The organism is Streptomyces sp. NPDC053542, assembly GCF_044544685.1.
GTDB lineage: Bacteria > Actinomycetota > Actinomycetes > Streptomycetales > Streptomycetaceae > Streptomyces.
On sequence record NZ_JBITXL010000014.1, the window covers coordinates 111,535 to 166,847 of the forward strand.

The window sequence follows — 55,313 nt, forward strand, 5'->3', positions numbered from 1 at the left end:
CGCCGCGGCGGCCCGGCGGATCCGGCCCGGCAGCACGCTGCTCATCGACGACTCGACCACGCTGTACCCGCTGGCCGGCGCGCTCGGGGAGATCGAGGGACTCACGGTCGTCACCAATTCGGTGGGGCTCGCGCAGCGGCTGACCTCGGCGTCCGGGGCGTCCGGCGGGGCGGCGCGGCCGGGTCCGGAGGTGACGCTGCTCGGCGGGCAGTACCAGGGCGACTTCAACTCCTGCACCGGACGCGAGGTGACGCGGGGGCTGTCGCGGATCCACGCGGACCTGGCGCTGATGTCGGCGACGGCGGTGCACGGTGGCCGCCTCTTCCACCCGCTGCCGGAGTTCGTCGAGGTCAAGGAGGCGATGCTGGGCGCCGCCACGGGCAGCCTGCTGCTCGCCGACCACTCCAAATTCGGCAAGACCGCCACGTACTGCTACGGGGACGCCACCCTGTACGAGGCGGTGCTCACCGACACCGGCACGGACGCCCGCGAGGTCGCCGCCGTACGCGAGCTGGGCGTCGAGGTGGAAACGGTACCGACGGAGCCGTGCGGCCCGTAACGCGGAGTCGTGCGGCTTGTAGCAAGCCACAATCCGGACCGTGGCGCCGGCCTGCGCAAACGAACAGTAGAATCGGCTCACGTGACTGCAAAGCCCCGCATCCCCAATGTCCTGGCCGGCCGCTACGCCTCCACCGAGCTGGCCGTCCTGTGGTCCCCCGAGTACAAGGTCAAGCTGGAGCGGAAGCTGTGGCTCGCCGTACTCCGCGCCCAGAAGGACCTCGGCGTTGAGGTGCCCGAGCAGGCCCTCGCCGACTACGAGCGAGTCCTGGACGACGTCGACCTGGCCTCCATCGCCGAGCGCGAGAAGGTCACCCGGCACGACGTGAAGGCCCGGATCGAGGAGTTCAACGCCCTCGCCGGTCACGAGCAGGTCCACAAGGGCATGACCTCCCGCGACCTGACCGAGAACGTCGAGCAGCTCCAGGTCCGCCTCTCCCTCGAACTGATGCGGGACCGCACCGTCGCCGTCCTCGCCCGGCTCGGCAAGCTGGCCGGCGAGCACGCCGAGCTGGTCATGGCCGGCCGCTCGCACAACGTCGCGGCCCAGGCCACCACCCTCGGCAAGCGCTTCGCCACCGCCGCCGACGAGCTGCTCGTCGCCTACGCCCGCCTCGAGGACCTCCTCTCCCGCTACCCGCTGCGCGGCATCAAGGGCCCGGTCGGCACCGCGCAGGACATGCTCGACCTGCTCGGCGGCGACGCCGGCAAGCTCGCCGAGCTGGAGCAGCGCATCGCGGGCCACCTCGGCTTCGCGCAGAACTTCACCTCGGTCGGCCAGGTCTACCCCCGCTCCCTCGACTACGACGTGGTCACCTCCCTGGTGCAGCTGGCCGCCGCGCCCTCCTCGCTCGCCAAGACCATCCGCCTGATGGCCGGCAACGAGCTGGTCACCGAGGGCTTCAAGCCCGGCCAGGTCGGCTCCTCGGCGATGCCGCACAAGATGAACACCCGCTCCTGCGAGCGCGTCAACGGCCTGATGGTCATCCTGCGGGGCTACGCCTCGATGGCCGGCGAGCTCTCCGGCGACCAGTGGAACGAGGGCGACGTGTCCTGCTCCGTGGTCCGCCGCGTCGCACTGCCGGACGCCTTCTTCGCGCTGGACGGCCTGCTGGAGACGTTCCTGACCGTCCTGGACGAGTTCGGCGCCTTCCCCGCCGTCATCGCCCGCGAGCTGGACCGCTACCTCCCCTTCCTCGCCACGACGAAGGTCCTCATGGGTGCCGTGCGCGCCGGTGTGGGCCGCGAGGTCGCGCACGAGGCGATCAAGGAGAACGCCGTCGCCGCCGCGCTCGCCATGCGCGAGCAGGGCGCCGAGCGCAACGAGCTGCTCGACAAGCTCGCCGCCGACGACCGCATCCCGCTGGACCGCGACCAGCTGGCCGAGGCGATGGCCGACAAGCTGTCCTTCACCGGCGCGGCCGCCGACCAGGTGGCGGCCGTGGTCGCGCGCATCGAGGAGATCGCCAAGGCGCACCCCGAGGCCGCGGCCTACACCCCCGGCTCCATCCTCTGACGCCGGTCCTCCCATGCCGCGCTTCACCCCCGAAGAGCTGGAAGCCGCTCGTGACCGCCGCGTCCCGGACGTGGCCGCGAGCGGCCTCCGGGTGCTCTTCTGCGGCATCAACCCGGGCCTGATGTCGGCCGCGACCGGCCACCACTTCGCCCGGCCCGGCAACCGCTTCTGGCCCACGCTGCACGCCGCCGGCTTCACCCCCCGGCGGCTGCGGCCCGACGAGGAGCAGGAGCTGCTGCGGTACGGCGTCGGCATCACCAACGTCGTGCAGCGGGCGACGGCCCGCGCGGACGAACTGACGCCGGAGGAATTCGCGGAGGGCGGCCGCCAGCTGGAGGAGAAGGTGCGCCGGCTGCGCCCCGCGTGGCTGGCGGTCGCCGGGGTCACCGCCTACCGCGCGGCCTTCGGCGACAAGCTCGCCAAGGTCGGGCCGCAGGAGCGGACCATCGGCGACGCCCGTATCTGGGTGCTCCCCAACCCCAGCGGTCTGAACGCTCACTGGAACCCCACCACCCTGGCGGAGGAGTACGGCCGGCTCCGCGAAGCGGCGTTCGCCGAGGAGTGAGTGCCCTGCCGGGGCAGCGGCGGTCGCTCGCCGCGGTCCGGCCACACCGCCGCGACCAGCTCGTACGGCTGGAGCTCCGCGGCTCTTCCCACGCCGGTCGCCACCCGGCACTCCCCCACCGACCAGACATGCGCCGTCGTGGTCAGGGCCGACAGGCCGGCCAGCGGCGGCCACACCGGCAGCCCCATCGCCGACCGCTCCAGATGCGGCGTCAGGTCCAGCACTCCGGGCGGGCCCCAGCGTAAGGACAGCACGCCGTCCAGCGCCTCCCGTTCCGCTTCGAACTCCTCCGCCGCGGCCCGCTCGTCCGCCGGATCGGCGTCCCAGAACTCCTCGCTCACGCGGAGCCGGAGCATCCGCCCGGCATCACCGGACGCGTCGGCCGCGGTGCCGCCGGGCGCAGCGAGCACGGCGTCGATCGCCGCGTCGACCGCGGACAGGTGACCGTAAAACTGTTGCCTCGTCATGTCACCAGTAAAGACCCGGGGTCTGACAATCGGTCCGTCACAGGCCGTGACCAGCACACTTCGGGGCTCGCCGCAGGCCCTCCGACCGGCTACGATCCCGCAAACACGCGAGGCGAGGGAGACGGACGTTGGGGCGGCTCACCGGAGGGGACCCCTCCCTGCTGCGACGGATCAACTCCGCGGTGGTCCTGCACACGCTGCGCGCCGCCGACTCCCCCACCCTCACCCAGCTGGTACAGCTCACCGGGCTGTCCCGGCCCACTGTCGAGGGGGTCGTGGAGGGCCTGATCGAGACCGGGCTGGTCGTGGAGGCGCCGGCGGAGGAGGGCGCGCGGCGGCAGGGCCGGCCCGCCCGCCGGTTCCGTTTCCGCGCCGAGGCCGGACATCTGCTGGGCATCGAGATCGGCGCGCACCGGGTCTCGGCGCTGCTGTCCGACCTGAACGGCCGCGTGCTGGGTTCGGTCCAGCACGACGTGGACGAATCCGCCCCGGCCGACCGGCGGTTGGCGTGCGCCCGGGACACGGTCGCCGACCTGCTGCGGCAGGCGGGCGTGGCCCGCGACTCGCTGCGCGCGGTGGGCGTCGCGGGCCCCGGGATCGTGGAGGCGGACGGCACGGTACGGCTGGGTACCGCGCTGCCGGGGTGGACGGGGCTGGCGCTGGGCGAGCGGCTGCGCAAGTCCTTCCGCTGCCCGGTCCTGGTGGAGAACGACGCCAACGCGGCCGCGGTCGCCGAGCACTGGAAGGGCGCGGCGGCCGGCTCGGACGACGTGGTGTTCGTCCTGGCCGGGCTGAGTCCGGGCGCGGGTTCGCTGATCGGCGGGCGGCTGCACCGCGGCTTCGGCGGGGCGGCCGGCGAGATCGGGGCGCTGCATCTGCTGGGGCGCGGGGAGACGCCGGAGACCCTGTTGTCGACGACCGGCGAACCGTTGCACCCGCTCGACGAGGCGCAGGTCGCACGGGTGTTCACGCTGGCGCGCGAGGGGGACGCGCGCGCCCGGGACGCGATGCGGCGCTTCATCCAGCGGCTGGTGCACGACGTCGCCGCGCTGGTCCTCGCGCTGGACCCGGAGATCGTCGTGATCGGCGGCTGGGCGGCCGGCCTGGACGGCGTACTGGATCCCCTGCGCGAGGAGCTGGCGCGTTATTGTCTGCGGCCGCCGCAGGTCGCCCTGTCGACCCTGGGCGAGGCGGCGGTGGCGACCGGCGCCCTGCGCCTCGCCCTCGACCACGTCGAGGAGCAGCTGTTCGCGGTGGAGGGCACGGTGACGGCCCGGCGATGACAGCCGCCCGGCGCCGGGCCCAGTCCTCGTCTCAGCCCGTCAGTACCGCCACGTCCTCGCGGTCCCCGAAGGTCAGGCGGCAGGTGTCGGCGCGGTAGGTGGAGACGGAGACCGCGGTGATGCGGCCGCCGGTCACATAGCGCGTGGTGACCACCAGTACCGGCGCGCCGGGGAGCCGGTCCAGCTGCTTGGCGTCCTCGGCGCGCGCCGAGCCCAGTTCCACGGCGCGCTCCTCGCCGTCCAGTTCGAGCCGCTGGAGTTCCTGGAGGACGGCGCGGGCGCGGGCCACCGGGCCGGTGGCGGCGGCCGTCGCCAGTCCGGGCACGGACTCGGCCGGTACGTAGAGCAGTTCGGCCGCGACCGGCTGGCCGTTGTCGACCCTGGTGCGCCGCACGACGTGCACGGTGTCGCCCGCGCCCACTCCCAGCGGCTCGGCGACGGCCGACGGGACCGACGCGCCGTCCACCGCCGCCGCGTCGGCCGGCTGCCAGGCGTCGCCGGGCGCGCCGGGCCAGCTGTGTCCGGAGCGGTCCACGGGCACGCCCATCCGGGGCGGCGCGACCGTGGTGCCCACGCCGCGGCGGCGCTGCAGCCTGCCTTCGAGTTCGAGCTGTTCGAGCGCCTGCCGGAGCGTGGCGCGGGCGACCCCGAAGCGCGCCGCGAGGTCCCGCTCGTTCGGCAGGACCTCGCCGACCGCGAACTCCGAGTCGAGCGCCTCGCTGAGCACGGTCTTGAGATGCCAGTACTTCGGTTCCTGCACCGTGTCGAGCTGCGTGGTCCCCACCCTGTCCTCCGCATTCGCCGTGTCCCGGGTCCGCCCCCGGGGGTGCCCCCCGGCGCCGGCCAGGGGTTTTGAGCGCTTCTTTATTAAAGGTTGTTGAAGTATCCCTGCGACGATATGAGCGGCCCCACCCTTGGTCAAGACCAATCGGCGATCCGATGCCGTAGCGTGACCGACTCAACACGGTTCGAGACGGCCGAGGGGCGCGCGCATGCGGTGGCGGACGTACGCGGGCATGCAAAAGCCGGCGGCCCGCCGGCCGCCGGCTTCGCAAAGGGGTGGGTATCAGGCCACCGCGGACACCGCCGCCAGCTTTTCCGGGTTGCGGACGACGTAGACCGTCTGGATGCGGCCGTCGGCCACGTCGAGCTGGAACACCGTGTCGACCCGGTCGCCGACCCGCCCCACCAGCGCGATCCCGCCGTTGAGCTCGGTGAAGCCGAACCGCAGGTCCACGGCCGGGGCCCTGGAGACGCCGACCAGGAACCTCCCGACCTTGTCCGCCGTCTCGATGACGCGCAGCGGCGCCTTGGCCTTGCCGCCGCTGTCGCCGACCAGCCGCACGTCCTCGGCGAGCAGGCCGATCAGCCCCTGGAGGTCGTCGCCGGCCGCGGCGGCCAGGAAGCGTTCGGTCAGGTCGCGTTGGCGTTCGGCGTTCACCTCGAAGCGCGGCTTGCGCTCCTCCACGTGGCGCCGGGCCCGGCCCGCCAGCTGGCGCACCGCGGCCTCGCCCCGCTCCAGTACGGACGCGATCTCCGCGTACGAGTAACCGAACGCCTCGCGCAGCACGAAGACGGCGCGCTCCAGCGGCGAGAGGGACTCCATGACGACGAGGACCGCGAGCGTGACGGACTCGGTGAAGACGGCGCGGTCGGCGCTGTCCGGGACGGCGCCGCCGAAGTCGGTGGCGACGGGCTCGGGGAGCCACGGCCCCACGTACGCCTCGCGCCGGGCCTGTACTTGGCGCAGCCGGTCGATGGCGAGCCGGGTGGTGACCCGCACCAGGTAGGCGCGCGGCTCCCGTACCGTGTCGTGGTCGGCGGCCGACCAGCGGAGCCACGCCTCCTGGACGACGTCCTCGGCGTCGGCCACCCGGCCGAGCATGCGGTAGGCCACGCCCTGGAGGACGGGGCGGTGTTCTTCGAAGACATCGGTCGCGGTGTCGGTCAGCACGCCCTCATCCCACCCGCACCTCTCGTTGTTGTCCAGCGGATTGCGCGTGGTCCAGCGGTTTCGGTGCGACCGGTCAATTCACGTCCGCCCGCTACCCACCGGTAATGATTGCTGACATGGTGTCTCATGGGCGTGCCTCTTGGGCCGCCCCCACGCACGGCCCTCCCCCTCGAAGGAGCCCCCATGACAACTGCCACGGCCTCCTCCCTCCTCGTCTCCCCCGACGGCCGGCCGCCGTTCTCCGTCGCGTACGAGCGCAAGGGCGCCGGCGAGCCGGTGGTGCTGCTGCACGGCATCGGCCACCACTACCAGGCGTGGGAGCCGGTGTTCAGCGTCCTGGCCGCGTCGCACGACGTGATCGCGCTGGACCTGCCGGGCTTCGGCGCCTCCCCCGCGCTCCCCGACGGCGTGGAGTACGGCCTGGCGTCGGTGGTCCCGCTGCTGACGGACACCTTCGCGGCGCTGGGCGTCGAGCGGCCGCACGTGGTGGGCAACTCGCTCGGCGGGCTGCTGGCGCTGGAGCTGGGCCTCACGGGGGCCGTGCGGTCGGTGACGGCGCTGTCGCCGGCCGGCTTCTGGACGGAGGCCGAACGCCGGTACGCCTTCGGTGTCCTGACGGGCATGCGGGCCGGGGCCCGGGCCCTGCCGCCGCAGGTGGTCGAGGTGCTGGCCCGCACGGCGGCCGGCCGCGCGGCGCTGACCGGCTCGATCTACGCGCGCCCCGGACGCCGCTCGCCGGCCGCCGTGGCGGCCGAGACCCGCGCGCTGCGGGAGGCGCCCGGCTTCGCCGCCACGCTCGCCGCGGGGCGCGGCCCCGGTGTGCTGTTCCAGCGCGACATACCGGACGTGCCCGTGACCATCGGCTGGGGCACCCGCGACCGGCTGCTCCTGCCCCGCCAGGGCGTACGGGCCAAGCGCGTGATCCCGGGCGCCCGCCTCGTCCGCCTCCCCGGCTGCGGCCACGTCCCCATGAACGACGACCCGGCCCTGGTCGCCCGGGTCATCCTCGACACGGTGGCGTCCACGGGGGCGTGACCCGGGGCGCCGCCTACTGGACGGCCTCCACCCGCGCCGGCCGCGCCGCACCGGCAGTGCCCGCGTCCGCGTCCCTCGCAGGCGCCGGCACCGCGCGCCGCACCAGGTCGGGTACGAGCGTCGCGATACCGGCCGCCGCGAGCGCCGCACCCAGCCACAGCGGCGCGCGCAGCCCGAAGGAGCCGATCGCGAGGCCGCCGAGGGACGAGCCGAGGATGACGCCGCAGGTGATGAAGGAGGAGTGCACGGTGTTCACCAGCGGGCGGGCGTTGCCGGCCCGCTGGACGCGGATGACCAGTGCCGGGTTCATGGTCACCCCGACCAGCCCGATACCCAGCAGGCACAGCACGGCCGGCACCCTGAAGCCGGCCAGCACGGCGAAGCCGGTGAGGAAGAGCAGGTTCAGGGCCAGGCCGCTCAGCAGGACCGGCAGCGTGTACCGGTCGGCGAGGCGGCCGACCACCAGGTTGCCGAGGACGGTGGCCGCGCCGTACGCGATGAGCAGCAGGGGGACCGTGCCGGTGGCGAACCCGGTGATGCCGGTGAGTACGGGGTTGAGGTAGCTGAAGGCGGAGAAGGTGGCGCCGATGACGAACGTGCTGGTGGAGAGCGTCAGCCAGAGCCGGGGACGCCGGAAGACGGCCAGTTCGGCGCGGAAGTCCGCGTTCCCCTCGGTGTGTTCGAGGCGCGGCACGCCGGCCGCGGTGGCCAGCGCGACGAGCACGGTGAGCCCGGCGACGGCCCAGAACGCCGCGCGCCAGCCGAAGTGCTCGCCGGCCAGGGTGGACAGGGGCATCCCGAGGAGCGTGCCGAGCATCAGGCCGTTGAGGGCCACGGAGACGGCCCGGCCGCGGACCTCCGGGCGGGTCAGCCGGGCGCACATCGAGAGGGCGACGCCGAAGAACGCCTGGGAGGCGATGCCGGTGATGATCCGGGCGGCCATCATGACGGCGTAGCCGGAGGCGGTGGCGGCCAGTACGTTGCCCGCCAGGAAGACGGCGAACAGTACGGTGAGCGCGCGCTTCGGGGGCACTTTCAGCAGGGCCACGGTGAGGAACGGGCCGCCAAGAGCCATGGCCGCGGCGAAGGCCGTGATGAGGTAGCCGATCTGCGGAATGGTCGCGTCCAGTCCCGCCGCCATCTGCGGCATCAGCCCGGCGACCAGGAATTCGCTGGTCACCATGGTGAAGATGCCGAGGGCCAGGACGTATATGGCACGTGGCACTGCCGGTACTCCTTCGTGTTCGTCGTGTTCGTCGTGTTCGTCGTGTTCGTCGTGTTCGTTTCAGGTGTCGCCGCTGTTTTGTATCGATCAGTTCAAAACTTGGGCAGCATGAAATGCCCCACCGCACCCGCGCGTTTCAGGGCAGCAGCGCCTCGACGGCCGTCTCCGCGATGGACTCCAGGACCGCGCGGTCCGCGCCGCCCTGGCCGGAGACCCGCATGCCGCCGATCACCGCGTTGATGAAGCGGGCGAGCGCCTCCGCGCTCCGGCCGGCGGCGATCTCGCCAGTGGCCTGCCCGGCCTCCAGTACGGCGCGCAGGGCGGCGAGCCGTCGCTCCGTGTCGCGCTCCAGCATCGCCGCGGCCTCGGCGTCCCGGCCGGCCAGCTCGACCGTGGTGTTGACGGTGAGACAGCCGGGGCTGCGCCCGTCGGCACGGTTGCCGAGCTCGTCGTCGATCACCGCACCGAACAGCGCACGGACGCGGTCCAGCGGGGCGCGCTCCGGATCCTCCAGGATGCCCAGCTGACGGGTGGTCATGGCGTCCATGTAGCGGGCCAGCGCACGCGTGAACAGATCGTGCTTGCTGCGGAACGTGTTGTAGATGCTGCTGCGGCCCAGGCCCGTGGCGGCGCACAGATCCTGGGTCGAGGTGGCCTCGTAGCCGTTCGCCCAGAACGTACGCATCGCGGCGTCCAGGGCCCGCTCCTCGTCGAACAACCTCGGTCGGGCCATGCGCGCACCGTACCGGTTTTGGAACGACCGATGCAATACGCTGGGCGCGCTGCGCGAATGATGCCGACTTCCTGGCCAACGCACCGTCCGCTTGCGACCATGGGCCGGTTCCGGGCTTCCGTGCCGTTGTCAGCGGGTTGTTCACTGTGCGTTCGGTTTCGGGGCACCGGGGACCGGTACGAACGGGACCGTACGCAGAGCGATCGAGCAACGGAGGATCACATGGCGCAGGGAGCGGCAGGCGGCGGCAGAGCCTTCGGGCGGCGTTCGGTGCTGCACGGAGCGGCGGCCGCGTCCGCGGCGCTCGCGCTGCCGGCGATCGGCGGCGCGGCCCCCGCGCAGGCGCGCACCGGCCGGCCCAGCGCCGACTGGGGCGTGCAGGTGGGCGACGTGACGACCGGCTCCGGGCTGGTGTGGGTGCGCTCCGACCGGCCCGCGCGGATGACGGTGGAGACCGCGGCGACCGAGTCGTTCCGCAACGCGCGCACCTGGCACGGGCCGGTGATCGGCGCGGACACCGACTTCACGGGGCTGACCTCGCTGCGCGGCCTGCCGCCCGGCGAGCAGATCCACTACCGGGTCACGCTCGCCGATCCCGACGATCCCCGGCGTACCGGGGAACCGGTGACCGGGACGTTCCGTACCGCGCCCGTGAAGCGCGGCGAAGGAGTGCGGTTCCACTGGTCCGGGGACCTCGCGGGGCAGGGCTGGGGCATCAACCCCGACCGCGGCGGCTACCGGATCTATGAGGAGATGCGGCGCCGGAACCCCGACTTCTTCCTGTGCAGCGGGGACAACATCTACGCCGACGGCCCCATCACGGCCAGTGTGAAGCTGCCCGACGGGCGGACCTGGCGGAACATCACCACCGAGGAGAAGTCCAAGGTCGCGGAGACCCTCGCCGAGTTCCGCGGCGCCTTCCGGTACAACCTCCTGGACGACAACCTGCGGCGGTTCAACGCGCAGGTGCCCACCATCACGCAGTGGGACGACCACGAGGTGCACAACAACTGGTACCCGGGGCAGATCCTGGACGACGCCCGGTACACGGTGAAGGACGTGGACGTGCTGTCCGCGCGCTCGCTGCGGGCGTTCAGCGAGTACTTCCCGATCCGCACGCTGCGCCCGGACGGGCAGGGGCGGGTGTACCGGGTGGTCAACCACGGGCCGCTGCTGGACGTGTTCGTGCTGGACATGCGGACGTACCGGAACGCCAACTCCGACGGGCGGCAGACGGAGGACGCGCAGGGCATCCTGGGCGCCGAGCAGCTGCGGTGGCTCAAGCGGGAGCTGTCGCGGTCGCGCGCGGTGTGGAAGGTGATCGCGTCCGACATGCCGCTGGGGCTGGTCGTGCCGGACGGCAAGACCCGCTTCGAGGCGGTGGCGCAGGGCGATCCGGGGCAGCCGCTGGGGCGCGAGCTGCAGCTCGCCGAGCTGCTGCGGCACATCAAGCACCGGCGGATCACGGGCACGGTGTGGGTGACGACGGACGTGCACTACACCTCGGCGCAGCACTACGACCCGTCGCGCGCGGCGTTCAAGGACTTCGAGCCGTTCTGGGAGTTCGTCTCCGGACCGCTGAACGCGGGCGGATTCCCGGCACTCAAGCTGGACGGTACGTTCGGGCCCGAGCAGCGGTTCCTGAAGGCGCCGGACCGTGCGAACACCTCGCCCGCCGAGACGCCGCAGTACTTCGGCGAGATCGACATCGACGGCGGGAGCGGGGAGCTGACGGTGCGGCTGCGGCAGGACAACGGTGAGGTGCTGTTCAGCCAGACCCTGCAACCGGGGCGAGTCGGACAGTAACGGCGTTCGGTTCGTTTGGTTCGAAGGCACCGGTAGAGGCAATTGTGTCCTTTACCTGGCGGACACAAGTCGTTTGTGATCATGCAACACCGGTCGGTGATGCTGGAGTGCATGACTGAGAAGTACTCGTCCGAGAAGACGCCGAACCGCAGTGCCCGCCGCCATCACTGGCGGCGGGACGTCGTCGAACTGGCCGCCCTCTTCACCGCCGTCGCGGTGGCCGACTCCGTCGCCAACGCCGTCGCACACGGTCCGTCGGGCCCGGTGTTCCTGTGCGCCTCGGCCATCGCGCTGCTCGCCACGGCGGGCTTCCACGTGTGGTGGGCACGGCGCCACGAACACGCGCCGCCGCCGGGCGATACCGGCGCCGCGGCGTCGTCGGCCCCCGCCCTCGCCGAGGGCACGGAGCTCCCCGAGACGACGCTGTGGCGCATGCGGACGACCGTACGGGACGAGCCGGGCAGCCTGGCCGCGCTGTGCCAGGCGCTGGCCGCGCACCGGGTGGACATCCTGAGTCTGCAGACCCACCCGCTGTCGGACGGCACGGTGGACGAGTTCCTGCTGCGGGTGCCGGGCACCCCGGAGCGGGGCGTGCTGGCAGGCGCGGTGACCGCGGCGGGCGGCCGGGACACCTGGCTGGAACGCGCCGATGCCCATGATCTGGTCGACGCGCCGGCCCGTATGCTGTCCCTGGCCACCCGAACGGCCCTGGACTCCGCGGAACTGCCTCTGGCGCTGCGGCAGTTGCTGGGCCGTTGCACCATCCACTCGGTACCCGCGCACACGCTCAAGGGCGAGCCGCTGGCCGAACGAGTGCCGGACGACGGCGTACTTGAGGACCACACCATGAAGTTCCGCGATCCGTCCGGCGGTTCGCTCACCATCGAGCGGCCGCAGCTGCCCTTCACCCCGACCGAGTTCGCCCGGGTCCGGGCGCTGGTGGAGCTGGACTCCCGGCTCGGCCAGCGGGTCCCGGAGCGCCGGGACACCCTCACCCTCTCCGAGGGCAGCCCCATCACGGTACGCCGCGCCGACCCCTCCGACCTGGCGGCCGCGCGCGAGATGCACGACCGCTGCTCGGAGCGGACGCTGTCGCTGCGCTACCACGGCCCTGTGCAGGACGCCGCGCGCTACCTCAACCACCTGCTGAGCCCGCGGCACGGCCGCACGCTGGCCGTGGAGACCGCCTCCGGGCGGCTGGTGGCCCTCGGCCACCTGCTGTGGGACGGCGACGAGACCGAGGTGGCACTGCTGGTGGAGGACGCGTGGCAGCGCCGCGGCATCGGCGCCGAACTGCTGGAGCGGCTGGTCGCGATGGCCGCCGAGACGGGCAGCGAGAGCGTGTACGCGATCACGCAGGCGTCCAACACCGGGATGGTGGCGGCCATGCGCGGCCTGGGGCTGCCGCTGGACTACCAGGTCGAGGAGGGCACGCTGGTGATCACGGCCCGGCCTGCGGGGCTGCGGCGCCGGCCGGAGCCGCGTACCGCTGTCCGGCCGCTGCCGGCTCCCGCCGCGCGGGAGACCGCCGCCCGGCGCTGAGACCGCTTCGGGCGCGGGGGCCGCTCCGGTCACCGGAGCCGCTTCGGTCACCGGGGCCGCTGAGCGCCGCGTCCAGGTCCTGCCACAGGTCCTCGACGTCCTCCAGGCCCACCGACAGCCGCAGCAGCTGCTCGGAGATGCCGCCGGCCGTACGGTCGGCGGCATCGACGACACGGTGGCTGATCGAGGCCGGGTGCTGGATGAGGGTGTCCACACTGCCGAGACTGACCGCCGGGGTGATCAGACGCACCCCGGCGGTCACGTCGTGCGGGTCCCCGCACACCTCGAACGCGACCATCGCGCCGCCGAGCTCCGGGTAGTGCACCCGCGACACCCGCGGGTGGCCGGCGAGCCGCCGGGACAGCTCCGCCGCGGTGGCGGACGCCGCCCGCATCCGTACGGGAAGGGTGGCCAGCCCGCGCAGCAGCAGGTAGCCGGCGAGCGGGTGCAGTACGCCGCCCGTGGTGAACCGGATCTGCCGCAGCCGCCGCGCGAACTCCTCGTCGCAGGCCACCACGCCGCCCAGCACGTCGCCGTGGCCGCCGAGGTACTTGGTCGCGCTGTGCAGCACCAGCCGCGCGCCGGCCTCGGCGGGACGCTGCAGTACAGGGGTGGCGAAGGTGTTGTCGGCCAGCAGCGGCACGGAGCCGCAGGCGTGCGCGACGGCCGCGAGGTCGGTCTCGGCGAGCGTGGGATTGGCCGGGCTCTCGACCATGACCAGGCCGGTGTCGGCGCGCAGCGCGTCGGCGATGCCGGCCGGGTCGGTCCAGGTCACCTCGGTACCGAGCAGCCCGCCGGACAGCAGGTGGTCGCTGCAGCCGTACAGCGGACGGACGGCGACGACGTGCCGCAGTCCCTCGGCGTGCCGGACGAGGAGGCAGGCGGTGAGGGCCGCCATGCCGCTGGCGAAGGCGACGGCGGACTCGGTGCCTTCGAGGCGGGCGAGCGCGGTCTCGAAGCGGGCGACGGTGGGGTTGCCGAGCCGCCCGTAGACGGGCGGGCCCTCGAACTCGGCGCCGGTGGCGGCGAACGCGTCGAGCCGCGCCGCCTCGCCGCGGCTGTCCGCCGAGGGATACGTGGTCGAGAAGTCCAGCGGCGCCGCGTGCAGGCCCTGCGCGGCGAGGTCCTCGCGGCCCGCGTGCACGGCCTCGGTGGCCAGGGCGCGGTACGGGGTGTCGGGGGTGGTGACGGCGGTGGTGGCGCGGTCCGGCCGCGCGGCTGGTCGGGTCATGCTCCGATGCTGGTCGGGGGCGCTGACCGGATGGTCAACTTCCGTGTTACGTTCGGTACATGGCCGACTCTGTGCGTCTCGATCCGGTGGACCTGGAGATATTACGCCTGCTGCAGAACGATGCCCGGACCACATACCGCGACCTGGCCGCGGCGGTCGGCGTCGCGCCGTCGACCTGCCTGGACCGGGTGACCCGACTGCGCCGCAGCGGCGTGATCCTGGGACACGAACTCCGCCTGGACCCCGCGAAACTGGGCCGCGGGCTGCAGGCGTTGCTGTCCGTGCAGGTACGGCCGCACCGCCGCGAGCTGGTCGGCCCCTTCGTCGAGCGCATCCGCTCGCTGCCCGAGGCGCTCTCCCTCTTCCACCTCACCGGTCCTGAGGACTACCTCGTCCATGTCGCCGTGCCGGACGCGGCCGCCCTGCAGCGGCTGGTCCTGGACGAGTTCACCGCCCGGCGCGAGGTGGCCAGGGTCGAGACCCGGCTGGTCTTCCAGCGCTGGACGTGCGGGCCGCTGCTGCCGCCGGCGGACGCGGTCGGCTGAGCGGACTGCGTCCAGGCCCCCGCAGGGTCGTTACATCACCGAGCCGGGCGGCGCGATGACCAGCCGCAGGTGCAGGCGGGCGGCCCTGAGGCCCGTGTGGACGGGGAGGCTGGGGCGGAGCAGTACCAGGCCGCCGCCCATGGCGCGCAGCGCGCTCTGCACGCCGAGGAGGGTGTAGAGGCCGGCGGTGTCGCAGGAGGTGACGCCGGAGAGGTCCAGCCGGAGATGCCGCTTGCCGCCCGCCATGACCGACGCGGTGGCGTCGCACAGACCTGACACACTGTCACCGTCGAGGACGCCCACCACGGCGAGCTTCGCGAGGGTGGGCGAGCCGGCGGGGACCGGCCACCGCTCGATCCGTACGCGCCTGTCGGTCGGGGCTTTCACGAGCATCCCGGCCGCCTCCCTTCAGCCGATCCACCGGTCGCACCGGCTCACGGCCCCCATGATGGCGCGGTGAGGTCCGTGTCACGGCCCGTCGATCGAAACCGACCGAAGAATTCCGTCACGGACCGTGACCGTGGCACGGGCATGTGCCCGGGCCACAGGCCCGCGGCCCTCACTCCAGCGCGTCCCGGGTGGCCTCGATGAGCTGCCGGGCCTCCTCCTCCCGCGCGTCGTAACGCTCCGGGTAGGCGGACACCTGAACCTTCTGGGCGAGCTGACCCGCTGTGAGGTCCGGGTCGTCCGCGTCCTCCTCGATGGCCCGCTCGAAGAACCGGTGCGCCGCGTAGTTGACGTTCATGCACTGCTCGGCGGTGCCCCAGTCCATGCTGGGGCGCTGCTGGAAGACGCCGACCGAGTCGAGGTCGCCGTGGTCGAGGTTCTCCATGCCCGACTCGACGAGGGCGGCCTCGAAGGCGGCGAGCAGGGCCTTGTCCGATGCGTTCAGTTCCGCCCCGACGAGGTAGACCACCTCGGCCACCTCGGGATCGGGGCTCCCCGTGGCGGGGCCGGGCGGCGGTCCTTGCGGTGCCGGCTGTGGCACGTTCCCCTCCTGCCGTCGCTGTACTGCGGTCCCTGTCCTGCCGTTGCTGTATTGCCGTCGCTGTATTGCCTTCTCTGTACTGCCGTGTCGCCGGCGCCTCGGCACCGGGCGTTCCGTTCAGCGTCGGGCCGGGACGGGCCCGGGGCAAGACCGCCTCGGAAATCCGTAGGTCACACACTCTTGCAAAAACATCACGGAAACTGTGTGATGTTCCGCGGAGGTCAGCCGTGACGCAAAGCCGTGGTTCCGAAGCAGAGGTCGAGCAGCGCCGCCGCCGGGTGCTGCGGCAGGTCATCGAGGAAGGCGCCGTACGGATCGCCGAACTCGCCGAGAAACTCCAGGTCAGCGCCATGACCGTGCATCGCGACCTGGCGAACCTGGAGTCCCGGAAGCTGCTGGAGAAGCGCCGCGGCATGGCCGTCGCACTGCCCGAGGTCACCATGGAGACCGCGACCCGCTTCCGCGAGTACCAGCAGACCGAGGCGAAGGAGGCGTTCGCCGAGCTGCTGGTACGGGAGGTCAGCCCGGGCGACACGGTGCTGATGGACTGCGGCTCGACGCTCTTCCCGCTCGCCCGCAGGCTCGCCCGCATCGAGGGACTGACCGTCGTCACCAACTCCCTGCGCGTCGCCTCCCTGATCGGCGCCGCGGGCACGCCCCGTACGCAAGTCATCCTGCTCGGCGGCCGCTACCGGCCCGACTTCGAGGCGTGCGCCGGTACGGACACCCTCCGCCATCTCTCGCGCATCCGCGCCACCCTCACCTTCTCCTCCCCCACCGCCGTCGACCGCGGCCGCCTCTTCCACCCGGTCCAGGAGTGGGCCGACCTGAAGGAGGCCATGCGGGAGGCGGCCGAGCGCAGCGCGCTGGCCGTGGACCACACCAAGTTCGGGCGGACCGCCACCCATGGGTACGGCGACGCCTCCGGCTACGACCTGGTGGTCACCGACACCGCGACGCCGGAGGAGCAGATCGCGGCCATCGAGCAGCTGGGCGTACCGGTCCACGTGGTCGCACCGTCGCATCCCACCAGTACCGACTGACGCCCCGTCAACGTCCGTTCACAGAAAGGCAGTCCGTCATGCGCGCCGTCGTCATCCGGACCCCCGGCTCCTTCTCCGTCGAGACGGTCGCCGATCCGACGCCGGGCCCCGGCGAGGTCGTCGTCGAGGTCGCCGCGGTCGGCATCTGCGGTACCGATCTGCACATCGTGCAGGGTGAGTTCGCGCCGACGCCGTATCCGATCGTGCCCGGGCACGAGTTCACCGGCGAGGTCGTGGCGCTCGGCGCCGAGGTGAGCGGGGTGCGCGCGGGCGACCGGGTCGCGGTCGACCCGTCGCTGTTCTGCGGGTCCTGTCACTTCTGCAGCATCGGCCGGGGCAATCTCTGCGAGCGCTGGGGCGCGATCGGCGACACCGTGGACGGCGCGATGGCACAGTACGTGAAGGTGCCGGCGGCCAACTGTTACCGCCTGCCGGAGAGCGTGGACCTCGCGCAGGGCACGCTGATCGAGCCGCTGTCCTGCGCGGTGCACGCCTTCGACGTACTGCCGCGGGACCTGGGCGCGCACTACCTGATCTACGGCGCGGGCACGATGGGCCTGATGATGCTGCAGCTCGCGGGGCGGGCCGGGGCGGCTTCCGTGTCGGTCGTGGACATCAACACCGAGCGGCTGAAGGTGGCCGAACAGCTGGGCGCCGACGCGGTGGCCACCGGCGCGGACGCGCTGGACCGGCCGCAGGGCTGGGAGATCGTCATCGACTGCACGGGCGTGGTGCCGGTGATCGAGGACGCGCTCACGCGGGTACGGCGCGGCGGCACGTTCCAGCAGTTCGGCGTGGCGCCCTCGGATGCGATGGCGAAGATCTCGCCGTTCCGCATCTACAACGACGAGATCACGGTGGTCGGCTCGATGGCGGTCGTGCACAGCTTCGGGCGGGCCGTGGAGCTGATGGGCAAGGGCGCACTGGACGCCGCGACGATGCTCACGCACTCGTACGGCCTGGACGACTTCGGTACGGCGCTGGAGACGTTCCGGCGGGGGGCGGGGCGCAAGATCCAGCTTCGGCCGGGGGCCTGAGGGCGGTGGCCCTGCCCTCTGGCCCTGCCATTGTCCTGGGCAGGGCCCCTCCCTCTCCCCAACCAAGTGAGTGGGACCCCCTCCCCCGCCACCACCGCACCCCCAAAACGCTAGCCCCCTCCCACCCCCTCCCCCGGTTATCCACAGCCCCCGCCCAAATTGACCGCCCCGCTTATCCACACCCCCTCCCATGTGACCGACCCCGCTTATGCAACATGTTGCAAAAGGAGTCCCGCTGGACTACAAACGAAGCTCGTCGGCACTGTGCGCGCGAGGAGACTTCGGATGAGCCCGTACCCCCACCTGCTGAGCCCGCTCGACCTGGGGTTCACCACCCTGCCCAACCGAGTCCTGATGGGCTCGATGCACCTCGGTCTGGAGGAGGCGCCGGGCGGCTTCGAGCGGATGGCCGCCTTCTACGCCGAGCGGGCGCGCGGCGGTGTCGGCCTCATCGTCACCGGCGGCGTCTCCCCCAATGAGGCGGGCTGCACCATGGACGGCGGCGCCAAGCTCACCACCGCGGCGGAGGTCGCCGAGCACGCGCAGGTGACCGAGGCGGTGCATCGCGAGGGCGGGAAGATCGCGATGCAGATCCTGCACACCGGGCGGTACGCCTTCAGCGAGAAGCTGGTGGCGCCCAGCGCGATCCAGGCGCCCATCAACCCCTTCACCCCGCACGAGCTCACCGACGACGAGGTCGAGCAGACCATCGAGGACTACGTGCGGGCCGCGGAGCTGGCACAGCAGGCCGGGTACGACGGCGTGGAGATCATGGGCTCCGAGGGGTACCTGATCAACGAGTTCATCGCCGCGCCCACCAACCAGCGCACCGACCGCTGGGGCGGCAGTTACGAGAACCGCATCCGCTTCCCCGTCGAGATCGTGCGGCGTACGCGCGAGCGGGTCGGCCCGGACTTCATCCTGATCTACCGGCTGTCGATGCTGGACCTGGTGCCCGGCGGCTCGACCTACGACGAGGTCGTACAGCTCGCCCTGGAGGTCGAGGCGGCCGGGGCGACGATCATCAACACCGGCATCGGCTGGCACGAGGCACGGATCCCCACCATCGCGACCTCGGTACCGCGTGGCGCGTTCTCCTGGGTGACCGAGAAGGTCATGGGCGCGGTGAAGATCCCGCTGATCACCACCAACCGGATCAACACCCCGGAGGTGGCCGAGCGGCTGCTCGCCGAGGGCCGCGCCGACATGGTGTCGATGGCCCGCCCGTTCCTGGCCGACCCCGCCTTCGTCGCCAAGGCCCGCGAGGGCCGCGCCGACGCGATCAACACCTGCATCGGCTGCAACCAGGCGTGCCTGGACCACATCTTCTCCGGGCAGCTCACCTCCTGCCTGGTCAACCCGCGGGCCTGCCACGAGACCGAGCTGAGCCTCTCCCCCACCCGGCGCCGCAAGGAGCTGGCCGTGGTCGGCGCGGGCCCGGCGGGTCTGGCGTTCGCGGTCTCCGCGGCCGAGCGCGGGCACGGCGTGACGCTCTTCGACGCCGCCGGTGAGATCGGCGGGCAGCTGAACGTCGCCCGCCGCATCCCGGGCAAGGAGGAGTTCAACGAGACGCTGCGGTACTTCCGTACGCGGCTGGCAGAGCTGAAGATCGACGTGCGGCTGGGTGCGGCCGTGACCGCCGAGGAGCTGGGCGCGGGCGGGTACGACGAGATCGTGGTCGCGGCCGGCGTCACCCCGCGCACCCCGGACATCCCCGGCATCGATCACCCGAGCGTCGTCAGCTACCTCGACGTGCTCAGCGGCCGGGTCGAGGCCGGGCGGACGGTGGCGATCGTCGGTGCCGGCGGCATCGGCTTCGACGTGGCGGAGTTCCTGACGGACGGCGGGGAGCAGGCGAGCCTGGATCCGGCGGCGTTCTTCGCGCAGTGGGGCGTGGACACCTCGTACGAGGGCCGCGGCGGGCTCAAGGCGCCGGTGCGGGCGCCCGCGGCGCGCACGGTCCACCTCCTGCAGCGCAAGACCGGCAAGGTCGGCGCGGGGCTGGGCAAGACGACCGGCTGGATCCACCGTACGGAGCTGCGGCACCGGGGCGTGACGACGACGGCGGGCGCCACGTACGAGCGCATCGACGACGAGGGCCTGCACCTCACCGTCGACGGTGAGAAGTCCGTCGTCGCGGCCGACACGATCGTGCTGTGCGCGGGCCAGGAGCCGCGCCGCGAGCTGTATGACGCGCTGGTGGCGGCCGGGCAGACCGCGCATGTCATCGGCGGCGCCGACGTGGCCGCGGAGCTGGACGCCAAGCGCGCGATTCTGCAGGGCACGCGACTGGCGGCGGACATCTGAGAGCGGCCTAGGATGCGTGGGTACTGGTGGCGGCGCACGTCACCAGTACCCACGCATCCGCCGCACACCACAGCACACGGAAAGGCCGCCATGTCCCTCCCCCACGCGATCCTCACGGCCCTGCTGGAGAAGCCGTCGTCGGGGCTGGAGCTGACGCGGCGGTTCGACCGGTCCATCCGGTACTTCTGGTCCGCCACCCACCAGCAGATCTACCGGGAGCTGCGCAAGCTGGAGGAGTCGGGCCTGATCCACGCCCTGCCGCAGGCGCAGCCCTCGCGCGGCCAGAAGCGGGAGTACGAGGTGCTGCCGGCCGGCCGGGAGGCGCTCACCGCGTGGGTGGCGGAGCGGCAGGATCCCCGGGCCATGCGCGATCCGCTGCTGCTGCGGCTGCGGGCCGCCGCGGTCGTCGGCGCGACCGGTCTGGTGGCGGAGTTCCGCCGTCACCTCGCGCTGCACGAGCGGCAGTTGGCGGAGTATCACGAGATCGAGGCGCGTGATTTTCCGCCGGAGAAGACGGCGGAGGCGGACCGGCTGCAGCATCTCGTGCTGCGCGCCGGCATCGCCCAGGAGAGTTTCTGGGTGCAGTGGCTGACCGAGTCCCTCGCCGAGCTGGAGGCGCTGGAGAGCCGGCGCGAGGCGCGCTGATCAGTCCAGTCCGCCGCGCTTGACGAGCTGTGCGGCGATGACATTGCGCTGGATTTCGTTGGTGCCCTCGCCGACGATCATCAGTGGTGCGTCGCGGAAGTACCGTTCCACGTCGTACTCCGTCGAATAGCCGTAACCGCCGTGGATGCGGACGGCGTTGAGGGCGATCTCCATCGCGGTCTCGGAGGCGAAGAGCTTGGCCATGCCGGCTTCCATGTCGACCCGGCGGTCGGCGTCCGCCTCGCGTGCGGCGTGCAGGGTGAGCTGGCGGGCGGCGGTGAGCTTGGTGGCCATGTCGGCGAGGTAGTTGCCGACGGACTGGTGCTTCCAGATCGGCTTGCCGAAGGATTCGCGCTCCTGGGCGTAGGCGAGGGAGTCCTCCAGGGCGGCCCGTCCGACGCCCAGCGCACGCGCGGCGACCTGGAGACGGCCGGTCTCCAGGCCCTTCATCATCTGGGCGAAGCCCTTGCCCTCGACGCCGCCGAGGAGGGCGTCGGGCGCGGCCCGGTAGTTGTCGAAGGAGAGTTCGCAGCTCTCGACGCCCTTGTAGCCGAGCTTGGGCAGGTCGCGGGAGACGGTGAGGCCGGGGCCGTGCTCGATGAGGAGGATGGAGATGCCCTGGTGGGCGGGGGTGGCGTCGGGGTCGGTCTTGCAGAGCAGGGCGATCAGGCCGGAGCGGCGGGCGTTGGTGATCCAGGTCTTGGACCCGTTGACGAGGTAGCCCTGGTCGTCCTTGCGGGCGTGGGTGTGCATGGCCTGGAGGTCGGAGCCGCCGCCCGGTTCGGTGAGTGCCATGGTCGCGCGGATCTCGCCGGTGGCGAGTTTCGGCAGGTACAGCTGCTTCTGTTCCTCGGTGCCGAAGTGCAGCAGCAGTTTGGCGACGACGGTGTGGCCGCCCATGGCGCCGGCCAGGCTCATCCAGCCGCGCGCCAGTTCCTCGGTGACCAGGACGTAGCAGGGCGTGGAGACCTTGGTGCCGCCGTACTCCTCGGGGACGGCGAGCCCGTAGATGCCGAGCTCCTTCATCTTCTCGATGAGTGCTTCGGGGTAGGTGTTGGTGTGTTCCAGTTCCTGGACGACGGGCTTGACGTCCTTGTTCACGAAGTCGTGGACGGTTTCGACCACGAAGCGTTCGTCGTCGGGGAGGGTGTCCAGGGTGCTCATGCGGGTTCCTTCGGGGGATCCGGGGTCAGATGACGGCGTCGGCGCGGAGGGCCGCGAGGTCGTCGGGGGTGCGGCCGAGTGCGGTGAGGATGGCGTCGGTGTGTTCGCCGACGGCCGGTACGGGGTCCATGCGGGCGGTGAGTCCGGCGAGGTCGGCGGGCGGGAGGAGGGCCTGTACGGTGGCGCCGGGGACGGCGACCTCGCGCCAGCGGTCGCGGCCTTCGAGGACGGGGTGGTCCAGGAATTCGGCGACGGAGTTGACTCCGGCGTTGGCGACGCCGATGTCTTCCAGGACCTTCATGATGTCCGCGGCGGTGGAGCGGGCGAAGCGTTCGGCGACGATGGCGTTGAGTTCGTCGCGGTGGGCGACGCGGTCGGAGCCGGTGGCGAACCGCGGGTCGTCGGTCAGTTCGGGCCGGCCGAGGAACTCGCGGCACAGCGCGGCCCATTCGCGTTCGTTCTGGATGGAGAAGAGCACGTCCTTGCCGTCGGCGGCGGTGTAGGCGCCGTAGGGGGCGATGGTGGCGTGCTGGGTGCCGACGCGCGGCGGCTGGCTGCCGCTGTGCCGGGTGTAGTACGCGGGCTGGCTCATCCACTCCGCGAGCGCTTCGAAGAGGGAGACCTCGACGGGGCGGGCGACGCCGGTGGTGGCGCGGGTGAAGAGGGCGGTGAGGATGCCGCTGTAGGCGTACATTCCGGCCGAGATGTCGGCGACGGATACTCCGACCCGGGCGGCTTCGTCGGCGGTGCCGGTGAGGGAGACCAGTCCGGTCTGGCACTGGACGAGCAGGTCGTACGCCTTGCGGTCGGCCCAGGGGCCGCTGGTGCCGTAGCCGGAGACGGTGCAGGGGATCAGCTTCGGGTAGCGGGCGGTGAGGGCGTCGGGGCCGAGGCCGAGGCGGTCGGCGGCGCCGGGTGCGAGGTTCTGGACGAAGACATCGGCTTCTGCGAGGAGTTGGTGCAGTATGTCGCGGCCGCGTGGGTCCTTGAGGTCGAGGGTGAGGCTTTCCTTGGAGCGGTTGAGCCAGACGAAATAGCTGGAGTGGCCGTGCACGGTGGTGTCGTAGCGGCGGGCGAAGTCGCCGTCGCCGGGGCGTTCGATCTTGATGACGCGGGCGCCGAGGTCGGCGAGCTGGCGGGTGGCGAAGGGGGCCGCCACGGCCTGCTCGATACTGACGACGGTGATGCCTTCGAGCGGGCGTTGCTGCTGATGCTGCATCAGTTCTCCTTCTGCGTACGGCCGGTGGTGGCGGGGAACGCCGTCCGCATCAGCTCGGCCGCTCCCTCCCACGTGATGCCCGCGAGCAGGTCCGGTACGTCGGGTCCGCAGGCGGCGAACTTGGCGCGGAGTTCGTCGTGCGTGGGCGGGCGCTGCGGGGAGCCGGGCGGCAGGGCCAGTGCGGAGTGCAGGGCCGTGCCGTCGGCGAGGTCGAGGCGGAGGGCGACCTCGCCGTCGAGGAGGGTGGTGGTCTCGCCGGGCAGCCGGTCGACGGTGACCTGTCCGATGAGTTTCTGGGCTTCGGGGCGGGTCACGGCGGCGTCGGTGAAGCTGTCGAAGCCGGGGTAGTCGTCGAGGAGTGCGGTGGCGACGGCGTACGGCATGGAGAACTTGCCCTCCAGGCCGGTGGCGGGCCGGTCGTGGAGGAGGGGGTGGACGGTGCCCGCGGGGGTGGTGACGGTGATGCCGGTGATCTCACCGTGCGCCCGGGAGCGGATGTCGCGGAGCGCGGCGATCGGCCGTTGCATGGCGTAGCAGCAGGGGTACATCTTGATCGCGAGGCCGCCGGGGACGGCGGGCGCCGCGGGGACGTCGGTGGCCGGGGTGCCGCCGACGCGCTTCAGCCAGGCGTCGAGGGCGCGCGGGTCGGCGGTGGCGCCTGCCTGTGCGAGCCGTGCGGCCCGTACGCCGGCGTCCGCGGCGAAGCCCACCTGCAGGGACTTGCTGTGCGTACCGAATGCCTCCTGGACGCCGCCGGCCGCGGGCACGGCGAGCGCCATGGCGGTGGCGAGCTGCTCGGGGCCGAGTCCGAGGGCGACGCCGGCCGCGACGGCGGCGGCCGGGGCGCCCGCGGTGCAGGTGGCGTGCCAGCCGTTCGCGTAGTGGTGCCAGCCGAGCATCGCGCCGAGCCGGGCCATGACGCCGGCGCCGGCGAGGTAGGCGCGCGCGTCGCCGCCGGCGGCGAGCACGGCCGGGACGGTGACGACGGAGATGTGGGTGGTGCTCTCGATGTGCAGGTCGTCAAAGTCCAGTACGTGGGCCATGGCCGCCCAGCGGGCCGCGTCCGGGAGTGGCGCGGCGATCGGCCGCAGCGGGTGGGCGCGGGCGGCGAGGGCGACGGCGACGGTGTCGGCCAGGGCGCGGCCGGCGAGCGCCAGGTCGTCGGGGTCTGCCCGGTGGTCGTGGGCCCACTGGGCGAGGGCTCGGGCGGCGGTCATGGGGTCCCCTCCGTGGTGCGGCGGCCGGCGGCGGTCCGGCCGGCGACTCCTCTGCCGCAGATTTGTACGGCCAAATGATCGCCGTGTCAACGGTGCCGTGCGTGCGGCACTCTTCCCCTGTCCACCCCTCGAAACCCTGGACAGCAAGCCCTTGACGCCGCCGTGAGCCGGGCCACAGAATGCCGACGCCATACGTGGAGCCACTTTGTACGTAGCGATGCCGTACATGCCCGCGCTAAATGGCCGCCCGTTTCTGGGACCCCTTTGGAGGCAGGTCAGTGACGACCCCATCCCCCGCCCTCGCCGCGCTGAGCGGGGCACCGATCGGCCGGACGCACCGCAGAGTGCTGCTGATCATCAGCGCGATGTTCCTGTTCGACCTCGCCGATCTGAACACCTTCGCCTTCGCGGCCCCCGCGATCCGCGCCGTGCACGGCTTCACCGTCCAGGACGTGGCCCTGGTGACCGCCATGAGCTTCGCCGGCATGGCGGTGGGCGCCGTCCTGGGCGGCCGCGCCGCCGACCTGCTCGGCCGCCGGCTCGGCATGTCCGCCGCCGTCGCCGTCTTCTCGGCCGCCTCGCTCTTCAACGCCGTCGTCTCCACGCCCGGCCCGATGGCCGCCGCCCGCGCGCTCACCGGCTTCGGCCTCGGCGCGATGACCGCCATCGCGATCTCCTACCTCTCCGAGGTCACCCCGGCCACCCACCGGGGCCGCTTCCAGGCCGTCGCCCTCGGTGTCGGCCTCGTCGGCATCCCGCTGGTCGCCTTCACCGCCCGCGGGATCACCGTCTCCCACCCGGCGGCCTGGCGCTGGCTGTTCGTCGCCGGGGCACTCGGCTTCCTGCTGCTCCCGCTGGTCCTGCGGCTGCCGGAGTCGCCGCGCTGGCTGCTCTCCCGGGGCCGGGCCGCGGAGGCCGCCGAGATGGTGCGCCGCTTCGTACCGGATTTCCGCGGCGGTACGGAGGAGCAGCCGCCCGAGGCGGGGACCGAGGCCCGCTTCCGTGACCTCTTCGCGCCGGGACAGCGCCGCAACTCGTTCGTCATGATGGTCGTCTGGGCCTTCGCGCTCACCGGTTTCTACGGGTTCCAGTCCTGGGTGCCGACCCTGCTGGCCGACCGCGGCCAGGACTTCGCCCAGTCGATGACCATGTCGGCGATCACCACCATCGGCGCGGTGCCCGGCGCGTTCCTCGCCACCCCGTTCATCGACCGCTTCTCGCGCAAGTACCTCGCCGTGGCGCTCGGCCTGATCGTCGCCGCCGTCGGCATCGGTTACGGGCTGAGCACCGGCACCGGGGCCGTCATGGTCTTCGGCGTACTGGTCGCCGCGCTCAGCCAGGCGTACATCGCCGTCCTGTACTCCTACACACCCGAGCACTTCCCCACCGCGCTGCGCACCGCCGGGTCCGGCCTCGGCAACGGCGCGGGCCGCGCCGCCAACATCGTCGCGCCGCTGGTCATCGCCGCCGTCTACACCGCACCGCACCTCGGTTACGTGGGCGTCTTCGCCTTCGTCGCCGGTGCCTGGCTGATCGCCACCCTCACCGTCGCGTTCTTCGGCATCGACACGCGGGACCGGGCACTGGAGGAGCTGCACGCCCGGCCCGCGCAGGAGGATCCGGTACGCCCCGGCTCCCCCAGCCGGGCCGCCACCCACTGACCCGCTCCGCCCCCACCGCACCCCGCACTCCGCACAGACAGGAGCCCTCATGCCCGGCGCCCCCGCCGACCTCGGCGTTCTGGAAGAGACCGCCCGCAGCTGGCACCCGGCCGACACCCGCGCGACCGACCCGCTGGCCGCCGCCCCGGTCGCCGCGCTCTCCGCCGTACTGGACCTGCCCGGGCCGGTGGCCGCCGCCGGGCAGCCGCTGCCGCCGCTGTGGCACTGGCTGCACTTCCTGACCTGGCCCCGGCAGAGCGAGCTGGGCCCGGACGGGCATCTGCGCGACGGCCACTTCCTGCCGCCGCTGCCCGAGCGGCGCCGGATGTTCGCGGGCGGCCGCCTGGAGGTCCGTACACCGCTGACCGTGGGCCGCCCCGCCGAGCAGACCAGCGGTGTGGTCAAGGCCGAGGCCAAGAAGGGGCGCACCGGCGGGCTGCTGTTCGTCACCGTACGCAGCGAGTTCCGCCAGGACGGCGAGGTGCGGGTGGCCGAGGAGCAGGACATCGTCTACCGCAGCGGCGGCGACGCGCCCGTACCGGACCGGCTCACCCTCGACCTCGACGCCGAGCCGCAGAGCGACACGCCGTGGCAGCTGCCGTGGACCACCGATCCGGCCGTCCTCTTCCGCGTCAGCGCGCTGACCGCCAACGCGCACCGCATCCACTACGACGAGCCCTACGTCACCGGGGTCGAGGGTTACCCGGGCCTGGTCGTGCACGGTCCGCTGCTCGTCCTGCAGATGCTGGAGCTGGTCCGCCGCCGCGCGCCCGAGCGCACCGTCCGCACCCTCTCCTACCGGCTGCGCACCCCGGCGTTCTGCGGCGAGCGGCTGCTGTCCTGCGGCACGCCGTACGAGGAGGGCGACGCGTCGGGCGTGCGGCTGTCGGTCGCCGGGCCGCGCGCGGCGGAGCACGCCACGGCGGAGGTGACCTTCGCATGACCGGCACCGAGACGCCCTCGTCCGCGCAGGCGGCCGAGGCACCGTCGTACGCGCAGGAGCTCGCCGCGGCGCGCAGTCTGCTCTTCGTCCCCGGCCACCGCGCCGACCGGTTCGCCAAGGCGGCCGCCGCGGGCGCGGACGGGGTGATCGTGGACCTGGAGGACGCGGTCGCGCCGGACGGGAAGGACGCCGCGCGGGACGACGTGGCCCTGTGGCTGGCGGGCGGCGCACGGGCGGTGGTGCGGGTCAACGCGCACGGCACCGAGTGGTTCGAGGCCGATCTGGCGATGGCGGCCGCGCACGGCGCGCCCGTCATGCTGCCGAAGGCCGAGGACCCGGCCGTACTGGAATCCATCGCCTGCCGGACGGGCGGCCGCAGCCCGGTACTGGCGCTGATCGAAACCGCGGCCGGGGTGGAGAACGCCGCCGCGCTGTGCCGCGCCCCGAACCTCGTCCGGGCCGCCTTCGGCAACATCGACCTCGCGGCGCAGCTCGGTGTGGACCCCGACGACCACCAGGCGCTGGCGTACGCGCGCTCGCGCGTGGTCTGCGCCTCGGCGGCGGCCGGGCTCGCGCCGCCACTCGACGGCGTCACCGCCGATCTCGCGGCCGACGGCCCCCTGCCCGGGGATGTCGCGCACGCCCGCGGGCTGGGCTTCGCCGGCAAGCTCTGCATCCACCCGCGTCAACTCGACGCCGTACACGAAGGGTTCACTCCTTCGGCTGCCGAACAGGAGTGGGCGCGGCGCGTGCTGGCGGCGGGCGAGGCGGTCACCGTGGTCGACGGGCAGATGGTGGACCGCCCGGTACTGGAGCGGGCCCGCCGCATCCTGAGCGCGGGCGGCGGGTGAGAGCCCGCGCCGCGCCCGCCGGCTCCCGGCGACCGTCCCCGCAGGTGACCCGCCCGTTCCGGGGCCGATAAGCTGGCCGTCCTACCTGTCCGGACCACCTGAACCACCCGGACTACCGAACGGCGACGAGGATGTGATGGCGGCCAACAAGCCGGTCCGTGGGCGGTCCGCGTACCAGCAGCTGGCGGACGACCTGCGTACGGATCTCGCGGGCGACCGGTACCCCAAGGGGGTGCGGCTGCCGACCGAGGCCGAGCTGGCCGAGACGTACCAGGTCAGCCGGCAGACCGTGCGCCGCGCCTTCCACGACCTGGTCGCCGAGGGCCTGGTGTACCGGGTCCCCGGGCGCGGCACGTTCGCCGCGCCGCGCGACGGCCGGTACCTCCGCAGGTTCGGCTCGGTGGACGATCTGATGGGGCTGTCCCTGGACACCACCATGCAGCTGTCCAGCCCGCTGCGGCGGCGCGTGGACATCGACGCGGCCGGGCGGCTGCGGCTGGACAGCGACATGGTGCACACCCTCGCCTTCCGCCGGTTCCACGACGACGTGCCGTTCTGCCACACCACGGTGTGGCTGCCGCCGGACGTCGGCGAGACGCTGACCGACGTGGACCAGCTCACCGAGACGGGCGCGCGCTCCACGTTCACCATCATCGGCCTGCTGGACGACCGGCTGGACTCGCCGATCACGGAGGCCGAGCAGTCCATCACGGTCGCGCCGGCGCCGGACGCCGTCGCGGAGGAGCTGGCGTGCGAGCCGCACCACCCGCTGCTGCGCATCGACCGCCTCTACACGACCTCCGAGGGCCGCCGCGTCGAGCTGGCCATCAGCTACTTCCTGCCCGAGCAGTACTCCTACCGGGTGCGGCTGCGCCGCTGACGCCGGGGCCGCGGGCGGTCAGGTACCGGCGGGCGGGCGGTCGTTCAGGATCCGCTGGAAGAGCCGGACGTCCCGCCACTCGCCGTTGATGTGGAGGAAGCGCGGCGCGACGCCGTAGGGCTCGAAGCCGCACTTCTCCAGGACGCGCTGCGAGCCGGCGTTGTGCAGCAGCGTGCCCGCTTCGAGGCGGTGCAGCCCGGCCTCCTCGTCGGCGTACCGGGCGACCGCCTCCACGGCCGCGCTCGCCAGCCCCTTCCCGGTGTGATCGACGTCGATCCAGTAACCGAGGTTCCCGCTGCAGGACGGGCCGTAACGGATGCCGGACAGGGTGATCACACCGGCGATCCGGGGGCCGTCCGTCAGCATCCACAGCATCAGCCGGCCCGCGTCCCGCTCCGCCAACTGGCCGAGCAGCCGCTCCCGTTGGCCCTCGAGGGTGTAGAAGTCCTCCTCCCGCACCGGATCCCAGGGGCGCAGGTGCTCGCGATTGTGCAGATACGCCGCGAGCAGCGCCTCGGCGTCGGTGGGGGCGGCCGGCCGCATGACGACACCGCCCGGCAGCACAGTTGTGTCACTGACCATGCCCGTCACAGTAACCCCGTCGCGCGTCACTCCGGATCGCTCGGTGCGCCGAGGAACGCGGCGGTGTAGTCCGCCAGTTGCGACCGCAGCGCCTCGCGTGTCGTGTGTTCCTCGCCCGCCAGGTGCTCGACGAGGTCGGCGCGGACGGCGGCGAGCAGCGCGTGGGCGGCGAAACCACTGTCGGGCAGGCCGGGCAGCTCCTCCAGCATGGTCCGCAGCAGGGTGTGCCAGCGCGCGTAGTGCGCCGCCCGGTACGGGCTGTCGCCACCGGAGCCCTCCAGGGCCAGGGCGAGGTGGCGGTTGTCGAGCTTGAAGCAGAGGAGGGCGTCGAGCAGGGCGGGTACGCGCTGGAGCGGCGGGGTGCCGGGTCCCAGTGGCGGCGGGCCGGCTTCGACGGCCTCCTGGACCGGTTCGAGCCGCGCCGCGTACAGCGCCCTGATCAGGCCGGCGCGGTCGCCGAAGGCCCGGAAGAGGGTGCCCTTGCCGACGCCGGCCGCTGCCGCGATATCGGCCATGGTGACCTCGTCGGGGCTCGCGCAGTCGGTGAACAGGGTGTCGGCGGCGGCGAAGACGGCCGCCCGGTTGCGGACGGCGTCCTTACGGGCTCTGCGCTCGGGCACGCGGCTCCTCCTTTACAAAGCGGACCACGGGTCCGTATCTTGCAGAAGCGGACCCGGAGTCCGCATTCTAGACGCGAGGAAGACAGGACGAGAGGACACCCATGCCCGCACCCACCGCACCGACGGAACCGGCAGCGCTGTACCGCCACAGCCTGCGCCTGCTGCTCGACAAGGACATCCCCGCCTGGACCGGCCTGTGGGCCGAGGACGGCGTCATGGAATTCCCCTTCGCGCCCGAGGGCCGGCCCCGGCGCCTGGAAGGCAAGGCGGCCGTCGGCGATTACATGCGCCACTATCCCGACCACATCGACCTGCACGACTTCCCCGACCTGCGGATCCACCGGACCGAGGACCCGGAGACCCTCGTGGTCGAAATGCGCGGCGTGGGCCGCCTGGTGGAGACCGGCAGGCCCTTCGACATGACGTACATCGCCGTCGTGACCGTGCGGGAGGGGCTCATCACCTCCTACCGCGACTACTGGAACCCGCTCGCCGTGCTCGAATCCGGCGCCGACTTCGCCGGGAGCGCCCGATGACCGCCACCGGCACCACGCTGGTCACCGGTGCCACCGGCACCACCGGCTGCCGCACCGCCGCGCGGCTGACCGCCGCGGGCCACCGCGTCAAGGCCGCGAGCCGCCGTGCCACCCCGGTTCCGGGCGCGGAGCCGGTCCGCTTCGACTGGTACGACCCCGCCACGCACGGTGCGGCGCTCGACGGCGTCGACCGCCTCTACCTCGTACCGCCCGTGGGCGACTCCGACCCGGCCGCGGTCATGCTGCCCTTCCTCCGGCAGGCCCGCGCCGCGGGCGTACGCCGTGCGGTGCTGCTCAGCTCCTCGGCGATCCCGGAGGGCGGCCCGGCGGTCGGTGTCGTCCACCAGGCGCTGCCCGGCCTGTTCGACGAGTGGGCCGTGCTGCGGCCCTCGTGGTTCATGCAGAACTTCACCGGCGCGCACGCCCACGCCGACAGCATCCGGGAGAGCGGCACCCTCCTGACCGCCACCGGGGACGGCCGGGTCGGGTTCGTCGACGCCGACGACATCGCCGCCGTCGCCGTACGCGCCCTGACCGATGACCGCGCGCCCAACGCCGACCCGGTCCTCACCGGGCCGGAGGCGCTCAGCTACGACGAGATCGCCGCGGTCATGACCGAGGTCAGCGGGCGGCCCGTGGTCCACCGCCGGCTGAGCCACGACCAGTTGTGCGCTCACCTCGCGGCGCAGGTGCCGCCGGAGTTCGCCGCGATGCTGGCGGGAATGGACCGCGCCATCGCCCGGGGCGCGGAGGACCGCACCACCGACGCCGTCCAGCGCCTCACCGGCCGCCCGCCCCACGGCTTCCGCGAGGTCGCGGAACGGGAGTGGGCGCACGGCCGGTGACGTTGCGTCAGGTCAGGGGTACGTCCAGCATCGCCTTCCGGTGGCTGAACGTGGCGATGGAGTGCGGCCCGTGGTAGGCGCCCATGCCGCTCTCGCCGACGCCGCCGAAGGGCAGGTCGGGGACGCGGAGGTGGGCCATGGGCATACCGAAGCCGAGGCCGCCCGAGGAGGTCTCCGTGGCGAGCCGGCGGCGGGTGGTCTCGTTCTCGGTGAAGCCGTAGAGGGCCAGCGGCTTGTCGCGGTCGTTGATGAACGCGATCGCCTCGTCCAGGTCCGCGACCTCGACGATCGGCAGCACCGGGCCGAAGATCTCCTCCCGCATGACCGGGGAATCGGGGGTGACGCCGGCCAGTACGGTCGGCGCGATGTACTTCTGTGCCCGGTCGTGGGCGCCGCCGGTGACCGTCCGTCCGGAGTCGAGCAGGGCGGTCAGGCGGTCGAAGTGGCGGTGGTTGATGATCCGGCCGTACGCGGGCGAGGCCGCCGGGTCGGGCCCGTACAGCTCCTCGATGGCCTCGGCGAGGGCGGCCTGGAGGCCCTTGGAGGTCTCCGGGTCGGTCAGGACGTAGTCGGGCGCGACACAGGTCTGGCCGGCGTTCTGGAACTTGGCGCGGGCCAGCCGCTGCGCCGTGCGCGTCACGTCCGCGTCCCGGTCCACGAACGCCGGTGACTTGCCGCCCAGTTCGAGCGTCACGGGCGTGAGGTGCTCGGCGGCGGCGCGCATCACGATCCGGCCGACCGTGCCGTTGCCGGTGTAGAAGATGTGGTCGAAGCGCTGGGCGAGGAGAGCGGTGGTCTCCGGTACGCCACCCTCGACGACGGCGACCGCGTCGGCATCGAGGTACTCCGGCAGCAGCCGCGCCAGCAGCGCCGAGGTGGCCGGGGCCAGCTCGCTGGGCTTGGCGACGACGGTGTTGCCCGCCGCGAGCGCGCCCGCGAGGGGGACGAGCAGCAGCTGCGCCGGGTAGTTCCAGGGCGCGATGACCAGGACGACGCCGAGCGGGTCGAACCGGGTGCCCGCCGTGCTGCCGGCCGGGAAGCCCTCGGCGGACAGCGCGACCGGCGTGGGCCGCAGCCACTCCTCCAGGTGCTCCAGGGTGTGGTCGATCTCCCGGATCGGGAAGTCCACCTCGGCGCCGAACGCCTCCGCCTCACTCTTGCCCAGGTCCGCGTGGAGGGCGGCGGCGAGGTCCGCGCGGTGTTCGGTGAGCAGCGTACGGAGCTTCCAGAGCTGCTGCGCGCGCCAGTCCAGGGAACGGGTGCGGCCGCCGCGGAAGGTCGCACGCAGCCGGGCGACGAGGTCGGCGGGGGTCTCGGCGGCGGCCCCGGCGGCGGCTGCGGGGGCTTCGGCGGAGGTGACGGGTGAGCCGGTCATGCGGTGCTCGATTCGTTCAGGGTGGTGCGTGCGATCGACCATGCACAGCACCGGCGCGGAAGCATTCATTCCGCCCCGGTGCGGGAAGGGCGCCGGGTCAGCCGAGCGCCTTGAGCATCTCCGCCGCGAGCGGGCCGGAGGAGGCCGGGTTCTGGCCGGTGAAGAGGTTGCGGTCGGTGACGACGTACGGCGCCCACGGCTCGCCCTCGCGGAAGTCCGCGCCGAGCTCCACCAGGCGGTCCTGGAGCAGCCACGGCGCCTTGTCGGCGAAGCCGGCCTGCGCCTCCTCGGCGTTGGTGAAGGCGGTGAGGCGGTACCCGGCGAACGGCGAGGCGCCGTCGGGGCCACGGGTGGCCAGCAGCGCGGCGGGGCCGTGGCAGACGATGCCCAGCGGCCGGCCCGAGGCCAGCGCGTCGGCCAGCAGCCGGGCCGAGTCCTCGTTCGTGGCGAGGTCCTCCATCGGGCCGTGGCCGCCGGGGTAGAAGACGGCCGCGTAGCCGGCCGCGTCGACCTGCTCCAGCTTGACCGGGCGGCGCAGCGGGTCCATCGACTGGAGCGTGGCGGCGACCGCGTCCGCGCCTTCCTGGCCGCCGTTGACCTCCGGGGCGAGGCTGGCCGGGTCCAGGGTGGGCAGCACGCCGCCGGGCGTGGCGACCACGACCTCGTGGCCGGCCTCGGTGAACACTTCGTACGGGGCCGTCACCTCTTCACCCCAGAAGCCGGTGGGGTGCCGGGTGCCGTCGGCCAGCGTCCAGTGGTCGGCGCCGGTCAGCACGAAAAGGATCTTCGCCATGTCGGTCCTCCGGGTCCTTCGGTTCGGCGGGGTGCACGTGGTGCCCCGAACGTAACGGCTGTACGCGTCCGAGGCCGCCTACCGCGCCGGTGCCCGCTTTCCCCGCGTGCCGCGCGCTATGCCTCCAGCCGGTCGGGGCGCGGTCGCGGCGGATCGTGCGCCGGGTGGGGCACGGGTGGGCCGTCCGGGTAGGGCGCGGGTGGTCCGGCCGGCGGTCGCGGCCCGGCCGGGGGTTCGGGCGGCGCCGGTCCGGTGCCCGCCTCCCGGTCCAGCTCCCGCCACTCGTGGCGCAGCCCGGCCAGGTTGGTGGCGAGGAAGTACGCCGCGCCGCTCACCGCAAGGACCGGGACCAGGCCCGCCCAGACCACCGCCGCGCCGGCCAGCAGGCCGCCGAGCGGGATGCCCGCCCAGGCCAGCGAGTCGCCCAGCGCGCCGACCCGGCCGAGGAGGCGGCGCGGTATCCGCTCCCAGATGACCGCGCCCAGGATCGGGTTGAGGAAGCCGGAACCGAAGCCGGAGACCGCGTACACCGCGACCACCACCCACACCGGTACGTCCACCGCCAGGATCACGAACTTGGGCGCGCCGGAGACCAGGAAGCCGGCGAAGAAGACCTGCCGGCGGCGCAGCCGGTGGGCGACGACCGCGGCGACCAGGCTGCCGGCCACCGCCGTGAGGCCCGCCGCGCTCGCCATCAGGCCGATCGCGGACGGCCCGTGGCCGGTTTCCCTGGCCCAGATCGGCATCAGCACGGAGTTGCGGGCGGCGTCGAGGAAGTTGGTGAAGCCGACGGTGCAGATGATGATGAGCAGCAGCGGCTGGCCGCGCAGGTAGGTGAAGCCCTCGGCGAACCGGCGCCAGTAGCCCGCTTCGGCCCCGGCGGCCGCGGCGGCCGCGGCTCCGGAGGCGGCCGCCTCCCCGCCGTGCGCCGTCCCCGTACCGTCCGCCGCGCCGCCCATCCCGCGCGGCAGGGCCAGGCCGACGAGGACCGAGCCGAGGGCGAAGGTCGCCGCGTTGACGAGCAGGCCGGCCAGCGGGCCGAGTACGGCGACCAGTACACCGCCCAGGCCGGGGCCCACCGTGGCGGCCAGCCGTTCGACCACGCCGAGGAGGCCGGTGGCCCGCTCGATGGGCATCGCCGAGCGGGCGGCGGCCTCCGGGATCATGACCTCCTTGGCCAGGTCACCGGGGCCGCGGGCGCCGCCGATCACGGCGACCAGGACGAGCAGCAGCCAGAAGTCCAGCAGGTCCAGGGCGTGCAGCGCCGGTACCGCGGCGGCCACCGCCGCGCTGACCACATCCGCCGTCCAGGAGATCACCCGGGCTCCCGCCCGGTCGACCAGCGGCCCGGTCAGCGCCTTGATCAGGACGTACGGCGCCATCTCGCAGAACGCGACCAGGCCGGTCTGTGCCGCGCTGCCCGTGGTGACCAGGACGAACCAGGGGAGCGCGATCGCGGACACCCGGGTGCCGGCCTGGGAGACGGCGGCGGCCGTCAGCAGTCCGACCAGCGGCCGCAGCCGTCTCCAGCCGCCCGTCCCTCTGCCGCTGCGGCCGCGTCGGCCGCTGCCGGCCGGTCTGCTCCCGTCGGCCTGCCCGCCCATGGGTCCGTTCACGCCGACCGCCCCCGTTCCGTCCGCGCGCGGCCGCGCGCCCGCGCCAGTTCCTGTGGATTCATTTCGTTCCTATACCGCCCGATGTACTCGCACGGCAGTGCTCGCTCCCCGCGTAATCGCCCCCGCGGGCGGTACGGCAGACTCGGCCCATGACCGAGACCACGCCCTCTGCGCCCACCGACGTTCCCGCCCCGCTGCTCGTCCGCACCGGCGGCGAACGCGAGGTCCTGGAAGCCTTCCTGGACTTCCACCGCTCGACGCTCCGGGGAAAGGTGCAGGGCCTGGCCGACGACGCGGCGCGCCGCCGGCTGGTCCCTTCGGAGACCACCCTCGCAGGACTGGTCAAGCACCTGACCCTGGTGGAGCGCTCCTGGTTCCCCGACCTGCTGACCGCTGCGGAACCGCCCGCCAAGGACGCGGGCGAGGCGGCCGCGGCGGGCGGGCACGACGGCGGCTGGGAGGTGGGCCCCGAGGAGTCGCTCGACGGGCTGCTGGCGGCGTACGACGAGGCGTGCGCGCGGTCGCGCGCGGTGGCAGCCCCGTTCCCGCTGGACCATGTCGTGCCGCATCCGCAGATCGGCGAGATGTCGTTGCGCTGGATCTATGTGCATGTCATCGAGGAGACTGCCCGGCACGTCGGCCACGCCGACATCCTCCGCGAGCAGACGGACGGCGCGACGGGCGTCACGGCCTGAGGACGAGGCTGGGCCCGGTGCCGGCCGTCCGCCGTCCGGTAGCCTGAAATTGCTTGCATAACCCATATACGTACGTGCCGTACGGGCGGCGCGCCAGTACGGACACGCGCCGTGCGGGGCGCCGCCCACGCCCGACCGAGAGTTCTTCCATGCGCCTGCTGCTGATCCGTCACGGTCAGACCCCGTCCAACGTCGGCCACCTGCTGGACACCACCGCACCGGGGCCCGGCCTGACCGAGCTGGGCGAGCAGCAGGCGGCCGCGCTCCCGGAGCGGCTGGCCGACGAGAAGATCGACGCGCTCTACGCCTCCACCCTCGTGCGCACGCAGCTGACCGCCGCGCCGCTCGCCGAGGCCCGCGGCCTGGACGTGGTGATCCGTGACGGCGTCCGCGAGATCGCCGCGGGCGACCTGGAGATGCGCGGCGACGCGGCCTCCAACGACCAGTACCAGCGCGTGGCGTTCTCCTGGCCGGCGGGCAAGCCGGAGCTGCGGATGCCCGGCGGCGAGAACGGCGTGGAGATGCTGGCGCGTTACGACGCGGTGATCGAGGAGATCGCCGCTTCCGGCGTCGAGGCGGCCGCCGTGGTGAGCCACGGCGCGGCGATCCGTACCTGGTCCGCGGCGCGCGCCCGCAACCTGGACGCGGACTTCGCCATCGCCCACCCCCTCCCGAACACCGCGGTCGTCGTCCTGGAGGGCTCCCCGGCCGCCGGCTGGACGGCCGTGTCCTGGTCGGACATCGACATCCCGGAGACGGGCCCGCGCGCCAGCTGAAGAGGCTGCCGCCCGGCACGGAAAAGCTGCCGCCCGTCAGCCGAAAAGGCTGCTGCCCGTCGACGAACAGGCTGTTGCCCGTCAGCTGAAGAGGCTGCTGAACAGCCACATCATCAGCGCCCAGCCCCCGATGACGGCCGCGGCGACGAGGATGAAGCCGACCCACACGGAGGGTGGCAGGCGCGGGGGGATCACCGGCCTCGGAGGGACGACCGGGCAGCACTTCGAGCAGTGCGGTGGCGCGAGGACGGCCATGGCGCCCACATTCCTGCGTACCCAAGTACGGCACAAGGGGCGCGACCGGCATCTACGGCGCTTGTAGGCACACTCCGGGGCAGATTGCGCTACGACAGGGCCCGATTGGGCGGTTTCAACGATAAATCACCCATTTGCGGCTTTGCCGGGCTTGATACGGGCTGTGAGGCTGGAAGAACTCATGGTGACCGTCCCCACCACCCAGGAGAGAACCCCCATGGTCCTGTCCATCTCCGGCGTTGTCCTGCTCGGCGTCATCATGTTCCTGTTCTTCCGCAAGGACGGACTGAAGGTCTCCCACGCCATCGTCTGCGCGCTGTTCGGCTTCTACCTCGCGGGCACCGCCATCGCCCCGGGCATCAAGGCCGGCGGCGCGAGCCTCGCGGGCCTGCTCAAGGGACTCTCGCTCTGAGCGTCCTGCCGAGTCGTCACGCATCCCCAGGAGACCTTCCGTGCCCCGGCGTCCACTGCCCAGCATCCTGAGCAACAGCGCTCCCCTCACCCGCGGCCGCGACTTCGCGCGGACCGCGGCCGACAGCGCCTCCGACGTGTTCCACCCGCTGCTCGTCATCGGCCGCGGCCTGCGCCGGCTGCTCTCGGCCGGCCGGCAGCGGTGGGCGGCGACGCCGCGGGAGCGCCGCGGCCCGCTGCTGGCCACGACGGCCGTCTGCCTGGTCTCCCTGGCGCTCGTGCCGTACGGGCCGCTGCTCGGTCTCATCTCGGTGATGGCGGCGGCCGCTTGGGCGGGCCGGGAGCGGACGCCCGCCGACGCCGGGCCGACCGAGGCCGAGACCGGCCGGCTGCGCGCCCTGTACGAGGCGCTGGTGCCGTACCTGAGCTTCGAGGGCGACCCGGACCCGCTGTACGTGCACGACGGCGACTGGGCCACGGCCTTCCCCGAGTACGAGTTCGACGAGGACGGGCGGCTCGCGCGGCTGCGCCTGAAGTACCCGGTGTACTTCACCGATGCCGAGCCCCAGTCCCGGGTCCGCATCGAACAGGTGCTGCTCGCCAAGTCGGGGCGCGGCCGGGAGTACCACTTCGCGTGGGACCAGGAGGGCAACCAGCTCGTCCTGACCGTGCTCCCGGCGCTGCCGACCGACATCGCGGCCCAGCGGTTCGTGACCACGCCGGGCGAGACCGTGCTGGGCTTCACCGACGCGGGCGCGGTCCAGCGCACCGTCCCGGTGGCGGGCGCGGCCGAGGAGGCGGAGCCGCGGGACGTGCCGCCGGTGGTCTGGCGGACCGGGCCGCGCTCCACCGAGTCGCACCTGCTGGCCCTGGGGCGCCCCGGGAGCGGCACCACGACCCTGCTGCGGTCCGTCGCCCTGCAAGCGCTCTGCCACGGCGACGTCCTGGTCATCGACGGCAGCGGAACCGGGGAGTTCGCTTTCCTTCTGGGGCGGCCCGGCGTACTCGGCGTGGAGTGCGGGCTGACCAGCGCGCTGGCCACACTGGAGTGGGCGGCGCACGAGACGGAGCGGCGGCTGATCGCCGCGAACCGCGCGCGGCAGGCCGGGCTGCCGGTCCCCGACGACCTCCGCCAGCCGCTGTGGGTCCTCGTGGACCGGCCGAGCGCGCTGACCCACCTCGCCGCCGCCGAGGGCCGCGAGGACCCGCAGCGCCTCCTCCAAGTACCGCTGCGCCACGGGCGCGCCGCGAGCGTCACGGTGGCCGTCGCCGACCAGTTCGAGAGCGCGGAGCTGCTGAGCGAGCCGGTGCGCGCCCACACCCGGGCGCGCGTCGTGCTCGGGCCCACCAGCCCGGAGGACGTGCGTGCCGTCCTGGGCGCGCCCCCGGAGACCACGCCCGCCGACCAGGTCCCGCCGGGGCGCGGCTACGCCCGGCTCGGCTCGGGCCCGGTCCTGCGCCTCCAAGTGCCCGCCACGCCCGACCCGTTCGACGACGCGACGAGTGAGTACCACCGGCGGGCGGTACTGGCGCTGCTGCCGGAGCGCACGGCGCTCGGCTCCGTACCCGCGGCCGCCGCCCCGCCCGCCGACGGCGCGGACTTCGGGTACCGCGCGGGCACCGCGTCGGGGGCGGTGTGACCGCTCGCCCTCACGGGCCCTGATCTCCGGGCGGCCACCGGTGACGCGCTCCACCGGCGGCCGCCCGGATCATTCCTCCGGGAGCGGTGTCCGGAATCTGTGTGTCCGGTACCTGTGGTGTCAGGTACCTGTGGTGTCAGACCGCGCCTTCCGGGACCGGTGTCAGGTCGCGCCCTCCGGAGCCGCGTGCCCGGCCTCTCAGGCACCCCTCAGGCGCCCCTCAAGCGCCCCTCAAGCGCCCTCAGGCGCCCCTCAGGCCACGAACGAGTGCAGCGTGTCACTGTCCTGGGAGCGGCCCGTGGCGACCAGGTGGGCGGCGCCGGCCAGCCGGGAGGCGGCCTGGTCGGCGACCGCGCCGCTGACCGTGAACGGGAGACGTACGAACCCCTCGAAGGCGCCGTCCACCCCGAAGCGCGGGCCCGACGGCACCCGTACGCCCAGCCGCTCCCCCGCCTCCGCGATGCGCGACCCGGACAGGCCGCCCGTGCGCGCCCAGAGGGTGAGGCCGCCGCTGGGGACGCTGAACTCCCAGTCGGGCAGGTGGCGCCGGACCGCGTCGACGATCGCGTCCCTGTTCTCGCGCGCCTGCTCCCGGCGGATGGCGACCGCCTCCTCCCAGCCGCCGCCGTCCAGCAGGGACGTGATGGCGAGCTGTTCGAGGACCGGGGAGCCGAGGTCGGCGTAGGCGCGGGCGGCGACCAGGCTGCGGATGATGTCCGGGGCCGCGCGCACCCATCCGATGCGCATACCGGCCCAGAACGCCTTGCTCGCCGAGCCGACAGTGATCACCGAGCTGCCCGACGGGTCGAACGAGCAGACCGCGGGCGGCACTTCGACGCCCGGGTCGAGACACAGTTCGGCCATCGTCTCGTCGACGACCAGGACCGTGCCGGCCGAGCGGGCCGCCGCGACCAGTCCGCGCCGCTGCTCCTCCGTGGCGAGCGAGCCGGTGGGGTTGTGGAAGTCGGCGACGACGTACGCCATACGGGGCGCGGCGTCCCGCATCACCTGGCGCCAGGCCGGGATGTCCCAGCCGCCGAGCCGCTCGGCGAGCGCCACGGGGACGAGTCGGGCTCCGGCGTCCCGCATCAGCTGCAGGATGTTCGCGTACGAGGGCGAGTCGACGGCGACCCGCTCCCCGGGGCGGGTGATCAGGCGGCAGATCGCGGCCACCGCGCCCATCGCGCCGGTGGTCACCATGATCTGCTCGGGCATGGTGGGGATGCCGCGGGCCGTGTAGCGGTCGGCGAGGGCCTGGCGCAGCGCGGGCAGCCCGGCCGGGTAGTCGCCGTGCGTGTGGGCGTACAGCGGCAGGTCCGCCATGACGCCCTGCACGGAACGGGTGAGCCAGGGCTCGGGCGCGGGCAGCGCGGCACAGCCCAGGTCGATCATCGAGCCGGCGGCCTCCGGGGGCAGCGGCTCCAGCCCCCGGGTGGGCAGCGGATTGCCGGCCGGCACGGCGGTCCAGCTCCCCGAGCCGCGCCGCGACTCCAGGAAGCCCTCGGCGCGCAGCGCTTCGTAGGCGGCGGCGACGGTGGTCCTGCTGACGGACAGCGCGGCGGCCAGCTCGCGCTCGGCGGGCAGCCGCGCGGCCACCGGGACCCGCCCTTCGAGCACCAGGAGGCGGACGCCGTCGGCGAGGGTCCGGTACGCGGGGATGCGGCGGCCGCCGACCGCCGCCGAGGCGGCGCGGTCGTCCTGCGACCGCACCAGGCGGGCGAGTTGGGCCGCACCCACTGCTGAAGTCCACTGCGCCATATCGACCAGTCCACCTTTCCGCGATTGGCCATGGAACCCGGCTGCCGGCCCGCCACAGGCTGGCCCTCTACAGTCCAATCTTGCCAGGAGGGGAACCCGTTGTCTGCAAAGGGATCTGCAGAGGCGTCCGCGAAGGGGCCCGCGGAGGGGCCGGAACCGGGGCCGGAGGGCGATGCGGCGGACGGCCGGGAGGGTGAGCGGGAGGCGGCCGCCGGGCGGCCCCACGGGCGCCATCTGCCGCGACGGCTGGTCCAGCTCTACGTCGGTCTGGTGCTGTACGGCGTGAGCATGGGGCTGATGGTACGCGCGGACCTCGGCCTGGAGCCGTGGAGCGTACTGAACCAGGGCATCGCGGAACACACCGGCCTGACCATCGGCACGGTCACGATCGTCTCCGGCGCGCTGATCCTGCTGCTGTGGATCCCGCTGCGGCAGCGCGTGGGCCTGGGCACGGTCTCGAACGTGATCGTGCTGGGCCTGGTGATGGACGCGACGATGGCCCTGGTGCCCGCGTCCCCGTCGTTCTGGATGCGCGTCCCGGTACTGGCCGGCGCGGTCGCCCTGAACGGCGCGGCGACCGGCCTGTACATCTCCGCGCGCTTCGGTCCCGGGCCGCGGGACGGACTCATGACCGGGCTGCACCTGCGCACCGGCCGCCCCATCCGCCTCGTCCGCACCTGCATCGAGATCACCGTACTGGCCGCGGGCTTCCTCCTGGGCGGCTCGGTCGGCGTGGGCACGGTCGTGTACGCGCTGGCCATCGGCCCGATGGCGCAGTTCTTCCTGCGGCTCTTCGCGATCAGGGGACTGGACGAGCCGTCCCGGGTGGTCACGGGGAAGTCCGCACCACAGGAACAGCCGGCGCCGGCCCCGGAGGCGGCCGCGGACTGCCGGTCCTGAGAGCGCGCGGCTTACTGGGGGGCGGGGCGCGGGCCGGCATCTCGTCCCGAAGGCCAGGGCGGCACGCTTCGAGGGCCGGCGTCTCGTCCCGAAGGCCGGCGGCGCGCCTTCGTGGCCGGACCCTCGCTGCCCCTCTGTGCGGGGCGCCCGCCATACTGCCCGCGTGACCGTCCTGCGCCCGCGCCCCCGCCACCCGTACCTCGACCACCCGGCACCGCTCGCCTTCGCCCACCGGGGCGGCGCGGCGGACGGCCTGGAGAACACCGCGCTCGCCTTCCGCCGCGCCGTCGAACGCGGCTACCGCTACCTGGAGACCGACGTGCACGCCACGTCGGACGGCCGCCTGGTGGCGTTCCACGACGCCACCCTGGACCGGGTCACCGACAGCAGCGGCCGGATCGGGGCGCTGCCCTGGCGGGCCGTGCGGCAGGCAAAGGTGGCGGGCCGGGAGCCGCTGCCGCTCTTCGAGGAGCTGCTGGAGGAGTTCCCGGAGGCGCGTTGGAACGTGGACGTGAAGGCCGAGGCGGCGCTGCGCCCCTTGCTGGCGCTGCTGCACCGTACGGGCGCGTGGGACCGGGTGTGCGTCGGCTCGTTCTCGGAGGCGCGGGCCGGGCGGGCGCAGCAGCTCGCGGGCGGCCGGCTGGCCACCTCGTTGGGCACCCGCGGGGTGGCGGGACTGCGCTTGCGCTCCTACGGGCGGAGCCTGCCGCTGGACCGGTTGCTGGGCGCCGCGGTACGGCGCAGCGCGGTGTGCGTACAGGTACCGGAGCGGCACGCGGGCCTACGGGTGGTGGACCGGCTCTTCCTGCGCGCGGCCCGACAGCTCGGGCTTCAAGTGCACGTCTGGACCGTGAACGACGCCGCGCGGATGGCGGATCTCCTCGATCTAGGTGTAGATGGCATCATGACCGATCACATAGACACGCTGCGGGATGTGCTGACCGCGCGGGGCGCCTGGACCTGACCTGACCCACGGGTGCCGGCCCCGCGACCGCTTCCGCCGCCGTGACGGGGAGCGCGAGGGGGAACCTGTGGGTGTGGACATCGCTGTCGAACCGGCCGAGCCGACGGACGCGGCCGGCCGGCGGCGCGAGCAGCGCGGCTGGTACTGGTACGACTGGGCCAACAGCGTCTACTCGACGACCGTCCTGACGGTGTTCCTCGGGCCGTATCTGACGTCCGTGGCGAAGGCGGCGGCCGACGCGCACGGCTTTGTCCACCCGCTCGGCATCCCGGTACGGGCCGGGTCGTTCTACGCGTACTCGGTGTCCGCCTCGCTGCTGCTCTCCGTACTGGCGATGCCGCTGGCGGCGGCCGTCGCCGACCGCACGGGCCGCAAGAAGCCACTGCTGGGCGGGTGCGCGTATACGGGTGCCGCGGCGACGACGGGGCTGCTCTTCCTGGGCGGCGACCGCTATCTGCTCGGCGGGGCGCTGCTGATCGTCGCGAACGTGTCGTTCGTCGTCTCGATGATGCTCTACAACTCCTACCTGCCGCAGATCGCGGCCCCCGAGGAGCGGGACGCGGTGTCCTCACGGGGCTGGGCGTTCGGTTACGCGGCGGGCGCGCTGGTCCTGGTGGCCAACCTGGTCCTGTACGCCGGCCACGCCTCCTTCGGCGTTTCACAGGAGGACGCCATCCGGATCTGCCTGGCGTCGGCGGGCCTGTGGTGGGCGGTGTTCACCCTCGTACCGCTGCGCCGGCTCCGGGACCGCCGACCACTTCGTACGGCCGCGTCCCCGCCCCCCGGAGGCGGCCTGCGGCAGCTCCGGGAGACACTGCGCGACCTGCGCCGGCACCCGCTGACGCTGGCCTTCCTGCTCGCGTACCTGGTGTACAACGACGGGGTGCAGACCGTGATCACCCAGGCGTCGGTGTACGGCTCGGAGGAGCTGGGCCTGGACCAGACGACGCTGATCGTCGCGGTGCTGCTCGTACAGGCGCTGGCGGCGGCGGGCGCGGTGCTGATGGGCCGGCTGGCCCGGCGGCACGGCGCCAAACGGACGATTCTCGCGTCGCTGGTGGCATGGATGGCGGTGATCGTCGCGGGGGTCTTCCTGCCCGCGCACGCGCCCGTGTGGTTCTTCTGCCTGGCCGTGGCGATCGGGCTGGTGCTGGGCGGCAGCCAGGCGCTGTCGCGGTCGCTGTACTCGCATCTGATCCCGCGCGGGAAAGAGGCCGAATACTTCGCCGCGTACGAGATCAGCGACCGGGGCGTGAGCTGGCTGGGGCCGCTGGTCTTCGGTGTCGCCTACCAGATGACGGGCAGCTACCGCGACGCGATCGCCTCGCTGGCGGCGTTCTTCTTGATCGGATTTGTCCTGCTCGCCCGCGTGCCCGTGCGGCGCGCCGCGACGGCGGCCGGAAACCGAGTGCCCGACCTGATTTAGGCAAGTGAGGCGCGGGCCGGTAGTGTACGCCTTTGGCTCACCAGGCGGACCGTTACTGCGCGCTGAACTTCGGACAGCGTCGGGTGACATCTGCTGCCAGATGTGACAAACCGGGCGTTGGTGGGTACAACAAGGGGCGGCACGACGGGCGACCTGGGTCCCGAATTCGGGAATCTTCACCGCCGACCGGACGTTGACCGGATGACGACGACAGCGACACCTGTCCTGTGGGCGACAAAGCCCGGGAGGCACGATTCATGAGTGAGCGAGCTCTTCGCGGCACGCGACTTGTGGTGACCAGCTACGAGACCGACCGCGGCATCGACCTGGCCCCGCGCCAGGCGGTGGAGTACGCATGCGAGAAGGGACATCGCTTTGAGATGCCCTTCTCGGTAGAGGCCGAGATTCCGTCGGAGTGGGAGTGCAAGGTTTGCGGCGCTCCCGCACTTCTGGTGGATGGCGATGGCCCTGAGGAGAAGAAGGGCAAGCCCGCGCGTACGCACTGGGACATGCTCATGGAGCGGCGCACCCGCGAGGAGCTCGAGGAGGTGCTGGCCGAGAGGCTGGCCGTCCTGCGCTCCGGCACCATGAACATCGCTGTGCACCCGCGCGACAGCAACAAGAAGTCCGCCTGACGGCGGACGGCTCACGTCGAGGGCCGGTACCCCTGCTGCGGCAGGGATACCGGCCCTCGCGGTGTTTATCAGCGCGGCAGCGGCGGGTCCTGCCGGGGCGGGGCCGGCGGCTCGTCGTCGCGGACGACCTCGCCCGGGACGACCTTGCCGTCCGGAGCGCGCATACGCGCCTGCTGGAAGGCGTCGCCGAAGGAGCCGGGGGTTGCGGACGCCTGGCGGGCCAGCAGGCGCTCCAGGCGCCGCTGGAGGAGTTTCCTGGTCGGCGGGAAGAGGCACAGCAGGCCCGCCGCGTCCGAGACCAGTCCGGGGCACATCAGGAGCAGGCCGCCGAGCATCGGCAGCATGTTGCCGCCACCGGTCTCCGGGGCCGGCTTCGCGGGATCGGCGCCGGGCTGCTGGAAGGCGCCCGCCAGGTTCTGCCAGGCGCGCCGGCCCGCCCGCTTGATGACGTAACCGCCGAGCACCACGCCGGCCACCAGCAGAAGAAAGACCGTCAGGCCGCCCGCTGCCCCACCGACCAGGGTGAGCAGCCAGACCTCCAGGACGACCCACACGGCGATGCCGAGCGGCACCAGACGGCGGGCGCGGGAGCGCTGGGGCGGACGGGGGCGGGGTGGCGTGGTGGCGGACGTCATGGTTCAAGTGTGCCTGGTCCGCCATGGGTAGGGCCCCTCCCTCTCCCCGAACCGGTGAGTGGGTCCCCTCCCCCGCCACCACCACCGCTCCCCAAGCTAGCCCCGGCGACCGACCGTCCCCCGGTTATCCACAGGCCCGCTTCAGCGGCTCTTCTCGCTTCAGCCGCTCTTCTTCCCCCGCAGCCTGTCCAGCCGGGACCCCACACCCCAAGCCGTCACCCGCCACAGCGCCTCCACGACGATGTCGCGGTTCATCTTGCTGTCGCCCCGCTCCCGTTCGACGAAGGTGATGGGCACCTCGACGACGTGGTAGCCCGCCTCGACGGCCCGCCGGGCCAGGTCGACCTGGAAGCAGTACCCCTGCGAGGCGACGTCCTCCAGGCCCAGCCCCTGCAGCGTCTCCTTGCGGAAGGCCCGGAAGCCGCCGGTGACGTCCCGGATCGGCACGTCCAGCAGCAGCCGGGAGTACGTGCTGCCGCCGCGGGAGAGGAACTCGCGGTACTTGGGCCAGTTCACCACCCGGCCGCCGGGCATCCAGCGCGAGCCGAGCACGAGATCGGCGCCCTTCAGGGCGGTCAGCAGCCGGGGCAGCTCCTCGGGCTGATGGGAGCCGTCGGCGTCCATCTCCACCAGGACGTCGTAACCGTGCTCGATACCCCACTGGAAGCCCGCGAGGTAGGCGGCGCCCAGGCCCTCCTTGCCCTGCCGGTGCAGGACGTGCACGTGGTCGTCGGCGGCGGCCAGTTCGTCGGCGAGCTTGCCCGTGCCGTCCGGGCTGTTGTCGTCGGCGACCAGTACGTGCGCGTCGGGCACTCCGGCGCGCACCCGATCGACGACCGGCTTGATGTTCTCCGCCTCGTTGAACGTCGGAATGATCACCAAGATGTCGCCCAGCGGCCCGTACTGCCGCCGCTCGCCGCCCTGTCCGCCGTCTGTCACTGCTGCCCCTTCTCGTCCTTCGTACGCCCGCGCCGGCCGAGCACGAAGGCGGCAGCGCAGGACAGAAGGCCCACCATAGCGATCACCCATTCCGGAGACGCGCCGACGCGGTCGGCGACGGTCTTTTCCTCCCGCAGCGGCAGGCTCGCGCTGACCACGCCCTGGGTGAATTCGGGGATGCGGTGGGTGATTTCGCCGTTCGGTGCGACGACGGCGCTGATGCCGCTGGTGGCGGCGGTGACCACGGCGCGGCCGTGCTCGACGGCGCGCAGCCGGGACATCGCGAGCTGCTGCTCGGGCTGGCCGGTGCGCCCGTAGGTGGCGTTGTTGGTCTGCACAATGAGGGCCCGCGCCCCGGCGTTCACGGTGTCGTGCACGATCTCGTCGTACGCCACCTCGAAGCAGATGACGTCGCCGAGCTTCGCGCCCGCCATGTTCATCACGCCGGTGTGGTCACCGGGGTAGAAGTCGCGCGGCACCCGCTGGAGGCGCGTGATGATCTTGCTGAGCTCCTTGCGGAAGGGCACGTACTCGCCGAACGGCACCGGGTGCTGCTTGGTGTACGAGGCGCCGGGGCCGGTCTTCGGGTCCCAGAGGATGCCCTGGTTGAAGACGTAGCCGGCCTTGGACAGGTGGTCCACGAGGGCGCCGACGAGCACGGGGACGCCGATGGCCCGCACGGCCCTGTTGATCCGGTCGTATGCCTCGGGGTACTGGAAGGGGTCCAGGTCGGAGGAGTTCTCCGGCCAGATGACGAGGTCGGGCTTCTTGGCGCGGCCGGCCTTCACGTCGGCGGCCAGCTTCTCGGTGGCGCGGGCGTGATTTTCCGTGATCATCATCGGGCGGCCGAGGAAGTCCATGCCGGGCTGCTGGACGTTGCCCTGCACGACGGCGATGTTCAGGTGGTCGGTGGCCTTGGTCGGTACGGGGACGGCGTACCCGGCGACGGTGACGGCCGCGGCCAGGCCGAAGGCTTCGAGGGCCGGGAGGGCCCGGCGCAGCCGCGTACCGGCCGCGCTGTCCGGGCGGCGGAGCTGCCAGAGCGTCACGGTGAGCGCGGCGAGGAGCGTGCCGGTGAGGGCGACGGCGAAGGTCACCAGGGGCGCGCCGCCGAGGGCGGCGAACGGGGTGTAGGGCGAGGCGGTGTTGGCGAAGGCGAGCCGGCCCCAGGGGAAGCCCCCGAAGGGCACGCGGTCGCGGGCCCATTCCTGGGCCACCCACAGGCAGGCGGCCCACAGGGGCCATGCCTTCAGGCGCGAGGTGACGGCCAGTCCGGCGCCGAGCAGTGCCACGAAGACGGCCTCGGCGAAGGCGAGGCCGATCACGGCGTCCCAGCCGACGACGTGCAGCCACTTCAGCAGCAGGAAGAAGAAGGGCCAGCCGAACACGAGGCCGGTCCAGGCGGCCTGACGTGCCGTACGGCCGCGGGTGAGCAGGCTGAGCCCGGCCACCGCCAGGAGGGACAGCGGCCACAGGTCGTACGGCGGGAAGGCCAGTCCGAGGGCGAGTCCGGTGAGGACCGCGAGTACCGTGCGCGGCGTTTCGCGGCGCACGAGGGCGGCGAGGCGGCGCAGGCGTCCGGGGCGGCGTGCTGCGGCGTCGGGCGCCTCGGTGGCCACGGGGCCGCCGTCGGCGGCGGGGCCGTCTCCGCCAGGGCCCTGGGCGGGGCCTGGTACGGCTTCGGCGGTGGTTTCGGAGCCCGATGGCACAGTCGCGGCCTTCCTGCAGGTCGTGCGGTGGTGAGCCGACGGTACAACGGGGCGCGTGCGCGCGGGGCGGCGGTGACCGGTACGGGTACGCGCGCTCGCTCTCGGTGAGGGCGAGGAGTGGTGCCGCGTATGAAGAGAGCGCCTCGTTACGAGGCGGCGCCGCGTACGGAGAGGGTGCCTCGCTACGAGGCGGGGTGCGGGGTGGGTGGAGATCCGCGGGGTGCGGATCGGGGCCCGGCGCCCTTCGGGCCGACCTGGGGCCCGCTGGCTGCGGGTCGACCGAGAGCCGTTGTCTACTGAGCGTCCGGGCCCCACCCGGGTCGCACCCGCCGGCCGACTGAAACCTGAACCGTCGCTTCCGTGCCGCAGGGGTGGACCTGGCTCCCAGTTGTGGTGTGCCGTGCGGCGCACCACCCCATGGCCCAGCTGCGTTCGACGGCTGCGCGGAGGTCTGCCGGTCGGACGTCCTTGTGGTGGACTCGGCCGAACCTACCGGCCGCCGACGGGCTCCTGTCAACATCCGTTCTACCTGCGTCGTTTTTGCGTTCAACCAGGTCAGTGCCGAACTGCCGCAGGTAGGGCGAGTACGCGCCGGGCACGTCGCCCGGCGGCACCCGCCGCGGGAGGTTCACTCGTTCGGCCGCTGGAAGACGGTCCGGCCGCCGACGACCGTCCGCAGGCAGCGCGGCAGCTCCTGGCCGGGGGTGAGATCGGGCAGGCCGGGGGTGCCGGAGCGGGGGTCGGTGGACCAGCGCTCGACGCGCTCGTCGGGGGCCTGGACGAGCAGTTCGCCGGTCTGCCAGACCGCGTAGTCGGCGGGTGCGCCGGGCACGAGGATGCCCGCGTCGTCGCGGCCGACGGCCCGCCAGCCGCCGCGGGTGTGGGCGGTGAACGCGGCGCGCGCGGAGATGCCGTGTCCGGGGGTGCGGTGGAAGACGGCGGCGCGGACGGTGCCCCAGGGGTCGAGCGGGGTGACGGGGCTGTCGGAGCCGAGCGCGAGCGGGACGCCGGCCTTGAGGAGGGCTGCGTACGGGTTGAGGGTGCGGGCGCGTTCGGCGCCGAGGCGGGTGGCGTACATGCCCTGTTCGCCGCCCCAGAGGGCGTCGAAGGCGGGCTGTACGGAGGCGGTGAGGGCGAGTTCGGCGAAGCCGGCGATGGTGTCCGGGGTGAGCATTTCGCAGTGTTCGATGCGGTGCCGGGCTGCACGTACCCGGTCGAGGCCGATCCGGTCGGCGGCCGTCCGTACGCCGTCGACGACGGCGGTGAGTCCGGCGTCGCCGATGGCGTGGAAGCCCGCCTGGAGGCCGGCTTCGGTGCAGGCGGCGACGTGTGCGGCGATGGTGTCGGCGTCGAGCAGCGCGTTGCCCGTATGCGCGGCGTCGGCGTACGGGGTGCACAGGTGGGCGGTGTGCGAGCCGAGGGAGCCGTCGGCGAAGAGGTCGCCCGCGGCGCCGACCGCGCCGAGTTCCCTGATCCGCTCCGCGTCCTTTGCGGTCGTGACGAGTTCGCCCCAGTAGCCGACGACGCGCGGGCCGTCGCCGGCGGCGGCGCGGTCGAGCAGCGAGGTCAGGTCGTCCTCGCCGGAGATCTCCGGGCCGGCGCATTCATGGACGGTGCCGATGCCGAGGGACGCGGCGTGCGCGAGCGCGGCGGCCTGTGCGTCGGCGCGCTGGGCCGGGGTGACGGTGTCGTACGCGGCCTGCCGCACGGCGTGGTGGGCGTCGCCGGTGAGCGGTCCCGCGGGGTCGAATCCGGCGCGTTCCCGCAGGCCGGGGACGAGGTCCTGGAGGGCGGTGGTGACCACGGCGGAGTGCACGTCGATGCGGCTGAGGTAGAGCGGGCAGCCACCGGTGGCCTCGTCCAGCTCGGCGCGGGAGGGCGCGCGGCCCTCGGGCCAGGCGCTGGCGTCCCAGCCGTGGCCGAGCAGTACGCGGTCGGCGGGGCGGGCCGCGGCGAAGGAGCGGATGCGTTCCAGGGCGCCGGGGAGGGAGCGGGTGCCGCTGAGGTCGAGGCCGGTCAGCGCGAGCCCGGTGGCGGTGGTGTGCACATGTGCGTCAGTGAACGCGGGGGTGACGAGCGCGCCGTCGAGGTCGATGACCTCGTCGACCCCATCGGCGAAGGAGTCGGCGGCTCCTTCCGAGCCGACCCAGGCGACCGAGCCGCCCTCGACGACCATGGCGGTGGCGAAGGGGTCGGCCGGGCTGTGGACCTCGCCGCGGCGCAGCAGGACGGTGCGGTCGGGGGCCGGTACGGGGGTGCGTTCACTCATACCGGACAGTTTCGCCCCTGCGCGTACCCGGCGGTCGCGCGGGGTGGGTGTGGCGTGGCCGTATCCGGGCGGGCGTGGCCGCATCCGGGCAGGCGCCGCCCCCTGAGGGCCCGCGGGCGCCGCGCTTCAGATGCGGGGCGGCCGGGCCTCGTACGGCGTGGACAGCACCACGGTCGTACGCGTCGAGACGCCGGCGAGCGTTCGGATGCGGGTCAGCAGGTGCTCCAGGTCCAGCGGCGCGGCGACCCGGACCTTGAGGATGTAGTTCTCGTCGCCCGCGACGCTGTGGCATGCCTCCAGTTCGGGGACCTCGGCCAGCCGCTCGGCGATGTCGTCCGGGGCGCTGGGGTCGAAGGGTTTGACCGAGATGAAGGCGGTCAGCGGCAGCCCCACCGCCTCGGGGTCGACGATGGCGGCATAGCCGCGGATCACGCCGCGCTGCTCCAGCCTGCGCACGCGCTGATGCACCGCCGAGGTGGACAGGCCAGTGGCCTTGCCCAGGTCGGTGTAGCTCATCCGCCCGTCCTTGACGAGCAGATCCACGATTTGTCGGTCCAGCTCCTCCACACGATCAACCTACTGTGCCGGGGCGCTGCGGCGCAGCTCGCGCCGGATCGTGGACACCGCGCGCCCCCTGTGTGACGAACGCCACACCCTTCACTCCGTGTCCGGCCGGTAGCCGAGATTATGCAGCGGAGTGGCAGGGAAATGCTCGTGGTGGTCGAGGCCGCCCAACACAGGAAGATGGCGGTTCCTCGCAGCCCACCCGAGGGGGATGGACATCATGCGACGCCCGAAGCAGGAATCCACGCTGGAGAACACCGCCGCCCAGGAGGGCGACAGTTTCCGCGACGACGACTTCGACGCCTTTGACACCGTCGAGCTCTACCGCGTCAGCTGCCCGGACTGCGGGCAGCCCATCGCGCTGCTCGCCGACGAGGACACGCTGCCCGAGCACGCGGTCTGCTCCTCGCCCTGGAACCCCTTCGGCCTGACGGTCTGCCAGGGGTCCGGCCGGGGCGTGGCCGAGACGGCCTCCGCCGATGACGTGCTGGCCCCCCAGGAGCAGGACAGCGGCATGCTGCTGACGCTCCCGGCGGGCCTGGACTGGCGTACCCAGCCGTTCTCCCACGTGGGCGGCCCCGGCTCCCGTCCGGTGCGCGTCCCCCTGATGCGCCGGCACCGCTGACGCGCCCGCGGACCGGCAACCGCGACATCACCGTGCGAGTGAGCCTCCCGACTCACTCGCACCTCCTTGCCGAATGACGAGCACCTGCCTTCCGCAGCCCAGCCTTTGACGTCCCATCAGTGGGACGGTGCGTCAGCGGACTGACCGTCAGCGGGACTCCGGGCCCGCCAAGTGCCGGGCGATGACCATCCGCTGGATCTGGTTGGTGCCCTCGACGATCTGCAGGACCTTGGCCTCGCGCATATAGCGCTCGGCCGGGAAGTCCGCGGTGTAGCCGTACCCTCCGAGCAGCTGGACCGCGTCCGTCGTGATGCGCATCGCCGCGTCCGAGCAGAAGAGCTTGGCCATGGCCGCTTCCTTGGTGAAGGGGCGGCCTTCGTCCCGCAGCCGGGCCGCGGCGAGGTAGAGCGACCGCCCGGCCGTCACCTGCGTGGCCATGTCGGCGAGCATGAAGCGCAGCCCCTGGTAGTCGGCGAGCGGTCGGCCGAACTGGCGGCGGGTCGCGACGTACGCCAGCGCCTCGTTCAGGGCCGCCTGCGCCACGCCCACGGCGCACGCGGCGATGCCGAGCCGGCCGGAGTCCAGCGCGTCGAGCGCGATGGCGAAGCCCTGGCCCTCCTCGCCGAGCCGGCGCGCGTCCCCGATCCGTACGCCGTCGAAGTGCAGTTGCGCCGTGGGCGAGCCCTTCATGCCCATCTTGCGCTCGGGCGCGGCGGCGCTCAGCCCCTCGGCGTCGCCGGGCACCAGGAAGGCCGTGATGCCGTGCGCGCCCGCTCCCCCGGTGCGGGCGAGGACGGTGTAGAAGTCGGCGATGCCGCCGTGGGTGGTCCACGCCTTCGTGCCGTTCAGGACCCAGCTGTCCCCGTCGCGCGTGGCGCGGGTGGTCAGGGACGCGGCGTCCGACCCGGCGGCGGGCTCGGAGAGGCAGTACGCGCCGAGCAGCCCGCCGCCGAGCATCGCGGGCAGGTGCTCGGCGCGCTGCTCCTTCGTGCCGTACGCGGCGAGCGCGTGGCAGGCCAGGGTGTGGACGCTGACGCCGAGGCCGACGGTGAGCCGGGCGGCGGCCAGCTCTTCGAGGACCTGGAGGTAGACCTCGTACGGCTGGCCGCCCCCGCCGAACTCCTCGGCGTACGCCAGGCCGAGCAGGCCCGACTCCGAGAGCAGTGTGAAGAGCTCGCGGGGGAACCTGCCCGCCTCCTCCTCGGCGGCGGCCGTGGGCGCGATCTCGCGGGCCGCCAGATCGCGTACGAGCGTCATCAGCTGGCGGGCTTCGTCGGTGGGCAGCCTGCGGTCCACGGGTCCGGGGCCGTACTCGGTCATGGCGGCGCTCTCCTCCCTGTAGGGCGTTGCGGCGTGCGCCGCTCGGGTGGCGCGGCGCGGCCGGTCCCACTGCCGTGATGATCTCTCTCCGGGTCGCGGAAGGCGATGACCTGCGGCGGTGGCGCAAGAAGTATGCCCAATACGGCGGCGTCCGCCACCCCTTGATCGTCTTCTCCGGGCGGTCGCCGGTTCTTGTGCGGGAGTTCAGCAAATTGGTCCAAACCATTGACCGAGTTGGTCTAGTCCTTCTACCTTCTCCCCCGACGCTCCACGCGTTCGGCGCCACTGCGGACGCAGGTCACAGCACTTCCCCCTCGATGGACCCCCACTCCGAGGAGCAACCATGCTCAGACCGCACAAGAAGCGCCCCCACCACCGATTCGCGGCCGTGGCCGCCGCCCTGTGCACGGCCGCGATGGCCGCCGGCGCGCTCACCGGGACCGCCACGGCCGCCCCCGCCGACGCGGCCCCCGCCTCCGCCAAGACCACGGCCAAGACCGCCGCCGCACAGCCCGCATCGGGCGCGGGGACCACGGCGGCCGGCAACAAGGTCGTCGGGTACTTCACCAACTGGGGCGTCTACCAGCGCAATTACCACGTCAAGAACATCGAGACCTCCGGCTCGGCGAACAAGCTGACGCACATCAACTACGCCTTCGGCAACGTCACCGGCGGCAAGTGCGCGATAGGTGACGCGTACGCCGACTACGACAAGGCGTACACCGCGGACCAGAGCGTCGACGGCAAGGCCGACACCTGGGAGAACGGCGCACTGCGCGGCAACTTCAACCAGCTGCGCAAGCTCAAGGCGCTGCACCCGAACCTCAAGGTGATCTGGTCCTTCGGCGGCTGGACCTGGTCCGGCGGCTTCGCCGAGGCGGCCAAGAACCCGGCGGCGTTCGCGCAGTCCTGTTACGACCTGGTCGAGGACAAGCGCTGGGCGGACGTCTTCGACGGCATCGACATCGACTGGGAGTACCCCAACGCCTGCGGCCTGACCTGCGACACCAGCGGCCGGACGGCCTTCACGAACGTCATGAAGGCGCTGCGCGCGAAGTTCGGCAGCTCCAACCTGGTCACCGCGGCGATCACTGCCGACGCCTCCGCCGGCGGCAAGATCGACGCGGCCGACTACGCGGGCGCCGCGCAGTACGTCGACTGGTACAACCCGATGACGTACGACTACTTCGGCGCCTGGGACGCCAAGGGTCCGACGGCCCCGCACTCGCCGCTGACCTCGTACAGCGGCATTCCGAAGGCCGGCTTCAACACCGCGGACACGACCAAGAAGCTCAAGGGCCTCGGCATCCCGGCGAACAAGCTGCTGCTGGGCATCGGCTTCTACGGGCGCGGCTGGAGCGGCGTCACGCAGTCCGCGCCGGGCGGCACGGCGACCGGCGCGGCGCCGGGCAAGTACGAGGCGGGCATCGAGGACTACAAGGACCTCAAGGGCCGCTGCCCGGCGACCGGCAAGGTCGGCGGCACCGCGTACGCCAAGTGCGGTGACCAGTGGTGGAGTTATGACACCCCGGAGACCATCGGCACGAAGATGGCCTTCAAGAACGAGCAGGGCATGGGCGGCACGTTCTTCTGGGAGCTCAGCGGGGACACCGCGACCGGCGAGCTGATCAAGGCGATCCAGTAGGCCCGGACGGCTGAAGGACAGGTGGGGGCGGGCGGCTTCGGCCGCCCGCCCCTTCGTCGTGCAGCACTGTTGACGCGCCGTCAACAACGGCCCTAATCTCTCGACAGCTACCTTCGTTACCGCAAGTAACCGCACGTCAGCGCTGTGACCGTACCGCCATGACCGAGCGCTCCCCCGGGAGGAAGCAGTGGGCAGGAATCAGCGGGCCGTACCGGAAGAAGGCCGCACGTCCTGGAGGAAGAGCGCGGCCGTGGCCGTGCCGGCGGTACTGGCCGTCGGGGCGCTGGCGACCGTGATGGCGCAGGGCGTGCTCGCCGCGTCGTTCGCCGTCTCCGGCACCAACTTCCAGGTGACCTCGGGCAAGTTGACCAGCGACGGGCTGGCCTCGTACGTGCACACCGACCGCTCCGCCGACGGTACCGGGCACCCCGTGGCCCTGCTCGGCATCGGTCAGGCGCGGCTCTCCGACATCTGCCAGTCGGCGCAGGTCAGCACGCCGATGGGGCCGGTGGTCTTCAAGCTCACCGCGGGCGGGAAGGCGGGCCCCGTCACCGCGGACAACCTCGTCATCGACGGTGAGGACCTGGTCGGCGACGCGCGCTTCGGTACGGCGCAGATCGGCCGCGACGCCTCGACGCTGGACGAGGTACCGGGCGTCCGCGGCCCGAAGGGCAAGTTCGGGCTGCAGGCCGGTGACATCGAGGTCGCGGGCGTGAAGTCGCACGCCTGGTCGGCCACGGGCGGCAACTTCCGCCTCAAGGGCCTGAAGCTGGGCGTCAGCCTGGACGGCGAGAAGTGCTTCTGAGGCGCGGGCGGCTGCCGGCCGCACTGACGGCGCGGCGCACGGCGCTGCGAGCCCGGCTCACGGCGCTGCGAGCGCGGCTCGCGGAGCAGGCGGCGCGGCTGCCCTGGCCCGCGGCGCGGGCGCGGTTCCGCCGGTGGCGGCGGACCCGGCCGTTCTGGGCCGGGCTGCTGCTGGTACTCGGCGGGGCCGAGCTGCTGCTCGTGCCGCTCTCCCCGCTCGGCGTGCTGGTCAGCCTGGGGCTCGGCGGGCTCGCCGCGCTCGGCATCGGGCTGGCGCTGATCGTGGCCGGGCTGTTCCTGTGGTGCACTCCGTCCGCGCGGCACTACGTGAGCGTCAACGCACTGATCCTGTCCGTGATTTCCTTCGCGGCCACCAACCTCGGCGGCTTCCTGGTCGGCATGGGGCTGGGCATCGCGGGTGCGGCGATGGGCTTCGGCTGGACGCCGCTCCCCGAGGGGCAGGGGTCAGGGTCACAGGACGGCGGCCCGGCGGGACAGGCCGGTGCCGCTCCCCCGGCCGACCGTACGGGCCCGTCCACCACCCTCGCCGTGGCCCTGCCC

The 55,313-nt window shown here is 72.9% G+C and carries 54 protein-coding genes (2 of these 54 only partly in view); 30 read left to right on the plus strand and 24 right to left on the minus strand.

Annotated features, from left to right (window positions below):
- The 3 genes from ACIGXO_RS32150 to mug form a co-directional block, all read left to right on the plus strand.
- Positions 1 to 559, plus strand: the 3' portion of a protein-coding gene (locus ACIGXO_RS32150) for a DeoR/GlpR family DNA-binding transcription regulator (protein WP_399793939.1). 275 nt of this gene lie to the left of the window's left edge; only the last 559 of its 834 coding nucleotides appear in the window; the start codon falls outside the window, past its left edge; it ends in the stop codon at positions 557 to 559.
- A gap of 81 nt (positions 560 to 640) precedes the next feature.
- On the plus strand, positions 641 to 2,074 hold the full coding sequence (purB, locus tag ACIGXO_RS32155; protein ID WP_399793941.1) for an adenylosuccinate lyase: 1,434 nt from the start codon (positions 641 to 643) through the stop codon (positions 2,072 to 2,074).
- A 13-nt stretch (positions 2,075 to 2,087) separates the two neighbouring features.
- On the plus strand, positions 2,088 to 2,639 hold the full coding sequence (gene mug, locus ACIGXO_RS32160; protein WP_399793943.1) for a G/U mismatch-specific DNA glycosylase: 552 nt from the start codon (positions 2,088 to 2,090) through the stop codon (positions 2,637 to 2,639).
- On the opposite strand, the gene ACIGXO_RS32165 is transcribed toward mug, so the two are convergent.
- Positions 2,570 to 3,106, minus strand: a complete 537-nt coding sequence (locus ACIGXO_RS32165; protein ID WP_399793945.1) for a hypothetical protein — start codon at positions 3,104 to 3,106, stop codon at positions 2,570 to 2,572. The genes mug and ACIGXO_RS32165 overlap by 70 nt on opposite strands.
- 128 nt (positions 3,107 to 3,234) lie before the next feature.
- Between ACIGXO_RS32165 and ACIGXO_RS32170 the strand changes: the two genes are divergently transcribed.
- Positions 3,235 to 4,389, plus strand: coding sequence for an ROK family transcriptional regulator (locus tag ACIGXO_RS32170; RefSeq protein WP_399793948.1), 1,155 nt, complete (start codon positions 3,235 to 3,237; stop codon positions 4,387 to 4,389).
- A gap of 31 nt (positions 4,390 to 4,420) precedes the next feature.
- Here ACIGXO_RS32170 and ACIGXO_RS32175 read toward each other — a convergent pair whose 3' ends face one another.
- Together ACIGXO_RS32175 and ACIGXO_RS32180 are read right to left on the minus strand one after the other, a co-directional pair.
- Positions 4,421 to 5,173 carry a GntR family transcriptional regulator gene (locus ACIGXO_RS32175; RefSeq protein ID WP_399793950.1) on the minus strand — a complete coding sequence of 251 codons (753 nt, stop codon included), beginning with the start codon at positions 5,171 to 5,173 and terminating at the stop codon, positions 4,421 to 4,423.
- A gap of 282 nt (positions 5,174 to 5,455) precedes the next feature.
- On the minus strand, positions 5,456 to 6,343 hold the full coding sequence (locus tag ACIGXO_RS32180; protein WP_399793952.1) for an RNA polymerase sigma-70 factor: 888 nt from the start codon (positions 6,341 to 6,343) through the stop codon (positions 5,456 to 5,458).
- A gap of 183 nt (positions 6,344 to 6,526) precedes the next feature.
- On the opposite strand from ACIGXO_RS32180, the gene ACIGXO_RS32185 reads away from it, so the two are divergent.
- Positions 6,527 to 7,378 carry an alpha/beta fold hydrolase gene (locus ACIGXO_RS32185; RefSeq protein ID WP_399793955.1) on the plus strand — a complete coding sequence of 284 codons (852 nt, stop codon included), beginning with the start codon at positions 6,527 to 6,529 and terminating at the stop codon, positions 7,376 to 7,378.
- Positions 7,379 to 7,391: 13 nt separating this feature from the next.
- Here the strand turns inward: ACIGXO_RS32185 and ACIGXO_RS32190 are convergent, their stop codons facing one another.
- A complete protein-coding gene (locus ACIGXO_RS32190; protein ID WP_399793957.1) occupies positions 7,392 to 8,603 on the minus strand; it encodes an MFS transporter in 1,212 nt (403 codons plus the stop codon).
- Between the two features lie 136 nt (positions 8,604 to 8,739).
- Positions 8,740 to 9,336 carry a TetR/AcrR family transcriptional regulator gene (locus ACIGXO_RS32195; protein WP_399793959.1) on the minus strand — a complete coding sequence of 199 codons (597 nt, stop codon included), beginning with the start codon at positions 9,334 to 9,336 and terminating at the stop codon, positions 8,740 to 8,742.
- A gap of 222 nt (positions 9,337 to 9,558) precedes the next feature.
- Between ACIGXO_RS32195 and ACIGXO_RS32200 the strand changes: the two genes are divergently transcribed.
- Positions 9,559 to 11,142 (plus strand): alkaline phosphatase D family protein, encoded by a 1,584-nt coding sequence (locus ACIGXO_RS32200; RefSeq protein WP_399793962.1) that lies wholly within the window; start codon positions 9,559 to 9,561, stop codon positions 11,140 to 11,142.
- Positions 11,143 to 11,253: 111 nt separating this feature from the next.
- Complete coding sequence (locus ACIGXO_RS32205) at positions 11,254 to 12,684, plus strand: GNAT family N-acetyltransferase (RefSeq protein WP_399793964.1); 1,431 nt, start codon at positions 11,254 to 11,256, stop codon at positions 12,682 to 12,684.
- Here ACIGXO_RS32205 and ACIGXO_RS32210 read toward each other — a convergent pair.
- Positions 12,584 to 13,915, minus strand: coding sequence for a trans-sulfuration enzyme family protein (locus tag ACIGXO_RS32210; RefSeq protein ID WP_399793966.1), 1,332 nt, complete (start codon positions 13,913 to 13,915; stop codon positions 12,584 to 12,586). The two genes, ACIGXO_RS32205 and ACIGXO_RS32210, sit on opposite strands and share 101 nt — an antisense overlap.
- 59 nt (positions 13,916 to 13,974) lie before the next feature.
- On the opposite strand from ACIGXO_RS32210, the gene ACIGXO_RS32215 reads away from it, so the two are divergent.
- Positions 13,975 to 14,460, plus strand: a complete 486-nt coding sequence (locus tag ACIGXO_RS32215) for an Lrp/AsnC family transcriptional regulator (protein ID WP_399793968.1) — start codon at positions 13,975 to 13,977, stop codon at positions 14,458 to 14,460.
- 30 nt (positions 14,461 to 14,490) lie between these two features.
- Here the strand turns inward: ACIGXO_RS32215 and ACIGXO_RS32220 are convergent, their stop codons facing one another.
- Entirely contained in the window at positions 14,491 to 14,853 is a 363-nt protein-coding gene (locus tag ACIGXO_RS32220) for an STAS domain-containing protein (protein WP_399793970.1), read from the minus strand.
- A gap of 166 nt (positions 14,854 to 15,019) precedes the next feature.
- On the minus strand, positions 15,020 to 15,448 hold the full coding sequence (locus ACIGXO_RS32225; protein ID WP_399793972.1) for a hypothetical protein: 429 nt from the start codon (positions 15,446 to 15,448) through the stop codon (positions 15,020 to 15,022).
- Between the two features lie 227 nt (positions 15,449 to 15,675).
- Here ACIGXO_RS32225 and ACIGXO_RS32230 point away from each other — a divergent pair, with 227 nt between their 5' ends.
- The 4 genes from ACIGXO_RS32230 (at position 15,676) to ACIGXO_RS32245 (ending at position 20,480) form a co-directional block, all read left to right on the plus strand.
- Positions 15,676 to 16,491, plus strand: coding sequence for a DeoR/GlpR family DNA-binding transcription regulator (locus ACIGXO_RS32230; RefSeq protein WP_399793974.1), 816 nt, complete (start codon positions 15,676 to 15,678; stop codon positions 16,489 to 16,491).
- A 38-nt stretch (positions 16,492 to 16,529) separates the two neighbouring features.
- On the plus strand, positions 16,530 to 17,528 hold the full coding sequence (locus ACIGXO_RS32235; protein ID WP_399793976.1) for a zinc-dependent alcohol dehydrogenase family protein: 999 nt from the start codon (positions 16,530 to 16,532) through the stop codon (positions 17,526 to 17,528).
- A 285-nt stretch (positions 17,529 to 17,813) separates the two neighbouring features.
- Positions 17,814 to 19,835: an FAD-dependent oxidoreductase gene (locus ACIGXO_RS32240; RefSeq protein WP_399793978.1), complete on the plus strand. Its 2,022-nt coding sequence runs from the start codon at positions 17,814 to 17,816 to the stop codon at positions 19,833 to 19,835.
- A gap of 90 nt (positions 19,836 to 19,925) precedes the next feature.
- Entirely contained in the window at positions 19,926 to 20,480 is a 555-nt protein-coding gene (locus tag ACIGXO_RS32245; protein WP_399793980.1) for a PadR family transcriptional regulator, read from the plus strand.
- Here ACIGXO_RS32245 and ACIGXO_RS32250 read toward each other — a convergent pair whose 3' ends face one another.
- From ACIGXO_RS32250 to ACIGXO_RS32260, 3 genes are read right to left on the minus strand one after another with little or no spacing between them, the layout of a single operon-like run.
- A complete protein-coding gene (locus tag ACIGXO_RS32250; protein WP_399793982.1) occupies positions 20,481 to 21,644 on the minus strand; it encodes an acyl-CoA dehydrogenase family protein in 1,164 nt (387 codons plus the stop codon).
- 25 nt (positions 21,645 to 21,669) lie between these two features.
- Positions 21,670 to 22,863 (minus strand): CaiB/BaiF CoA transferase family protein, encoded by a 1,194-nt coding sequence (locus ACIGXO_RS32255; protein ID WP_399793984.1) that lies wholly within the window; start codon positions 22,861 to 22,863, stop codon positions 21,670 to 21,672.
- Positions 22,863 to 24,080, minus strand: a complete 1,218-nt coding sequence (locus ACIGXO_RS32260) for an MmgE/PrpD family protein (protein WP_399793986.1) — start codon at positions 24,078 to 24,080, stop codon at positions 22,863 to 22,865. The genes ACIGXO_RS32255 and ACIGXO_RS32260 overlap by 1 nt, the downstream gene beginning before the upstream one ends.
- Before the next feature lie 278 nt (positions 24,081 to 24,358).
- On the opposite strand from ACIGXO_RS32260, the gene ACIGXO_RS32265 reads away from it, so the two are divergent.
- From ACIGXO_RS32265 to ACIGXO_RS32280, 4 genes are all read left to right on the plus strand, one after another.
- Entirely contained in the window at positions 24,359 to 25,741 is a 1,383-nt protein-coding gene (locus tag ACIGXO_RS32265; RefSeq protein ID WP_399793988.1) for an MFS transporter, read from the plus strand.
- A gap of 49 nt (positions 25,742 to 25,790) precedes the next feature.
- A complete protein-coding gene (locus tag ACIGXO_RS32270) occupies positions 25,791 to 26,684 on the plus strand; it encodes a hypothetical protein (RefSeq protein WP_399793990.1) in 894 nt (297 codons plus the stop codon).
- Positions 26,681 to 27,535 (plus strand): HpcH/HpaI aldolase/citrate lyase family protein, encoded by an 855-nt coding sequence (locus ACIGXO_RS32275; protein ID WP_399793992.1) that lies wholly within the window; start codon positions 26,681 to 26,683, stop codon positions 27,533 to 27,535. The genes ACIGXO_RS32270 and ACIGXO_RS32275 overlap by 4 nt, the downstream gene beginning before the upstream one ends.
- Positions 27,536 to 27,671: 136 nt before the next feature.
- Complete coding sequence (locus ACIGXO_RS32280; RefSeq protein WP_399793994.1) at positions 27,672 to 28,415, plus strand: GntR family transcriptional regulator; 744 nt, start codon at positions 27,672 to 27,674, stop codon at positions 28,413 to 28,415.
- A gap of 18 nt (positions 28,416 to 28,433) precedes the next feature.
- Here ACIGXO_RS32280 and ACIGXO_RS32285 read toward each other — a convergent pair whose 3' ends face one another.
- Entirely contained in the window at positions 28,434 to 28,997 is a 564-nt protein-coding gene (locus tag ACIGXO_RS32285) for a GNAT family N-acetyltransferase (RefSeq protein WP_399793996.1), read from the minus strand.
- A 26-nt stretch (positions 28,998 to 29,023) separates the two neighbouring features.
- Entirely contained in the window at positions 29,024 to 29,617 is a 594-nt protein-coding gene (locus ACIGXO_RS32290; RefSeq protein WP_399793999.1) for a TetR/AcrR family transcriptional regulator, read from the minus strand.
- Positions 29,618 to 29,718: 101 nt separating this feature from the next.
- Between ACIGXO_RS32290 and ACIGXO_RS32295 the strand changes: the two genes are divergently transcribed.
- Together ACIGXO_RS32295 and ACIGXO_RS32300 are read left to right on the plus strand one after the other, a co-directional pair.
- Positions 29,719 to 30,153 (plus strand): nuclear transport factor 2 family protein, encoded by a 435-nt coding sequence (locus tag ACIGXO_RS32295; RefSeq protein WP_399794001.1) that lies wholly within the window; start codon positions 29,719 to 29,721, stop codon positions 30,151 to 30,153.
- Entirely contained in the window at positions 30,150 to 30,998 is an 849-nt protein-coding gene (locus tag ACIGXO_RS32300) for an NAD(P)H-binding protein (protein ID WP_399794002.1), read from the plus strand. Before ACIGXO_RS32295 ends, ACIGXO_RS32300 begins: the two co-directional genes overlap by 4 nt.
- Positions 30,999 to 31,005: 7 nt before the next feature.
- On the opposite strand, the gene ACIGXO_RS32305 is transcribed toward ACIGXO_RS32300, so the two are convergent.
- The 3 genes from ACIGXO_RS32305 to ACIGXO_RS32315 all read right to left on the minus strand — a co-directional run bounded on the left by ACIGXO_RS32305 (position 31,006) and on the right by ACIGXO_RS32315 (position 34,782).
- Entirely contained in the window at positions 31,006 to 32,373 is a 1,368-nt protein-coding gene (locus tag ACIGXO_RS32305) for an aldehyde dehydrogenase family protein (protein WP_399794005.1), read from the minus strand.
- 97 nt (positions 32,374 to 32,470) lie between these two features.
- Positions 32,471 to 33,166, minus strand: coding sequence for a type 1 glutamine amidotransferase domain-containing protein (locus ACIGXO_RS32310; RefSeq protein WP_399794007.1), 696 nt, complete (start codon positions 33,164 to 33,166; stop codon positions 32,471 to 32,473).
- A gap of 116 nt (positions 33,167 to 33,282) precedes the next feature.
- Positions 33,283 to 34,782 (minus strand): MFS transporter, encoded by a 1,500-nt coding sequence (locus ACIGXO_RS32315; RefSeq protein ID WP_399794009.1) that lies wholly within the window; start codon positions 34,780 to 34,782, stop codon positions 33,283 to 33,285.
- Positions 34,783 to 34,931: 149 nt separating this feature from the next.
- Between ACIGXO_RS32315 and ACIGXO_RS32320 the strand changes: the two genes are divergently transcribed.
- Together ACIGXO_RS32320 and ACIGXO_RS32325 are read left to right on the plus strand one after the other, a co-directional pair.
- Positions 34,932 to 35,477 (plus strand): DinB family protein, encoded by a 546-nt coding sequence (locus tag ACIGXO_RS32320; protein ID WP_399794011.1) that lies wholly within the window; start codon positions 34,932 to 34,934, stop codon positions 35,475 to 35,477.
- Between the two features lie 149 nt (positions 35,478 to 35,626).
- Positions 35,627 to 36,253, plus strand: coding sequence for a histidine phosphatase family protein (locus ACIGXO_RS32325; protein WP_399794013.1), 627 nt, complete (start codon positions 35,627 to 35,629; stop codon positions 36,251 to 36,253).
- Between the two features lie 81 nt (positions 36,254 to 36,334).
- On the opposite strand, the gene ACIGXO_RS32330 is transcribed toward ACIGXO_RS32325, so the two are convergent.
- The gene (locus ACIGXO_RS32330; RefSeq protein ID WP_399794015.1) at positions 36,335 to 36,508 is read right to left on the minus strand and encodes a hypothetical protein; all 174 of its coding nucleotides are present in this window, start codon (positions 36,506 to 36,508) and stop codon (positions 36,335 to 36,337) included.
- Between the two features lie 217 nt (positions 36,509 to 36,725).
- Here ACIGXO_RS32330 and ACIGXO_RS32335 point away from each other — a divergent pair, with 217 nt between their 5' ends.
- Positions 36,726 to 36,920 carry a hypothetical protein gene (locus tag ACIGXO_RS32335; RefSeq protein WP_030261424.1) on the plus strand — a complete coding sequence of 65 codons (195 nt, stop codon included), beginning with the start codon at positions 36,726 to 36,728 and terminating at the stop codon, positions 36,918 to 36,920.
- 40 nt (positions 36,921 to 36,960) lie between these two features.
- Positions 36,961 to 38,559: a hypothetical protein gene (locus tag ACIGXO_RS32340; protein ID WP_399794018.1), complete on the plus strand. Its 1,599-nt coding sequence runs from the start codon at positions 36,961 to 36,963 to the stop codon at positions 38,557 to 38,559.
- A 252-nt stretch (positions 38,560 to 38,811) separates the two neighbouring features.
- Here the strand turns inward: ACIGXO_RS32340 and ACIGXO_RS32345 are convergent, their stop codons facing one another.
- Complete coding sequence (locus ACIGXO_RS32345; RefSeq protein ID WP_031059605.1) at positions 38,812 to 40,317, minus strand: PLP-dependent aminotransferase family protein; 1,506 nt, start codon at positions 40,315 to 40,317, stop codon at positions 38,812 to 38,814.
- Between the two features lie 99 nt (positions 40,318 to 40,416).
- Between ACIGXO_RS32345 and ACIGXO_RS32350 the strand changes: the two genes are divergently transcribed.
- The 4 genes from ACIGXO_RS32350 (at position 40,417) to ACIGXO_RS32365 (ending at position 44,242) form a co-directional block, all read left to right on the plus strand.
- Entirely contained in the window at positions 40,417 to 41,217 is an 801-nt protein-coding gene (locus ACIGXO_RS32350; RefSeq protein WP_399794020.1) for a YitT family protein, read from the plus strand.
- A gap of 163 nt (positions 41,218 to 41,380) precedes the next feature.
- Positions 41,381 to 42,181, plus strand: coding sequence for a glycerophosphodiester phosphodiesterase family protein (locus ACIGXO_RS32355; RefSeq protein WP_399794022.1), 801 nt, complete (start codon positions 41,381 to 41,383; stop codon positions 42,179 to 42,181).
- Positions 42,182 to 42,248: 67 nt separating this feature from the next.
- Positions 42,249 to 43,607, plus strand: a complete 1,359-nt coding sequence (locus ACIGXO_RS32360; protein WP_399794024.1) for an MFS transporter — start codon at positions 42,249 to 42,251, stop codon at positions 43,605 to 43,607.
- Between the two features lie 257 nt (positions 43,608 to 43,864).
- Positions 43,865 to 44,242: an RNA polymerase-binding protein RbpA gene (locus ACIGXO_RS32365; protein WP_030261439.1), complete on the plus strand. Its 378-nt coding sequence runs from the start codon at positions 43,865 to 43,867 to the stop codon at positions 44,240 to 44,242.
- 68 nt (positions 44,243 to 44,310) lie between these two features.
- Here the strand turns inward: ACIGXO_RS32365 and fxsA are convergent, their stop codons facing one another.
- The 5 genes from fxsA to ACIGXO_RS32390 form a co-directional block, all read right to left on the minus strand.
- Positions 44,311 to 44,877 carry an FxsA family membrane protein gene (gene fxsA / locus ACIGXO_RS32370; RefSeq protein WP_399794026.1) on the minus strand — a complete coding sequence of 189 codons (567 nt, stop codon included), beginning with the start codon at positions 44,875 to 44,877 and terminating at the stop codon, positions 44,311 to 44,313.
- A 159-nt stretch (positions 44,878 to 45,036) separates the two neighbouring features.
- Positions 45,037 to 45,816, minus strand: coding sequence for a polyprenol monophosphomannose synthase (locus ACIGXO_RS32375; protein WP_399794028.1), 780 nt, complete (start codon positions 45,814 to 45,816; stop codon positions 45,037 to 45,039).
- Entirely contained in the window at positions 45,813 to 47,525 is a 1,713-nt protein-coding gene (gene lnt / locus ACIGXO_RS32380) for an apolipoprotein N-acyltransferase (RefSeq protein WP_399794030.1), read from the minus strand. Before lnt ends, ACIGXO_RS32375 begins: the two co-directional genes overlap by 4 nt.
- Positions 47,526 to 48,153: 628 nt before the next feature.
- Positions 48,154 to 49,794: an amidohydrolase gene (locus tag ACIGXO_RS32385; protein WP_399794032.1), complete on the minus strand. Its 1,641-nt coding sequence runs from the start codon at positions 49,792 to 49,794 to the stop codon at positions 48,154 to 48,156.
- Between the two features lie 126 nt (positions 49,795 to 49,920).
- On the minus strand, positions 49,921 to 50,361 hold the full coding sequence (locus ACIGXO_RS32390; protein ID WP_030608595.1) for an Lrp/AsnC family transcriptional regulator: 441 nt from the start codon (positions 50,359 to 50,361) through the stop codon (positions 49,921 to 49,923).
- A 208-nt stretch (positions 50,362 to 50,569) separates the two neighbouring features.
- Here ACIGXO_RS32390 and ACIGXO_RS32395 point away from each other — a divergent pair, with 208 nt between their 5' ends.
- Positions 50,570 to 50,983 (plus strand): hypothetical protein, encoded by a 414-nt coding sequence (locus ACIGXO_RS32395; RefSeq protein WP_031059630.1) that lies wholly within the window; start codon positions 50,570 to 50,572, stop codon positions 50,981 to 50,983.
- A gap of 147 nt (positions 50,984 to 51,130) precedes the next feature.
- Here the strand turns inward: ACIGXO_RS32395 and ACIGXO_RS32400 are convergent, their stop codons facing one another.
- Entirely contained in the window at positions 51,131 to 52,303 is a 1,173-nt protein-coding gene (locus ACIGXO_RS32400; RefSeq protein WP_399794035.1) for an acyl-CoA dehydrogenase family protein, read from the minus strand.
- Between the two features lie 343 nt (positions 52,304 to 52,646).
- Here ACIGXO_RS32400 and ACIGXO_RS32405 point away from each other — a divergent pair, with 343 nt between their 5' ends.
- The 3 genes from ACIGXO_RS32405 to ACIGXO_RS32415 form a co-directional block, all read left to right on the plus strand.
- Positions 52,647 to 53,948: a glycoside hydrolase family 18 protein gene (locus tag ACIGXO_RS32405; RefSeq protein ID WP_399794037.1), complete on the plus strand. Its 1,302-nt coding sequence runs from the start codon at positions 52,647 to 52,649 to the stop codon at positions 53,946 to 53,948.
- A 295-nt stretch (positions 53,949 to 54,243) separates the two neighbouring features.
- Positions 54,244 to 54,753, plus strand: coding sequence for a DUF6230 family protein (locus ACIGXO_RS32410; protein WP_399794103.1), 510 nt, complete (start codon positions 54,244 to 54,246; stop codon positions 54,751 to 54,753).
- A gap of 65 nt (positions 54,754 to 54,818) precedes the next feature.
- A protein-coding gene (locus ACIGXO_RS32415) for a DUF6114 domain-containing protein (RefSeq protein WP_399794104.1) crosses the window boundary here: on the plus strand, positions 54,819 to 55,313 show its 5' portion. It continues 489 nt past the right edge of the window; 495 of the gene's 984 nt are visible here — the first part of the coding sequence; it begins with the start codon at positions 54,819 to 54,821; its stop codon lies off the right edge, out of view.

Coding starts and splice junctions, on each gene's coding strand:
- fxsA (WP_399794026.1), bottom strand. CDS start 44,877: ATGACGTCCGCCACCACGCCACCCCGCCCCCGTCCGCCCCAGCGCTCC.
- ACIGXO_RS32245 (WP_399793980.1), top strand. CDS start 19,926: ATGTCCCTCCCCCACGCGATCCTCACGGCCCTGCTGGAGAAGCCGTCG.
- ACIGXO_RS32200 (WP_399793962.1), top strand. CDS start 9,559: ATGGCGCAGGGAGCGGCAGGCGGCGGCAGAGCCTTCGGGCGGCGTTCG.
- ACIGXO_RS32405 (WP_399794037.1), top strand. CDS start 52,647: ATGCTCAGACCGCACAAGAAGCGCCCCCACCACCGATTCGCGGCCGTG.
- ACIGXO_RS32325 (WP_399794013.1), top strand. CDS start 35,627: ATGCGCCTGCTGCTGATCCGTCACGGTCAGACCCCGTCCAACGTCGGC.
- ACIGXO_RS32215 (WP_399793968.1), top strand. CDS start 13,975: ATGGCCGACTCTGTGCGTCTCGATCCGGTGGACCTGGAGATATTACGC.
- ACIGXO_RS32250 (WP_399793982.1), bottom strand. CDS start 21,644: ATGAGCACCCTGGACACCCTCCCCGACGACGAACGCTTCGTGGTCGAA.
- mug (WP_399793943.1), top strand. CDS start 2,088: ATGCCGCGCTTCACCCCCGAAGAGCTGGAAGCCGCTCGTGACCGCCGC.
- ACIGXO_RS32310 (WP_399794007.1), bottom strand. CDS start 33,166: ATGGCGAAGATCCTTTTCGTGCTGACCGGCGCCGACCACTGGACGCTG.
- ACIGXO_RS32345 (WP_031059605.1), bottom strand. CDS start 40,317: ATGGCGCAGTGGACTTCAGCAGTGGGTGCGGCCCAACTCGCCCGCCTG.
- ACIGXO_RS32205 (WP_399793964.1), top strand. CDS start 11,254: ATGACTGAGAAGTACTCGTCCGAGAAGACGCCGAACCGCAGTGCCCGC.
- ACIGXO_RS32220 (WP_399793970.1), bottom strand. CDS start 14,853: ATGCTCGTGAAAGCCCCGACCGACAGGCGCGTACGGATCGAGCGGTGG.
- ACIGXO_RS32410 (WP_399794103.1), top strand. CDS start 54,244: ATGGCGCAGGGCGTGCTCGCCGCGTCGTTCGCCGTCTCCGGCACCAAC.
- ACIGXO_RS32300 (WP_399794002.1), top strand. CDS start 30,150: ATGACCGCCACCGGCACCACGCTGGTCACCGGTGCCACCGGCACCACC.
- ACIGXO_RS32285 (WP_399793996.1), bottom strand. CDS start 28,997: ATGGTCAGTGACACAACTGTGCTGCCGGGCGGTGTCGTCATGCGGCCG.
- ACIGXO_RS32295 (WP_399794001.1), top strand. CDS start 29,719: ATGCCCGCACCCACCGCACCGACGGAACCGGCAGCGCTGTACCGCCAC.
- ACIGXO_RS32400 (WP_399794035.1), bottom strand. CDS start 52,303: ATGACCGAGTACGGCCCCGGACCCGTGGACCGCAGGCTGCCCACCGAC.
- ACIGXO_RS32320 (WP_399794011.1), top strand. CDS start 34,932: ATGACCGAGACCACGCCCTCTGCGCCCACCGACGTTCCCGCCCCGCTG.
- ACIGXO_RS32330 (WP_399794015.1), bottom strand. CDS start 36,508: ATGGCCGTCCTCGCGCCACCGCACTGCTCGAAGTGCTGCCCGGTCGTC.
- ACIGXO_RS32165 (WP_399793945.1), bottom strand. CDS start 3,106: ATGACGAGGCAACAGTTTTACGGTCACCTGTCCGCGGTCGACGCGGCG.
- ACIGXO_RS32235 (WP_399793976.1), top strand. CDS start 16,530: ATGCGCGCCGTCGTCATCCGGACCCCCGGCTCCTTCTCCGTCGAGACG.
- ACIGXO_RS32305 (WP_399794005.1), bottom strand. CDS start 32,373: ATGACCGGCTCACCCGTCACCTCCGCCGAAGCCCCCGCAGCCGCCGCC.
- ACIGXO_RS32210 (WP_399793966.1), bottom strand. CDS start 13,915: ATGACCCGACCAGCCGCGCGGCCGGACCGCGCCACCACCGCCGTCACC.
- ACIGXO_RS32240 (WP_399793978.1), top strand. CDS start 17,814: ATGAGCCCGTACCCCCACCTGCTGAGCCCGCTCGACCTGGGGTTCACC.
- ACIGXO_RS32260 (WP_399793986.1), bottom strand. CDS start 24,080: ATGACCGCCGCCCGAGCCCTCGCCCAGTGGGCCCACGACCACCGGGCA.
- ACIGXO_RS32255 (WP_399793984.1), bottom strand. CDS start 22,863: ATGCAGCATCAGCAGCAACGCCCGCTCGAAGGCATCACCGTCGTCAGT.
- ACIGXO_RS32195 (WP_399793959.1), bottom strand. CDS start 9,336: ATGGCCCGACCGAGGTTGTTCGACGAGGAGCGGGCCCTGGACGCCGCG.
- ACIGXO_RS32185 (WP_399793955.1), top strand. CDS start 6,527: ATGACAACTGCCACGGCCTCCTCCCTCCTCGTCTCCCCCGACGGCCGG.
- ACIGXO_RS32365 (WP_030261439.1), top strand. CDS start 43,865: ATGAGTGAGCGAGCTCTTCGCGGCACGCGACTTGTGGTGACCAGCTAC.
- ACIGXO_RS32335 (WP_030261424.1), top strand. CDS start 36,726: ATGGTCCTGTCCATCTCCGGCGTTGTCCTGCTCGGCGTCATCATGTTC.
- ACIGXO_RS32270 (WP_399793990.1), top strand. CDS start 25,791: ATGCCCGGCGCCCCCGCCGACCTCGGCGTTCTGGAAGAGACCGCCCGC.
- ACIGXO_RS32280 (WP_399793994.1), top strand. CDS start 27,672: ATGGCGGCCAACAAGCCGGTCCGTGGGCGGTCCGCGTACCAGCAGCTG.
- ACIGXO_RS32275 (WP_399793992.1), top strand. CDS start 26,681: ATGACCGGCACCGAGACGCCCTCGTCCGCGCAGGCGGCCGAGGCACCG.
- ACIGXO_RS32385 (WP_399794032.1), bottom strand. CDS start 49,794: ATGAGTGAACGCACCCCCGTACCGGCCCCCGACCGCACCGTCCTGCTG.
- ACIGXO_RS32395 (WP_031059630.1), top strand. CDS start 50,570: ATGGACATCATGCGACGCCCGAAGCAGGAATCCACGCTGGAGAACACC.